Origin of the sequence: Salipiger pentaromativorans, from assembly GCF_024721115.1 — a bacterium.
Taxonomy (GTDB): Bacteria; Pseudomonadota; Alphaproteobacteria; order Rhodobacterales; family Rhodobacteraceae; genus Salipiger; species Salipiger pentaromativorans.
Genome location: NZ_JAMDHK010000020.1, coordinates 1 through 55,842 on the forward strand (window position 1 = coordinate 1; position 55,842 = coordinate 55,842).

55 protein-coding genes (1 of these 55 only partly in view) are annotated in these 55,842 nt (G+C 66.2%); 35 read left to right on the plus strand and 20 right to left on the minus strand.

Annotation, left to right across the window (positions count from 1 at the left end):
• Positions 1–131 precede the first annotated feature (131 nt).
• Positions 132–323, plus strand: coding sequence for a hypothetical protein (locus M4578_RS22415; RefSeq protein ID WP_258095368.1), 192 nt, complete (start codon positions 132–134; stop codon positions 321–323).
• Between the two features lie 55 nt (positions 324–378).
• Here the strand turns inward: M4578_RS22415 and M4578_RS22420 are convergent, their stop codons facing one another.
• The 3 genes from M4578_RS22420 to M4578_RS22430 form a co-directional block, all read right to left on the minus strand.
• Positions 379–1,080: a GntR family transcriptional regulator gene (locus tag M4578_RS22420; RefSeq protein WP_258095369.1), complete on the minus strand. Its 702-nt coding sequence runs from the start codon at positions 1,078–1,080 to the stop codon at positions 379–381.
• A gap of 390 nt (positions 1,081–1,470) precedes the next feature.
• Entirely contained in the window at positions 1,471–2,751 is a 1,281-nt protein-coding gene (locus tag M4578_RS22425) for an LLM class flavin-dependent oxidoreductase (RefSeq protein WP_258095370.1), read from the minus strand.
• Entirely contained in the window at positions 2,748–3,521 is a 774-nt protein-coding gene (locus M4578_RS22430; RefSeq protein WP_258095371.1) for a class II aldolase/adducin family protein, read from the minus strand. Before M4578_RS22430 ends, M4578_RS22425 begins: the two co-directional genes overlap by 4 nt.
• A 394-nt stretch (positions 3,522–3,915) precedes the next feature.
• Between M4578_RS22430 and M4578_RS22435 the strand changes: the two genes are divergently transcribed.
• From M4578_RS22435 to M4578_RS22480, 10 genes are all read left to right on the plus strand, one after another.
• On the plus strand, positions 3,916–4,698 hold the full coding sequence (locus M4578_RS22435; protein ID WP_258095372.1) for an SDR family oxidoreductase: 783 nt from the start codon (positions 3,916–3,918) through the stop codon (positions 4,696–4,698).
• Positions 4,698–5,828 (plus strand): pyridoxal phosphate-dependent aminotransferase, encoded by a 1,131-nt coding sequence (locus tag M4578_RS22440; protein ID WP_258095373.1) that lies wholly within the window; start codon positions 4,698–4,700, stop codon positions 5,826–5,828. The genes M4578_RS22435 and M4578_RS22440 overlap by 1 nt, the downstream gene beginning before the upstream one ends.
• Positions 5,829–5,837: 9 nt before the next feature.
• A complete protein-coding gene (locus M4578_RS22445) occupies positions 5,838–6,716 on the plus strand; it encodes an alpha/beta fold hydrolase (RefSeq protein ID WP_258095374.1) in 879 nt (292 codons plus the stop codon).
• Between the two features lie 12 nt (positions 6,717–6,728).
• Positions 6,729–8,000, plus strand: coding sequence for a M20 family metallo-hydrolase (locus M4578_RS22450; RefSeq protein ID WP_258095375.1), 1,272 nt, complete (start codon positions 6,729–6,731; stop codon positions 7,998–8,000).
• Positions 7,997–8,923: a cupin domain-containing protein gene (locus M4578_RS22455; protein ID WP_258095376.1), complete on the plus strand. Its 927-nt coding sequence runs from the start codon at positions 7,997–7,999 to the stop codon at positions 8,921–8,923. Before M4578_RS22450 ends, M4578_RS22455 begins: the two co-directional genes overlap by 4 nt.
• 94 nt (positions 8,924–9,017) lie before the next feature.
• Positions 9,018–9,815, plus strand: a complete 798-nt coding sequence (locus tag M4578_RS22460) for an ABC transporter ATP-binding protein (RefSeq protein WP_258095377.1) — start codon at positions 9,018–9,020, stop codon at positions 9,813–9,815.
• A 64-nt stretch (positions 9,816–9,879) separates the two neighbouring features.
• A complete protein-coding gene (locus M4578_RS22465) occupies positions 9,880–10,896 on the plus strand; it encodes an ABC transporter substrate-binding protein (RefSeq protein ID WP_258095378.1) in 1,017 nt (338 codons plus the stop codon).
• Positions 10,893–11,696 carry an ABC transporter permease gene (locus M4578_RS22470; protein WP_258095379.1) on the plus strand — a complete coding sequence of 268 codons (804 nt, stop codon included), beginning with the start codon at positions 10,893–10,895 and terminating at the stop codon, positions 11,694–11,696. The genes M4578_RS22465 and M4578_RS22470 overlap by 4 nt, the downstream gene beginning before the upstream one ends.
• Complete coding sequence (locus M4578_RS22475) at positions 11,693–12,454, plus strand: ABC transporter permease (protein ID WP_258095380.1); 762 nt, start codon at positions 11,693–11,695, stop codon at positions 12,452–12,454. Before M4578_RS22470 ends, M4578_RS22475 begins: the two co-directional genes overlap by 4 nt.
• Positions 12,455–12,835: 381 nt before the next feature.
• Entirely contained in the window at positions 12,836–13,585 is a 750-nt protein-coding gene (locus M4578_RS22480) for a sulfite exporter TauE/SafE family protein (RefSeq protein WP_258095381.1), read from the plus strand.
• A gap of 48 nt (positions 13,586–13,633) precedes the next feature.
• Here M4578_RS22480 and M4578_RS22485 read toward each other — a convergent pair whose 3' ends face one another.
• Positions 13,634–13,837 carry a DUF2783 domain-containing protein gene (locus M4578_RS22485; RefSeq protein ID WP_258095382.1) on the minus strand — a complete coding sequence of 68 codons (204 nt, stop codon included), beginning with the start codon at positions 13,835–13,837 and terminating at the stop codon, positions 13,634–13,636.
• Entirely contained in the window at positions 13,834–15,468 is a 1,635-nt protein-coding gene (locus M4578_RS22490) for an FAD-dependent oxidoreductase (RefSeq protein ID WP_258095383.1), read from the minus strand. The genes M4578_RS22485 and M4578_RS22490 overlap by 4 nt, the downstream gene beginning before the upstream one ends.
• 189 nt (positions 15,469–15,657) lie before the next feature.
• Between M4578_RS22490 and M4578_RS22495 the strand changes: the two genes are divergently transcribed.
• The 5 genes from M4578_RS22495 (at position 15,658) to M4578_RS22515 (ending at position 20,180) form a co-directional block, all read left to right on the plus strand.
• The gene (locus M4578_RS22495) at positions 15,658–16,101 is read left to right on the plus strand and encodes a MarR family winged helix-turn-helix transcriptional regulator (RefSeq protein WP_258095384.1); all 444 of its coding nucleotides are present in this window, start codon (positions 15,658–15,660) and stop codon (positions 16,099–16,101) included.
• Positions 16,102–16,275: 174 nt separating this feature from the next.
• Positions 16,276–16,797 (plus strand): TRAP transporter small permease, encoded by a 522-nt coding sequence (locus tag M4578_RS22500; protein ID WP_258095385.1) that lies wholly within the window; start codon positions 16,276–16,278, stop codon positions 16,795–16,797.
• A gap of 1 nt (position 16,798) precedes the next feature.
• Complete coding sequence (locus M4578_RS22505; RefSeq protein ID WP_258095386.1) at positions 16,799–18,109, plus strand: TRAP transporter large permease; 1,311 nt, start codon at positions 16,799–16,801, stop codon at positions 18,107–18,109.
• Between the two features lie 46 nt (positions 18,110–18,155).
• On the plus strand, positions 18,156–19,259 hold the full coding sequence (locus M4578_RS22510) for a C4-dicarboxylate TRAP transporter substrate-binding protein (protein WP_258095387.1): 1,104 nt from the start codon (positions 18,156–18,158) through the stop codon (positions 19,257–19,259).
• Positions 19,260–19,379: 120 nt separating this feature from the next.
• Positions 19,380–20,180 carry an SDR family NAD(P)-dependent oxidoreductase gene (locus M4578_RS22515; protein ID WP_258095388.1) on the plus strand — a complete coding sequence of 267 codons (801 nt, stop codon included), beginning with the start codon at positions 19,380–19,382 and terminating at the stop codon, positions 20,178–20,180.
• A gap of 68 nt (positions 20,181–20,248) precedes the next feature.
• Here the strand turns inward: M4578_RS22515 and M4578_RS22520 are convergent, their stop codons facing one another.
• Together M4578_RS22520 and M4578_RS22525 are read right to left on the minus strand one after the other, a co-directional pair.
• The gene (locus M4578_RS22520) at positions 20,249–20,899 is read right to left on the minus strand and encodes an EthD family reductase (protein ID WP_258095389.1); all 651 of its coding nucleotides are present in this window, start codon (positions 20,897–20,899) and stop codon (positions 20,249–20,251) included.
• A gap of 67 nt (positions 20,900–20,966) precedes the next feature.
• Positions 20,967–22,652, minus strand: a complete 1,686-nt coding sequence (locus M4578_RS22525; RefSeq protein ID WP_258095390.1) for an FAD-dependent oxidoreductase — start codon at positions 22,650–22,652, stop codon at positions 20,967–20,969.
• A gap of 235 nt (positions 22,653–22,887) precedes the next feature.
• Between M4578_RS22525 and M4578_RS22530 the strand changes: the two genes are divergently transcribed.
• Complete coding sequence (locus M4578_RS22530) at positions 22,888–23,850, plus strand: helix-turn-helix domain-containing protein (protein WP_258095391.1); 963 nt, start codon at positions 22,888–22,890, stop codon at positions 23,848–23,850.
• A 9-nt stretch (positions 23,851–23,859) separates the two neighbouring features.
• Here M4578_RS22530 and M4578_RS22535 read toward each other — a convergent pair whose 3' ends face one another.
• The 4 genes from M4578_RS22535 to M4578_RS22550 all read right to left on the minus strand — a co-directional run bounded on the left by M4578_RS22535 (position 23,860) and on the right by M4578_RS22550 (position 27,241).
• A complete protein-coding gene (locus tag M4578_RS22535; protein WP_258095392.1) occupies positions 23,860–24,681 on the minus strand; it encodes a helix-turn-helix transcriptional regulator in 822 nt (273 codons plus the stop codon).
• Between the two features lie 145 nt (positions 24,682–24,826).
• On the minus strand, positions 24,827–25,642 hold the full coding sequence (locus M4578_RS22540; RefSeq protein ID WP_258095393.1) for an IclR family transcriptional regulator: 816 nt from the start codon (positions 25,640–25,642) through the stop codon (positions 24,827–24,829).
• Positions 25,643–25,646: 4 nt separating this feature from the next.
• Positions 25,647–26,453, minus strand: a complete 807-nt coding sequence (locus M4578_RS22545) for an IclR family transcriptional regulator (RefSeq protein ID WP_258095394.1) — start codon at positions 26,451–26,453, stop codon at positions 25,647–25,649.
• 314 nt (positions 26,454–26,767) lie between these two features.
• Positions 26,768–27,241, minus strand: coding sequence for a MarR family winged helix-turn-helix transcriptional regulator (locus M4578_RS22550; RefSeq protein WP_258095395.1), 474 nt, complete (start codon positions 27,239–27,241; stop codon positions 26,768–26,770).
• A 259-nt stretch (positions 27,242–27,500) separates the two neighbouring features.
• Between M4578_RS22550 and hmgA the strand changes: the two genes are divergently transcribed.
• The 4 genes from hmgA to maiA all read left to right on the plus strand — a co-directional run bounded on the left by hmgA (position 27,501) and on the right by maiA (position 32,043).
• Positions 27,501–28,871, plus strand: a complete 1,371-nt coding sequence (gene hmgA, locus M4578_RS22555; RefSeq protein WP_258095396.1) for a homogentisate 1,2-dioxygenase — start codon at positions 27,501–27,503, stop codon at positions 28,869–28,871.
• Positions 28,872–28,997: 126 nt separating this feature from the next.
• Positions 28,998–30,254 (plus strand): fumarylacetoacetase, encoded by a 1,257-nt coding sequence (gene fahA, locus M4578_RS22560; RefSeq protein ID WP_258095397.1) that lies wholly within the window; start codon positions 28,998–29,000, stop codon positions 30,252–30,254.
• Between the two features lie 91 nt (positions 30,255–30,345).
• Positions 30,346–31,296 carry an MBL fold metallo-hydrolase gene (locus M4578_RS22565; RefSeq protein WP_258095398.1) on the plus strand — a complete coding sequence of 317 codons (951 nt, stop codon included), beginning with the start codon at positions 30,346–30,348 and terminating at the stop codon, positions 31,294–31,296.
• Between the two features lie 117 nt (positions 31,297–31,413).
• Complete coding sequence (gene maiA / locus M4578_RS22570) at positions 31,414–32,043, plus strand: maleylacetoacetate isomerase (RefSeq protein WP_258095399.1); 630 nt, start codon at positions 31,414–31,416, stop codon at positions 32,041–32,043.
• A gap of 21 nt (positions 32,044–32,064) precedes the next feature.
• On the opposite strand, the gene M4578_RS22575 is transcribed toward maiA, so the two are convergent.
• Positions 32,065–32,982, minus strand: a complete 918-nt coding sequence (locus M4578_RS22575; protein ID WP_258095400.1) for a DMT family transporter — start codon at positions 32,980–32,982, stop codon at positions 32,065–32,067.
• Positions 32,983–33,330: 348 nt separating this feature from the next.
• On the opposite strand from M4578_RS22575, the gene M4578_RS22580 reads away from it, so the two are divergent.
• The 10 genes from M4578_RS22580 (at position 33,331) to M4578_RS22625 (ending at position 43,479) form a co-directional block, all read left to right on the plus strand.
• Entirely contained in the window at positions 33,331–34,506 is a 1,176-nt protein-coding gene (locus M4578_RS22580) for an NADH:flavin oxidoreductase/NADH oxidase (protein WP_258095401.1), read from the plus strand.
• Positions 34,507–34,521: 15 nt separating this feature from the next.
• Positions 34,522–35,217 (plus strand): EthD domain-containing protein, encoded by a 696-nt coding sequence (locus M4578_RS22585; RefSeq protein ID WP_258095402.1) that lies wholly within the window; start codon positions 34,522–34,524, stop codon positions 35,215–35,217.
• A gap of 355 nt (positions 35,218–35,572) precedes the next feature.
• Positions 35,573–36,640 carry a TRAP transporter substrate-binding protein gene (locus M4578_RS22590; protein WP_258095403.1) on the plus strand — a complete coding sequence of 356 codons (1,068 nt, stop codon included), beginning with the start codon at positions 35,573–35,575 and terminating at the stop codon, positions 36,638–36,640.
• 124 nt (positions 36,641–36,764) lie between these two features.
• Positions 36,765–37,310 (plus strand): TRAP transporter small permease subunit, encoded by a 546-nt coding sequence (locus M4578_RS22595; RefSeq protein ID WP_258095404.1) that lies wholly within the window; start codon positions 36,765–36,767, stop codon positions 37,308–37,310.
• Positions 37,307–38,776, plus strand: coding sequence for a TRAP transporter large permease (locus M4578_RS22600; protein ID WP_258095405.1), 1,470 nt, complete (start codon positions 37,307–37,309; stop codon positions 38,774–38,776). Before M4578_RS22595 ends, M4578_RS22600 begins: the two co-directional genes overlap by 4 nt.
• 187 nt (positions 38,777–38,963) lie before the next feature.
• Positions 38,964–39,506: a VOC family protein gene (locus M4578_RS22605; protein WP_258095406.1), complete on the plus strand. Its 543-nt coding sequence runs from the start codon at positions 38,964–38,966 to the stop codon at positions 39,504–39,506.
• A 134-nt stretch (positions 39,507–39,640) separates the two neighbouring features.
• Positions 39,641–40,507: an FAD binding domain-containing protein gene (locus tag M4578_RS22610; protein ID WP_258095407.1), complete on the plus strand. Its 867-nt coding sequence runs from the start codon at positions 39,641–39,643 to the stop codon at positions 40,505–40,507.
• Positions 40,504–40,986, plus strand: a complete 483-nt coding sequence (locus M4578_RS22615) for a (2Fe-2S)-binding protein (protein WP_258095408.1) — start codon at positions 40,504–40,506, stop codon at positions 40,984–40,986. The genes M4578_RS22610 and M4578_RS22615 overlap by 4 nt, the downstream gene beginning before the upstream one ends.
• Positions 40,986–43,232 (plus strand): xanthine dehydrogenase family protein molybdopterin-binding subunit, encoded by a 2,247-nt coding sequence (locus M4578_RS22620; protein ID WP_258095409.1) that lies wholly within the window; start codon positions 40,986–40,988, stop codon positions 43,230–43,232. The genes M4578_RS22615 and M4578_RS22620 overlap by 1 nt, the downstream gene beginning before the upstream one ends.
• 4 nt (positions 43,233–43,236) lie before the next feature.
• The gene (locus M4578_RS22625) at positions 43,237–43,479 is read left to right on the plus strand and encodes a MoaD/ThiS family protein (RefSeq protein WP_258095410.1); all 243 of its coding nucleotides are present in this window, start codon (positions 43,237–43,239) and stop codon (positions 43,477–43,479) included.
• Between the two features lie 94 nt (positions 43,480–43,573).
• Here the strand turns inward: M4578_RS22625 and M4578_RS22630 are convergent, their stop codons facing one another.
• Positions 43,574–45,283: an FAD-dependent oxidoreductase gene (locus M4578_RS22630; RefSeq protein WP_258095411.1), complete on the minus strand. Its 1,710-nt coding sequence runs from the start codon at positions 45,281–45,283 to the stop codon at positions 43,574–43,576.
• Between the two features lie 11 nt (positions 45,284–45,294).
• Positions 45,295–46,050 carry an SDR family NAD(P)-dependent oxidoreductase gene (locus M4578_RS22635; RefSeq protein WP_258095412.1) on the minus strand — a complete coding sequence of 252 codons (756 nt, stop codon included), beginning with the start codon at positions 46,048–46,050 and terminating at the stop codon, positions 45,295–45,297.
• A gap of 457 nt (positions 46,051–46,507) precedes the next feature.
• Here M4578_RS22635 and M4578_RS22640 point away from each other — a divergent pair, with 457 nt between their 5' ends.
• The 4 genes from M4578_RS22640 (at position 46,508) to M4578_RS22655 (ending at position 49,820) form a co-directional block, all read left to right on the plus strand.
• Positions 46,508–47,512 carry a LysR family transcriptional regulator gene (locus M4578_RS22640; protein WP_258095413.1) on the plus strand — a complete coding sequence of 335 codons (1,005 nt, stop codon included), beginning with the start codon at positions 46,508–46,510 and terminating at the stop codon, positions 47,510–47,512.
• A gap of 24 nt (positions 47,513–47,536) precedes the next feature.
• Positions 47,537–48,283, plus strand: coding sequence for an SDR family NAD(P)-dependent oxidoreductase (locus M4578_RS22645; RefSeq protein WP_258095414.1), 747 nt, complete (start codon positions 47,537–47,539; stop codon positions 48,281–48,283).
• Positions 48,284–48,335: 52 nt separating this feature from the next.
• Complete coding sequence (locus M4578_RS22650) at positions 48,336–49,019, plus strand: EthD family reductase (protein WP_258095415.1); 684 nt, start codon at positions 48,336–48,338, stop codon at positions 49,017–49,019.
• Positions 49,020–49,115: 96 nt separating this feature from the next.
• Entirely contained in the window at positions 49,116–49,820 is a 705-nt protein-coding gene (locus tag M4578_RS22655; protein WP_258095416.1) for a glutathione S-transferase family protein, read from the plus strand.
• 39 nt (positions 49,821–49,859) lie between these two features.
• On the opposite strand, the gene M4578_RS22660 is transcribed toward M4578_RS22655, so the two are convergent.
• From M4578_RS22660 to M4578_RS22685, 6 genes are all read right to left on the minus strand, one after another.
• Positions 49,860–50,471 (minus strand): glutathione S-transferase family protein, encoded by a 612-nt coding sequence (locus tag M4578_RS22660; RefSeq protein WP_258095417.1) that lies wholly within the window; start codon positions 50,469–50,471, stop codon positions 49,860–49,862.
• An 89-nt stretch (positions 50,472–50,560) separates the two neighbouring features.
• Positions 50,561–51,244: an EthD domain-containing protein gene (locus M4578_RS22665; RefSeq protein WP_258095418.1), complete on the minus strand. Its 684-nt coding sequence runs from the start codon at positions 51,242–51,244 to the stop codon at positions 50,561–50,563.
• 136 nt (positions 51,245–51,380) lie between these two features.
• Positions 51,381–52,718 carry a TRAP transporter large permease gene (locus M4578_RS22670; protein ID WP_258095419.1) on the minus strand — a complete coding sequence of 446 codons (1,338 nt, stop codon included), beginning with the start codon at positions 52,716–52,718 and terminating at the stop codon, positions 51,381–51,383.
• Complete coding sequence (locus M4578_RS22675) at positions 52,708–53,304, minus strand: TRAP transporter small permease subunit (RefSeq protein ID WP_258095420.1); 597 nt, start codon at positions 53,302–53,304, stop codon at positions 52,708–52,710. The genes M4578_RS22670 and M4578_RS22675 overlap by 11 nt, the downstream gene beginning before the upstream one ends.
• 72 nt (positions 53,305–53,376) lie before the next feature.
• Entirely contained in the window at positions 53,377–54,411 is a 1,035-nt protein-coding gene (locus M4578_RS22680; RefSeq protein ID WP_258095421.1) for a TRAP transporter substrate-binding protein, read from the minus strand.
• A gap of 349 nt (positions 54,412–54,760) precedes the next feature.
• Positions 54,761–55,842 carry the end of a xanthine dehydrogenase family protein molybdopterin-binding subunit gene (locus M4578_RS22685; RefSeq protein WP_258095422.1) on the minus strand. Its footprint extends 1,099 nt past the window's final position, so only the last 1,082 of its 2,181 coding nucleotides appear in the window; its start codon lies beyond the right edge, outside the window; its stop codon occupies positions 54,761–54,763.

Here is a 55,842-nt window from a genome sequence, read left to right on the forward strand (position 1 = left end):
GGGCTGCTTGGGCATGATGGGGCTTCCTTCTTCGTCCCGCAAAGTCTATACCAAACCCCTCAGAGCGCGAGGTTTTTCAGACCTTCCTTAACGTAACGATCGAGTCGAACAACATTCGCACGAATATCGAAATGGCGCGCGATCTGGGCCTTGTCACAATCGCGTCCCGTCATCTTTGCCGCCTGGTCGATGGCGTTGACGAACTGACAATCAGTGGCAAGATGCCGATCCGGAAAACCTCGATGATCTTCCGGAAAGGCACCTACAAGACGCGGCTTTTACAGGCGTTCTGCACCCTCGCCCAACGTCGGATCGGCGCATGAGATCCCGTTCGAGCGGCCCCAGACAGCGGCGGAAGGTTTCCGCCTCTTTCTGACGTCATCCCAGCAGATGCGGCGGAATGGTCGCGATGAAGTCGGAGAGGTGATCCCCGAGCAAGCGCACATGTTCGCTGGCGGCCGACATCGCCTCATCGGGATCGCCCGCGTCGATGGCGTCGATGATCCGTTTGTGTTCGCTCAGGGTCGCCCGCATCTTGCCGGGCTGAAAGGTCACTTGCCGCCGATAAGGCGACAGGCGCAGACGCAGCGCGATGGTCTGATCGGCAAGGAAATGCGTATGCCCGGCCAGATAGAGAAGGTCGTGAAATTCCTCGTTGATGGCGTAAAATGCCTCGGGGTCGTTGTCGGCAAAGGCCTTCTCCAGCCGCGACTGGATTTCCAGCATCTGCTCTTTCTCCTCGCGGGAGGCGCGGCGCGCGGCGAGCCGGGCGCAAAGCCCTTCGAGCGCGGCCATCAGGTCGAACATCTCGATCAGCTTGGGGATCGACAGCGTCGCGACAAAGGTGCCCTGACGCCCGCGCACCTCGACCAGCCCGCTTGCCACCAGCCCTTTGATCGCCTCGCGAACCGGGGTGCGGGACACCGAAAAGCGCTTGGCGATCTCGGTTTCGTCAAGCCGTTCGCCGGGCTTCATCTCGCCGCTGACAATAAGCTGCTTGAGGTCTTCTTGCAGTTCTTCGGATCGCGTCGGCGGACGACGGCGCTCTTTCTCGGATCTGGTTTCGACGACTTGGCTCATGTCATGGGCTCCTGCATCAGGGCGCCGTCTGGAATGAACGGGGAGGAAATCATCCGGCAATATACCCATAAGCGTGTTGAAATATACATTTCTTCTCCCATCGCATTCATCTCAGCCCGTTCCAGATTGGTCAAGTTCAGAGCCGAAAAGTGGCAACAGCCAATGCAGGCCCTCGGTCTGAGGAAAATCGCCCGCGCCGCGGGCGGTTTCCGGGATATTGGACCAACGGGTGGCAGTCGCGGGTTGCACTCCCCTCGACCGTCTTCAGCAGCCGCAGCGGGACCGAAAGCCGTGGCACACGGTCGCAGGCGCGCCCGGTGTGTGGCAAGCGGGGCCTGCCGGCCTCGGTCGCCCGGACCGGGCCGGCCTGCGTATCGGCCGAGGGCCGCGTCACACGGGCAGTCCAAGCTTGTCGCGCAGCGTGCCCTCTGCATAGGCGGTCTTGTAGAGGCCGCGCTCCTGAAGGATCGGCAGCACCAGGTCGATAAAGTCGGTGAACCCCTCCATGAACCAGCCGGGCATGACGTTGAACCCGTCCGCCGCGCCGCTTTCGAACCACTCTTGCAGCGTGTCGGCGACCTGCTCGGCAGAGCCGCAAAGCACCCAGTGCCCGCGCGCCGCCGCGACCAGCGAATAGAGATCGCGCAGGGTCATGTTCTCGCGCTTGGCCTTGGAGAGCATCGCCTTGGCGAAGGCGTGATAGGCATCGTTCTCGCCAAGATCCGGGATCGGCCCGTCAAGATCGTGGCCGCTCAGATCGGTGTTGAACCGCTCCGACAGCATGCCGAGCGCGGTGTCGTCATCGACAAAGCTCATCAGGCGGCTGAGCTTGGCGCGGGCCTCTGCCTCGGTGCGCCCGACCACGGGCATCACCCCGGGCAGCACAACCAGATCGGTCTCGGCCCGGCCGTTCTTGGGCAGGCGCGCCTTGAGACCCGCATAGAATTCCGCCGCCTCGCCGCGATCCTGGGTCACGGTAAAGACCACATCGGCATGTTTCGCCGCCAGCTCCTGCCCCGCCTCGGATCCGCCGGCCTGAAGGATCAGCGGCCTTCCCTGCGGCGGGCGCGAGATGTTCACCGGCCCCTTCACCTTGAAGAACGTACCCTCGTGGTCGATGCTGTGGATCTTGCCGGTGTCGAAATAGGTGCCGCTCTCGGCATCCTTGACCAGCGCGCCGTCGTCCCACGCATCCCAGAGTTTCTTCACCACCTCGATGAACTCCGCCGACATCTCGTAGCGGCGGGTGTGATCGGGGTGCGTGGTGCCGAAATTCGCCGCCGCCTGCGGGTTGGAGGTGGTGACCGAGTTCCAGGCCGCGCGCCCGCCCGAGATATGATCGAGCGAGGCGAAGGCGCGTGCCAGCGTCCACGGATCGCCATAGGTGGTCGAGGAGGTCGCGCCCAAGCCCACATGGATCGTGTTCATGGCCACGGCGGAGAGCATCGTCATCGGTTCGAGCCGCGAACAGTAGGAGGGGTGCGCGGAGGGGTCGGCGTTGAGATTGTCGCCCATGAAGATCAGGTCGAACAGCCCACGCTCGGCCTCCCGGCAGATCGCGGTGATCTCGGCGATGCTCTCGAACCCGTCGACGGCGCCCGGCATCCGCCAGCCCGAGATATGGCTGCCGGTGCCGAGCAGGAACAGGCCGAGACGGATCTGCCGGCTCATGCGCGATAGCCCGGATCGACGCGGTCGAGATCGCGCATCAGTGCCGGCCATTCGCGCTCGCCGGGGATCATGATGTCGCCCTTCAGCTCCCAGAACTGCCGCGCCGCCTTTTCGCAGACATCGTGATCGGGGATCACCAGCGGAATGCCCGAGGCACAGGCGGCCTGCATCTGAAGCTGGATCTTGGCCGCGCGCTCGAAATAGTAGAGCAGCATAAAGGCCTCGCCCGCCGTGCGGCCCACGGTGAGAATGCCGTGATTGCGCATCAGCATCACCGGATTGTCGCCCAGATTGGCGACGATGCGCTGCTGCTCGGCCTCGTCGATGGCCACGCCCTCGTAATCGTGAAAGCCCTGCCGGTTGTAGAAGCGCATGGCGAATTGGCTCAGCGGCAGCAGCCCGTCGGGCTGTCCGGACACGGCGGTGGAGGCGTCGGAATGGGTGTGCAGCACGCAATGCGCCGTCTCAGAGGATTTGTGCACGGCGGCGTGGATCACGAAGGCCGCCTTGTTCACCGTGTACCCGGTCTCTTCGATGATGTCGCCGACGGTGTTGATCTTGACCAGAGACGAGGCGGTGATCTCGGAGAAGAGCAGCCCATAGGGGTTGATGAGGAACTGGTCCTTGCTGCCCGGCACCCGCATCGAAATGTGGTTGTAGATCAGATCGTCGAGTCCGAGCTTCGCCACCATGCGATAGGCGGCGGCGAGCGAGACGCGGGCTTCCCACTCTGCGTCGGAGTAGCGTTCGGGTTTGGGGTAATCGGTCATGTGGGTCCTTTCAGAAGATCGGCTCGTGATGCCGCTCATCGCGATGCCCTGCGTGACGTCCTTTTTCAGCAGGAGGAAGATCTGGGTCGGGGGAAGCGCTGCGAGGGAGCGGTTCCGGGTGATGCCGCGACTCAGATCCCAGTTTTGAGTATCCGTAAAGACGTACTTTGTATTCTTATAGAAGTTTTGTGGATTAAATTTGCGAGATGATGGTTTTTCAGGCGAAAACTGAGGATTCCTGCCCGTCTTGCAAGCATCAGGCGCAATTCCCCCCAAATTTCCGGAAAATTCTGCGAATGTTCTAGATTTTTCGCGCCGGGTGAAATTGGTCTATGGACAGGAAGACTTCAATCTGTATGCAAATACGAAAATAATGCATACAAAGGAGATTGCGATGAAACTCGACCTGTCCGGCAAGACCGCCCTGATCACGGGCGCCTCCAAGGGGATCGGCCATAGCTGCGCCCTGACCCTTGCCGAGGAGGGCTGCAACCTCCATCTCGCCGCGCGCAACGGCGAGGCGCTGGCGGCGCTCAAGGCTGAAATCGACGCCGAATTCGATGTCTCGGTGACGATTCACCCCGCCGATCTGAGCTCTGCCGAGGCGATGATCGCGCTCGATGCCGCCGCCGGCGACTACGACATCCTGATCAACAATGCGGGCGACATTCCCGCCGGTACGATCACCGACGTAAGCGACGAGGCGCTGCGCAGCGGCTTCGAACTCAAGGTCTTCGGCTACATCACCCTCTCGCGCCTGTTCTGGCAGAAGCGCAAGGGCAAGCCCGACAGCGTGATCATCAATGTCATCGGCAATTCGGGCGAGAACTGGGATGCCTCCTATTTCGCCGGCTCCACCGGCAACGCCTCGCTGATGTCCTTCACCAAGGCGCTCGGCGGCCGCTCGCTCGACGAGGGCATCCGCGTGGTCGGTGTGAACCCCGGCCCGGTGGACACCGACCGCATGTTCAAGATCATGAAGCGCAAGGCCATCGACATGCTCGGCGACGAAAGCCGCTGGGAAGAGCTCTACGAGAAATATCCCGGAAAACGCCCCGCAACCGCGCGCGAAGTGGCCGACCTCTGCGCCTTCCTCGCCTCGCCCCGGGCGGGCTATATCACCGGCACCGTGGTCACCATCGACGGCGGGATCTCGGCGCGCGGCTCGGTGATCTGATGAGCACGCTCGCTGTCCGGAACCGCTATTTCGACGACCTGTTCAACACGCCCGATCTGGCGTGGATGGGGCAGAACACCAATCACATCCCTGCTCATCCGGCGGTGACCGAGGCCATGGTCGCGTCGATCACCAAGGGCGAATACAACGCCTATGCCCCGCCGCTCGGCTTCGAGGATCTGCGCGCGGCGATTGTCGAGGATTTCGGCGTGACGGGGCTCGAGGCGCTGGTGACCGAGGGCGGCGTGAATGCGCTGTCGCTGGTCTGCCGGGCGCGCGCCAAGCCGGGCACCACGCTGGTCACCACCGATCCGACCTGGAAATGGCCCTGCCTCTTCGCCACCCAGCAGGGCGCCGAGGTGGTGCAGACGCCGATCTACGGCCCCGAGACCGATTACAAGCTGACGCCGGGGATGCTGCGCGAGTATATCGACGACCGCTGCGCCATCGTCTATCTGGTCGATCCGAACAACCCGCTCGGCGTGACCTACAGCGCCGAAGAGATCGCCGAATTTGCCGCCATCGCCAGGGAAAACGGCGCGCTTCTGGTGCATGACTGCACTTATCGCGATTTCGCCGAGGGGCATACGCCGGCGGTCTCGGTGGATACAGAAAACTGCATCTGCACCTTCAGCTTCTCCAAGTGGCTCGGCCTTGCCGGCATGCGGATCGGCGGGCTGCTCGCCCGCCCCGAGCTGATCGCCGAGTTTGCCGCCGTCTCGACCTCGGTGCTCGGCGGCTCGGTGGTCGCGCAGCGCGGCGCGCTGGCCGGGCTCAGGGTCAAATCCGAATGGATGGCCGAGGTGCGCCGCATCGACCGCGCCAACAAGGTCAAGATCAAGGAGGCCGCCGAGGCGCTCGGCATGTCGGTGCCGGTCTGGCCCTCGCATGGCAATTTCCTGGTGATCGAGACCGCCGCCACCGGCGTCACCCCCGAGGCCATCGTCGAGGCGGCGCGGCTCGACGGGGTGATGATCCGTCAGGGCGCCTATCACACCGAAGCCTTCGGCGACCGCTTCATCAAGGTCTCGACCACCGTGCCCGAGGCCTGGGCGGACAAGCTGGCATCCAAACTCGCGACGTATGTCGAGACGGCCAGGGGCCTGACCGACGTGCCCGCCCTGTTCTGAGAGGCGCCCATGTACGCGACAGCCAAGGACGGCACCAGGCTCTATTGCGAAACCGCGGGAGAGCGCGGCACGCCGATCCTCTTCATCCATGAATTCGGCGGCAACTACGACGCGTGGGAGCCGCAGATGAGCTATTTCGCGCGGCGCCACCGTTGCATCACCTATGCGGCGCGCGGCTATGCGCCGTCCGACATTCCGACCGATGTCGGGAAATATTCCCAGGCCATCGCCGTGGACGACGCGGTTGCGGTGCTGGATCACCTCGGCATCGAAAAGGCGCATATCGTCGGCCTCTCGATGGGCGGTTTCGCCACCGTGCATTTCGGCCTGACCTATCCCGAACGGGCGCTGTCGCTGACCGTGGCGGGCGCGGGCTATGGCTGCGAAAAGGAGACGGAGGCGTATTTCCGGGGCGTCTCGCTGACCGTGGCCGACAAGTTCGAGGCCGATCCCGTGGGCTTTGCCGAGATCTACGGGCGCGGCGCCAGCCGGGTGCAGTTCGAGAACAAGGATCCGCGCGAGCATCTGAAATTCGTCGCCCGGCTCGCCCGGCACGACAGCGTGGGAGCGGCCAATACCATGCGCGGCGTGCAGGCGCGGCGCCCCTCGTTCTGGGATCTCGAAGACGGGCTCAGGGCCTGCGATCTGCCGACGCTGATCATGGTCGGCGACGAGGACGACCATTGCCTGCAACCGGGCCTCTTTCTCAAGCGGACCATGCCCGCCTCCGGCCTGCTGGTGCTGCCCAAGACCGGGCACACGCTGAATCTCGAAGAGCCGGGCCTTTTCAACAGCCACCTCGCCGAGTTCCTCGCCATGGCCGAGGCCGGCGCCTGGGGCCGCCGCGACGCCCGCGCCGATCCCGGCCAGGTGATGCGGACCGACTGAGAGATGAGCCGGATGGACCTCCCCACGCCCCCCCTGCCCCGCATCGACGGCCCGCGCCTCTGGGCGCGGCTGATGGAGATGGCCGAGATCGGCGCGCGCACGGATGGCGGGGTCGACCGGCAGGCGCTTTCCGCCGAGGACCGCGCGGCGATGGCGCGGCTCATCGGCTGGGGCGAAGCGATCGGGCTGGTGCCGGGCTTCGACACGGCGGGCAATCTGTTCCTGACCCTGCCCGGTGCCGCCGAAGGCGCGCCGGTGCTGATCGGCTCGCATCTCGACAGCCAGCCGACCGGCGGGAAATTCGACGGCGCCTTCGGTGTGCTCGCCGCTTTCGAAGCGCTGGAGAGCCTGCACGATGCCGGGATCGTGCCGCCGCGCCCGATCACCCTCGTCGCCTGGATGAACGAGGAGGGCGGACGGTTCGCGCCCGGCATGATGGGCTCCGAGGTGTTCGCCGGCGGGCGCAGCCTCGCCCAGATCCGCGCGGCGACCGACAGCGAGGGCGTGAGCGTCGGCGCGGCGCTCGACCTGCTGGCGGAGCACTTCCCGCAGATCCCCCGTATCGCCCCCGGCTTTCCGCTTCACGCCTATATAGAGCCGCATATCGAACAGGCCGACCTGCTTGAGCGCGAGGGTCTGGTGATCGGCGCGGTGACCGGCATTCAGGGCAAGAAGACCTATGAGGTCACGCTTTCCGGACGCGAGGCGCATGCGGGCACGGAGCCCATGGCGCGCCGCGCCGATGCGGTGCAGGCCTTTGCCCGCGTCGCCCTAGCGATGCAGAATGCGGCCCTCGCGGCCGGGCCCGAGATCCGCTTCACCATCGGCCGTGTCGAGGTGCTGCCCAACGCCCCCTCGGTCGTGCCCGCGACGGTGCGGTTCCGCATCGACCTGCGCCACCCCGAAAACGCGGTGCTCGACCGGACCGGCACCGCGCTCGAAACCGCAGCAAAGGCCGGGGCCGCGCCCTGCACCGTGGAGATCACCCGCATGGTCGACGCCCCGGCCAACGGCTTCTCGCCGGCTCTGCGCCGGGCCATTCTCGACAGTGCCGCCACGCGCGGCTTGCCCGCCACCGAACTGCTTTCCGCCGCCGGGCATGACGCACGGCATATCGCGCCGCTTGCGCCCTCGGCGATGATCTTTATCCCATGCCGGGGCGGGCTCAGCCATCACCCGGACGAATGGGCGGAGCCAGACCATGTGGCCGCCGGTGCGCAGGTGCTTCTCGACACCTGCCTGCACGCAGCCCGCGCCACGCCAGACACAGGAGATCTCGCATGACGATCAACGATATGGCCGAAATGCCGGTGCAGCAGCCGCGCGCACCAAAGACCGAGGCCGAAGCGCGCGGGCGCTATTTCAACTCGGGCAACGCCTTCAACATCAAGCTGCCGCCAGTGCCGCCGCGTATCCTGCGCGACGAGCCGGCAAAGGCGATGGCCAAGAATGCGACCGGCTGGGTGCTCTGCGATCTCTCGCAAGAGCTCGGCTGCCCCTTCCCCGCCACCACGCCGCTGATGCTGGCGCGCTATGCGACGGTGCTCGCGGGCGACAGTCTCGACACCACGCTGACCTGCACCGCCTCGATCTGGTACGTGATCGAGGGCAGCGCGACCGCCTATGTCGGCGAGGAAACGGCGGCGCTCGGCAAGGGCGATGTCTTCCTGCTGCCGGGCGGTGTCGAAAGCCGCATCGAGGCGTCGGAGACGGCGGTGTTCTGGGCGGTGGGCAACGATCCGCAGCTCGCCTTCGAAAAGGCCGCGCCGATCACCGGCGCAGAGGCCGCCACCGGCTTCGTGCATTTCCCCGCCACCGAAATCGAGCATCAGCTCGATCTGGTCTATCAGCGCGACGCCAACGACACGACCTCGGGCCACGCGCTGATCTTCTCGGCGGCGCAGACCGAGGCCAGCCGCAATATCGCGCCGACGCTGACCCTGTCGCTCAACACGCTCAAGCCGCACAGTTTCCAACCGCCGCACAAGCACAACTCGGCGGCGCTCACCCTCGCTGTGGCGGGCGATCCGGCCTATTCGATGGTCGACGAGCAGAAATGCGACTGGAGCCCCTGGGCCACGCTGCTGACCCCGCCGGCGGCCAAGCACAGCCACCATAATGACGGCGACAGCCGCGCCGAATTCCTGATCGTCCAGGATGGCGGCTTTTATTACCACGCCCGCACGATGGGGTTCGAGTTCTACTGATGCGCCAAAGCGCCGCCGCCTTCTTCCGCATGCTCGAAAGGGCCCCGACCACATGAACATGCCAATGACCCACCCTCGCACGATGGAGCCCGCCATGACCCCCGCAGAAGAGCCGATCCTCGATCTTCGCAAGTTCTCGAAGACCTTTGGCGAGGTGCAGGCGCTCGACGGGGTGGAGCTGACGGTGCAGCCCGGAGAGTTCGTCACGGTCGTCGGCCCCTCGGGTTGCGGCAAGTCCACGCTGTTCAACATCGTCGCCGGGCTCGAAGAGCCCGACGCCGGTTCGGTGATGCGCTTCGAGGGCCAGTCGGTGCATGCCAAACAACTGCTCGGCAAGGTCTCGTTCATGCCGCAGCGCGACCTGCTGCTCGCCTGGCGCAACGTGATCGACAACGCCATCCTGCCGCTGGAGATCGAGGGCGCGAACCGGGCTGAGGCACGGGCCGAGGCGCAGCGGATGCTGCCCGAATTCGGTCTCGCGGGTTTTGCCGACAAGTATCCGCACGAGCTGTCGGGCGGCATGCGCCAGCGCGTCGCGCTGATGCGGACCTTCATGTTCAAGCGCGACCTGATGCTGCTCGACGAGCCCTTCGGCGCGCTCGACGCGCTGACCCGGACGATGATGCAGCGCTGGCTGCTCGAGGTCTGGCAGAAACACAAGCGCACCGTGCTGTTCATCACCCACGATGTCGACGAGGCGATCTTCCTCGGCGACAAGGTGCTGGTCATGACCGCCCGCCCCGGCGCGATCAAGCTGGAGCGCAAGGTCGATCTGCCGCGCCCGCGCAGCGCCGATCTGGTCACCGCCCCCGAGTTCATCTCCCTCAAGCGCGAGCTGCTCGACGCGATCGAGGAAGAGAGCATGAAGACCTTTGGCCCCTCCTCCCACTGAACCCCGGGCCAAGCAACCGAGCCCGGCCAAACCGGGCCTCATCCCCAACAAGGAGTATACTCCCATGAAAAGACGTTCTTTCCTCTCCACGCTCGGTCTCGCCGCCTCGGTCGCCATGTTTGGCGCCCCGGCGGTCCAGGCGGCCGATCTCGAAACCGTGTCGCTGCGCCTGAAATGGCTGCCGCAGGCCCAGTTCGTCGGCTTCTACATGGCCAAGGCCAAGGGCTATTACGAGGAAGAGGGCCTCGATCTGACGATCAATCCCGGCGGCCCGAACCTGCTGACCGAAAACCTCGTGGCCACCAATGCCGATACCTTCGGCCTCTCGGGCGGCACCGACTCCGTCTTCGCGGCCATCGAGAAGGGCCTGCCGATCACATGTATCGGCATCGCGCATCAGGAAACGCCCTTCGTCTTCGTCTCCAAGGCCGACGGCCCGGTGCAGGAGATCGGCGATTTCCAGGACGCCTCGATCACCACCTGGTTCACCGGCGCGAACTATGTGCTGTTCGGCATGCTGGCGGCCAACGGTCTCGACCGGTCGACCATGAACATCCAGCCGCAACAGGTTTCGGTCACGCCCTTTGTCGACGGTCAGGTCGATGTGGTCACCGCCACCCGCTATAACGAGTTCTACACACTGATGCAGCGCGTCGGCGAAGACAATCTCAAGCGCTTCGTGCCCGAGGATTACGGCGTCTCCTTCCCGCGCGACACACTGATCGTCGGCAACGATTTCGCCGCCGCGCATCCCGATCTCGTGCAGGGCTTTGTGCGCGCCTCGGTCAAGGGCTGGCTCGATGCCTTCGCCGACAAGGAAGCGGCCATCGACCTGATCCTGAAAGAGGCGCCGACCCTCGAACGTCCGCATCAGGAATTCATGCTCGACGAGATCGAGAAGATCATGCTTGCCGGTGCCGCCGGCGAGGAGGGTCTCTTCACCATCGACATGGACGCGGTGTCGAGCGCGCATCAGATCCTGGTGGATTACGAGGTTCTGGGCGGGCCCATCGACCTCGACAGCGCCTTCGACAGCCAGTTCGTCGACGCGATCCCGTCGGCCGAGCGTCTGCCGGAATGACGGTTCAGGCCAATATGGCGGGCGCTTCGCCCGTGGCACGGCGCTTCGGCGCCGTGCTTCCCTTGCTGAAGGGGGTCGCGGCGCTGGCCGCCGTGCTGCTTGCGGTGGAACTCATCGTGATCCTTTTCGGCATCCGCCCCTATGTGCTGCCGCGCCCGAGCGCGGTGATCGAGGCGATCCTGCGCACCCCCGCCGCCTATCGCGACGCGATCATCCGCACCGGGCTGGAAACGCTGATGGGCTTCGGCGCCGGCGCGCTTTTCGGGATCTGGATCGGCATCGCCTTCTCGCGGCTGCGTTTCCTGCGCGAGACCGTCTTTCCGATCTTCATCGTCTCGCAGACCATCCCGGTCATCGCCTTCGGCGCGCTGGTGGTCATGTGGTTCGGCAACACGATCCTCGCCAAAGCCGTCATCGTTTTTTATCTGACCTTCTTTCCGGTCACCGTGAACGCGCTTCTGGGCATGCGCGCGGTGGACGAAAAGCAGGTACAGCTTCTGCGCAGCTTCGGCGCCTCGGAGCGCGAGATCATGCGCAAACTGCGCTTTCCCACCGCCCTGCCCCACATCTTTGTCGCGCTGCGCATCGCCTCGGCGCTTGGCCTCGCCGGGGCCGTGGTCGGCGAATGGTTCGGCGACACCACCGGGCTCGGCGTGCTGCTGCTTCAGGGCATGTATGCCGAGAACATGGTCGCGATCTGGGCCAGCATCCTGTGCTCGGCGGTTCTGGGCGTGGCCTTCTTCAGCGCCATCGGCCTCGCCGAGAAACGCATTGTCTTCTGGGGAGGCGAAAGCACATGAGCGACGATCCCATGGCCCCCTCGCAGCAGGCGCTGGCGCGCGGCATCTTTGGCGGGCTGGCCCTCTTCGCGATCTGGGAACTGGTCGCCCGGTTGTTCGAGCTGCCGAGCTACATCCTGCCCGCCGTCTCCGAGATCCTCGCCCGGCTCTGGACCGCCCGCGTCGCGCTTGGCGAGGCGGCGGCCTACACGCTGGGCGAATCCGTTGCCGGCTACCTGCTCGGCGGCGCGGTCGGCATCGGCCTGGCGCTGGCGATCACCCTCGTGCCGCCGCTGCGCAAGATCATCGTGCCCGCCGCCACGGCAGTGAACTCGGTGCCGGTGGTGGCGTTTTCGCCGCTGATCCTGCTGTGGTTCGGCATGGGCGTCAGCTCCAAGATCGTCATGGTCGCCGTGGCGGTGAGCTTCACCATGTTCGTCTCGGCACTCGCCGGCTTCGACCGGGTGGACGAGCGCTCGGTCAACCTGATGCGCAGCTTCGGCGCCAGCCGCGCCGCGATCCTGTGGAAACTGCGCCTGCCCACCGCGCTGCCGCTGATCCTGTCGGGCATGCGCCTGTCGACCGTGCGCAGCCTGATCGTCGCTATCGTGACCGAGATGCTCGGCGCCTATGGCGGGCTTGGCTGGGTGATCTATCAAGCGGTGATCGTCATCGACTTCGTGCAGGTCTGGGCCGCGATCTTTGTCGCCTCCATCGCCAGCCTCGGCTTCTTCGGAATCGTCGCGCTTCTGGAGCGCAAGCTGGTGTTCTGGCGCTAGGGTGCGGACTGAGGGGCCCGGTGGGGCACCTTCCGGATGGGTCTGGGCGGCGCGCTGTCGCGTCGTGAGGCGTGAGTTGACGCCCGGCCCATCACACATCGGAACTGCGCGGGATCGCGGGCTTTGCGGAGCCGTAGCGCTCATCTCCAGCGCAATGTATGAAGTTTGACAATAGAGAATAGATTCGCATAACTTGACGATCGCCTGCCTGCGCAGGGCTTTTCAGGGAAGCGGGATTGTAGATGGCGGTGAGAACAGCATGCTGCGGGTCGAGTGCTCCGCCACAGTCGGCCCCTCCCGCGCTTGTTTGCGCGGCTGGCGGGGATCGCGGGCCATCGGGCAGGAATGCGCCGCGGCGTCTCTCCGGAAAGGCGGGCTGAGATGGATATGCAGTTCTGGCTCACCGCCATTGTCGCGGTCGCTTTTTCGGGCCTCGCCAAAGGCGGGTTCGCCGGGGTCGGCATGCTGGCCACGCCGCTGCTGTCGCTGGTCGTGCCGCCGCTTCAGGCGGCCTCCATCGTGCTGCCGATCCTGGTCGCGCAGGATCTCGTGGCATGCGTGATCTACCGCAAACAGGTGGACTGGACGATCCTGCGCCCGATGCTGCCCGGCGCCGTCGCGGGCATCGCGGTCGGCTATCTCTTTGCCGCGCGCGTGCCGGAAGGCATCCTTACGATCACCCTGGGAATTATCTCGGCGCTGTTCGCGCTGCGCGGGCTGATCCGCATGTGGCGCAAGCACGACGGGCGGATGGCGCCGCATGCCGGGCTGGCCGCGCTGGCGGGCGCCGGGGCCGGGGTCACCAGCATGATTTCTCATGCCGGGGCGCCGCCCTTCCAGATGTATGTGCTGCCGCTGCGCCTGCCGCGCGACACGTTTGTCGGCTGCACGGTCTATTTCTTCTGCATCGTGAACCTGGTGAAGCTGCCGCCCTTCCTTCTGCTCGGGCAATACGACACGCAGGTGGTTCACATCGTGATGATCCTGCTGCCCTGGGCTTTTGTCGCCTCGCTCTGCGGCGTCTGGCTGGTGCGCCGCACCGATCCCGTCCGCTTCGAGCGGATCATCCTGATCCTGCTGGGGCTGGTCGGCCTGATGCTCATCCGCAACGGGGTGGCGGGGCTCGCCTGACCCGTAGCGGGGCCGTTGGCGCAGGAACCCGCGCCAACGGAAGGGGTCTCAGCCCGAGACGGCCTCGGAGGAGGCAGCCTGAAGCGCGTCGCTCAGCACGGCGCGGCTGCCGATGTGGTTCGCCAGGATCAGGATCAGCCGCGCGTTGAGCGCGTCGCTCTCCTCCTTGGTCTTGCCCTCGTGGACTGCCAGAAGTTCGGCATAGAAATCGTCGGACCGTTCGATGTTCGGGGTCAGGATCAGGTCGCTCATGCTGCGGTCTCCTTGCCGGTGGCGCGGCGCAGCGCGGCGCGCATCTGGTCTTCGTCATACTGCGCGAAACGCGCGGCCACATGCTGGTCGGGGCGGATCAGATAGACCGCCGAGGATGCCTCGCCGAGATAGCGCTGTGCCAGCGGCCCGTCAGCCGCATCCTTGACCGACAGCTCCAGACGTTTGGCCGTGACGCCGTCTTCCGTCAGGCTTTCGGGCGCCTCGGCATCCAGCGTCAGGATGGTGAACCCGTCGCCCAGCTCGGAGAGCAGGAAGCCCTCGCCCAGCGGCGCGTCGGGGCAGCTTGCGCCGGGCCGCGTGCGCGCCGGGCCGCCGTCGAGCGCGTCGGGCGTGTTGAGCCCGGAGCCGTCATAGACGCAGGGCACCGACAGCCGCCCGGAATTCACCATCGGCCGGGCGAAGTCATACGCGCCGCTCAGCGCCAGAACCGCGTCGCGGAACAGGCGGCTGGTCTCGGATTTCGGCGTGATGAAATCGGTGGAGCGGGTCGAGTTCAGGATGTTCTCGTCGGCGCCGTGCACGCGCTCGCTGTCATAGCTGTCGAGCAGCGACTCCGGCGCCTTGCCCGACACCACGAGCCCCAGCTTCCAGCCGAGATTGTCCACGTCCTGCATGCCGGAATTCGCGCCGCGCGCGCCGAAGGGCGAGACCTGATGCGCGGAATCGCCGGCAAAGAACACCCTTCCATGGCGGAAATGCTCCATCCGCTTGCACTGGAACGTGTAGATCGAGGACCAGACCAGCTCGTAGTCCACATCGCCCAGCATTGCGTCGAGCCTGCGGCGGATGTTCTCCTCCTTCAGTTCTTCCTTGCGGTCCACGTCCCAGCCGATCTGGAAATCCACCCGCCACACATTGTCGGGCTGCTTGTGCAGCAGCGTCGAGGCGCCGGAGCCGTGCACCGGCTCGAACCAGAACCAGCGCTCGGTGGGGAAGCTGGTCTCGCCGGTCATCTTGATGTCGGCGATGAGAAAGCTGTCCTGAAAGATCCGCCCGGAGAAATCCAGCCCGAGCATCCCGCGCAGCGGCGAGCTGGCGCCGTCGCAGCCGATGAGCCAGTCGGCCTCCAGCGTGTAGGGACCGTCGGGGGTGGTGATCGAGAGCACGACGTGATCGTCCTTCACCTCGACCGCGTCGACGCGGTTCTTGCCCCGCAGCTGGATCGGCGCGCCCTGGGCCTGAAGCTCGCGCAGCCGGTCGATCATGAAATGTTCGAAATAGGGCTGCTGCAGGTTGATGAAGGCGGGATAGGCGTGACCCTCTTCCGGCAGCAGGTTGAATTCAAAGACCTTGTGGTCCTTGTGGAACACCTTGCCCAGATTCCACACCACGCCCTGGTCGAGCATCGGCTTGCCGCAGCCGTAGCGGTCGGCGATCTCGAGGCTGCGCTTGGCGAAACAGATCGCGCGGCTGCCCATGCCGATTCCCTCGTGGTCGTCGAGCACCAGAACCGGGATGCCCTGCCGCCCGAGATCGAGCGCGGTGGCCACGCCGATCGGGCCGCCGCCCATCACCACGACGGGGTGGCGGACGGGCGCGTCCAGATCCTGATCCGGCGATTTTTCATAGGGATAGACCTTATAGGCCAATGTGTAGCGGTCGTCGAACATGCGCGTCTCCTCCCTTTGCTGTCTGTCCAAACCGCCATCCCTCTGGCGGCCTACACCCGGCCTTCCGGACCCTGGCGTTGACGGCGAATAATCGTTGCATATGCAATGAAGTCAAGAAATTTGTTGCATATGAAATGAAAGCTGCGTCACATGACCTGAGGACAGGAGCAGGAACGGGGCCGGAAAACAGTGCGTTACGAATTGCCGGAGTTCGATCTGGACGCTTATGTCCCCTACCGTCTGGCGGTGGCGGCGACCCAGCTTTCCAAGGGTCTGGCCGAGCAGTACCGCCAGCGTTTCGGCATCTCGATCACCGAATGGCGGGTGCTGGTGAACGTCGGCTATTCCGACAAGACCTCGGTGCGCGACATCGAACACCGGGTCAGCCTCGACAAGTCCAAGGTCAGCCGCGCCGCAACGCGGCTGGAGGCGGCGGGTTATGTGATCAAGAGCGTGGACGAAACCGACCGGCGCCTGATCCGGCTGGAACTGACCGATGCGGGCGCCGCGCTGCTCTCCGAGATCGTGCCCTTTGCGCAGGAGTACCAGCGGCGGCTCGAAGCCGCGCTGGGGGCACGGTTCGACGCCTTTCAGGACACGCTGGCCGAGCTGATGGAGATTCGCGCGCTTTAAGCCCGCGGCGGCCCGCCTCCCCTTCCCCACACCGCTTTTCGGCATTTTGTCATTGGTCATGACGACAGAGCCGGCCGCAGGGATCGCGCATGCTGAGCCCGACGCGAGGGGCGTCTGCGGGGGACCGGCCCGCTTTCGCCGTCACGGTCCGAACCGGAAAATGGAGGGGAACCCATGACACGGCTTGTCGCCACACTCAGCCGCGCGGCCATCGCGCTGGCCGGTGTCGGCATCGTCTGCATGCTGGTGCTTGTCACCGCCGATGTGATCCTGCGCGCCACGGTCAATATCGCCATTCCGGGGATCGACGCCATCGTCGCATCCTATCTGATGGTGTCGACCATCTTCCTGCCGCTGGCGATGCTGCAACTGCTGGACGAGAACATCGCCGTCGATGCGCTGCGCAACAAGATGCCGGATCCGGTGAAGGACCTCTTCGACATCGTCGGGCATGTGCTGGCGGCGGTCTTCTACGCCCTTCTGGGCTGGCTCTATTTCAAGGTGGCGGTCGAGGCGGTCGAGATCCGCGAATATGTCGCGGGCACCTGGGACGTGCCGATCTGGCCCGCGCGCATCTTCATGCCGCTGGGCCTGGCGCTGGCGGCGCTGGCGGCGGCGGTAAAACTCTACCAGTCCATTCACGCGCTTTTCTTCGGCGAAAAGCCCGCCCCCCACCATTCGGCAGGATCTTTCTGAGATGAACGAACGCGAACTCATCGGCGCGGCCAGTATCGGTGTCGTGCTGTTTCTCGTCGCCCTTGGCGTGCCCGTCGGCATCGGCATGGGCATCGTCGCCTTCGGCGGCATCTGGCTGGCGATCAGCCTCAAGGCCGGGCTGGGAATCCTCTCGGCGGTGCCCTTCGAGATGGTGGGCGACTGGAATCTCTCGGCGATCCCGATGTTCCTGCTGATGGGCTATGTCGCGGCCTCGTCCGAGCTGACCAAGAACCTGTTCAAATCCGCCCGCATCACGCTTGGCTGGCTGCCCGGCGGGCTGGCCTCGGCCACGGTGATCTCGGCGGCGCTCTTCGCCTCTGCCAGCGGGTCGAGCGTGGCCACCGCCGCCGCCTTCTCGCGCACCGCCGTGCCCGAGATGCTCAAGGCGCGCTACGATGCCGGGCTCGCCACCGGCTCGGTCGCCGCCGCCGGCACGCTGGGCGCGCTCATCCCGCCCTCGGTGCTGATGATCGTCTTCGGCATCACCATGTCGGAATCGATCAACAGCCTGTTCCTGGCGGGGCTGATCCCCGGCATCCTCTCGGCCATCGTCTTCCTGATCTACATCACCCTGCGCGTCACGCTGAACCCGTCGCTGGCGCCGCGCGTCACCGAAGAGATCTCGGCAGAGGAAAAGCGCGAGGCGTTCAAGGATGTCTGGCCGCTGCCCGTCATCATCCTTTGTGTGATCGGGGGCATCTTCGCCGGGCTTTTCACGCCCACCGAGGCCGGGGCCATCGGCGCGGCGCTGACCATCGGGCTTGCGATCCTGCGCCGCTCCTTCACCATGGCGGGGTTTGCCGACGCGCTGAAGCGCACGGCGAACGGCACCGCCTCGATCTTCATCATCGTGGTGGGCGCGGCGCTGTTCCAGCGACTGCTGGGGCTGACGGGGCTCGCGAATTTCTTCTCCGAGCTCGTCGCCACGCATATCCACACGCAACTTGGCGTGATCCTCGCCATCGCCGCGCTGTACCTGGTGATGGGCTGCTTTCTGGAACCCGTCTCGATCATGCTGCTGACCCTGCCGGTGCTGACCCCCGTGCTCCAGCATTTCGATGTCAATCTGGTGTGGTTCGCGGTCATCACCGTGAAGCTGCTCGAAATGGGCATGGTCACACCGCCGATGGGGCTGAACATCTTCGTGGTGAAAAGCGCCATGGGAGACAAGGTGCCCGTCGGCCAGATCTTTCGCGGCACGTTCGGCTTCCTTCTGTCCGATTTCGTGACGCTGGCGCTGATCATCGCCTTCCCCATCCTGTCGCTCTGGCTACCCAGCCTCGCGCAGTGATCCCGATACATCCCAACGACCTCATCATTCATCACCGGAGGAGCACATGAATACCAAGGTCTCTTACACCTCTCTCGCGGCGGCGCTGGCCGTCACGCTCGCGGCGGGCGCCGCCAGTGCCGACACCTATCAGGCCAGCATCTACCTGCCGTCCAACTACCCGCAGGCCGTGAACGCCTATGCCGGCATGTTCGACCGGGTGCGCGAGGCCACCGGCGGCAACATGGATTTCGAGATCCATTACGGCGGCTCGCTGCTGCCCGCCAAGACCACGATCAACGGTCTGCGCGACGGCGTGGCGGATGTGGGCTTTGTCTACCCCTCCTACACCCCCGCCGAACTGCCGATCCAGGCGTTCCTGAACAGCGCGAGCTTCCTTGCCGACGACTCGCTGGCGGTGGCGCTGGCCTATTCCGAGATCAACTTCACCAACCCCGCCGCGCTGGCGGAATGGGACCGGTTCGACGCGGTGTTCACCGGCGCCTTCTCGACCCCGGTCTACAACATGATGTGCAACACCCCGCTCACCACGCCCGCAGAGGCGCAGGGCAAGCGCATGCGCACCGCCGGCGCGGCCTTTACGGGCCTGTCGGATTCGCTCGGCGCCACGGCGGTTTCGGTGCCGATCGGCGATGCCTATAGCGGCATGCAGCGCGGCTCGCTCGACTGCATCCTCGCCGACCCGACCAACCTGATGACCGCCTCCTTCAACGAGGTGGTGACCGACATCACCGTCGTGCCGCTGGGCGTCGTGACCGGCGCCAACTGGGTGTTCAACAAGGATAGCTGGGAAGGTTTCTCGGACGAGGAGCGCGCGCTGCTGAAGGACGAGATGGCGCTGGGGCTCGCCAAGACCCAGCTCGAATTCGACCGCTCGGTGGGCGAGAGCTTCGACGACGCCAAATCGCGCGGCATCGTGCTGCACGAGGCGGGGCCGGAGCTGGCGACGCATATCGACGGGTTCAAGGCCGAGTTCATCGCGGGGCTTGTGGACGGCGCGGAAAACATCGAAGACGCCCAGGCGATCTTTGACGAATACGCCCGGCTTCAGACCGAGTGGAGCGAACGGCTCGCCACGGTGGACCGCAGCGATGCCGAGGCCGTCGCGGTGCTGATCCGCGAGCATCTCATGAGCAAGCTCGGCCAGTAAGGCGCCGGGCGGGGTCCGGCGTCGGGCCCCCGGAAACACAGGGAGGCCCCCGCCCGCCGCATCAGGACGGCAGGCGGGGGCCGCCGCCGTTCAATACCATCCGTTTCAGGAGACTTGAGAATGACAGAACCTTCACACCCGATCCCCAGCTTCGATCTTGCGCCCTTCAAGGGGCTGCTGGCCTCGGATGTCGCGGTGGTGACCGGCGCGGCGATGGGCAACGGCGCGGCCATCGCGCGCGGCCTGGCGCTTTGCGGTGCGCGGGTCGTGGCCGCCGACCGCGACGCCGAGGCGCTCGCCCCCACCGTCGAGGCGCTGCGCGCCGAGGGCGGCAACGTGGTGGGGATGACCGCCGATGTGGCCGATGCCGCTGGCTGTCAGGCGCTGGCGGAGCGGGTCGCAAGCGAGGTCGGCAATACCTCGATCCTGATCAACAACGCCGGCATCGTCCGCCGCGTCGGCACCGGCGAAGACGGGTTCATCGCCTCCGTCGAAAGCCAGCTTTCGGTGAACGCGGTCGGCTCGGTTCAGATGGTCAGCGCCTTCCTGCCGCAGCTCAAGGCGACGCGCGGCCGGGTGATCAACCTCGGTTCCATCGCCAGCTTCCGCTCGACCACGGGCGGCGTCGGCTATGGCATGTCGAAAGGCGCCGTGCTGCTGATGACCCAGACCCTCGCGGCAGAGCTGGCGCCCTTCGGTATCCGGGTGAACGGCATCGCGCCCGGCGTGATCGCCACGCCGATGACCCTGCCCACGCGCTCGAACCCCGAGACGGTGAAACGCTATTACGAGCACATCCCCTTCGGCCGCTTCGGCGAGCCCGAGGAGCTGGTGGGTCCGGCGCTGTTCCTCAGCTCGCCGCAATCCTCCTACATCACCGGGGTGATGCTGCCGGTGGATGGCGGGTTCCTGTCGATGTGAGACCGGACAACAAACCGGACACGGCAAAGGCGGCTCCTCGGAGCCGCCTTTTTTGCGGGCTGGGCCCGTCAGACGATGCGCAGCGCGTCGATGGTAAGCGCGGTGGCGGCACCCGCGCGGTCGGCTTCGAACAACAGCCGCAGGGGCGAGCGCAGGCAGGACATCAGCGCCCCGGTGGCGTCGGCGTTGCGCGCCCAGATCGTCACCAGCGTGTTGGGCGGCTCCGGCTCCGACCAGAGGGACCGGCGGGTAAAACCCGGCGTCATCCGTTCCACCCGCAGCGCCAGCGGACGGTCGGCGGGGCAAAGCTCCGCCACCATGGCGCGCAGCCCGGCCTCGAGCCGGCCGGGCGCGCTGCTGCGGGCCAGGATCATGTATTTGCTCTCGGCCCCCTGCGGTTCGCCGCTTTCGGCGGCGCCCACGGCCAGCGCGGTGAGGCCCGAGACGAAATTCGGCTCGTCCTCGATCAGCGCGCGCGAGGTTTCGGAGGCGGTGCTCGCCGCCACCGCCGCCTGCGAGGCGAACCACAGCTCGACGACGCCATCGACCTGAAACGAGGCGCCGGTCTGCCAGCAGATCCGGTCCACACGGTTCTGCGTGTACCGCTCCAGCCCGCAAAAGCCGGTGGCGATGTCCGCATGCACATCCGCCCAGTGGTTGCGGAAGGCCGTTTCCGAAATATCGTCCCGCCGCCGCAGGAGCGTGATGCGCTTGAACACTCTCGTCCCTCCCGCAAACGCCGGCCACGGGCGGGCCGGCGGTTCCTCCCCCAAGGCGACGCCGCGCTCAGGCGGCGTCGGAGATGCCCGCCAGATGCCGCCCGGCGATGAAGCCGAAGGTCATGGCCGGGCCCAGCGTGATGCCGCCACCGGAGTAATTGCCGCCGAAGAGGCTCGCTGCGTCATTGCCCACCGCATAGAGGCCGGGGATCACGTCGCCGCCCTCGGTCAGCACCCGCGCCGAGGCATCGGTGCGGTGGCCGACAAAGCTGCCGAGATCGCCGAGCACCACGCGGATCGCGTAGAACGGGCCGGTCTCGATGGGTTTGACGCAAGGATTCGGCTTGTTGTCCGGGTCGCCCAGATAGCGGTTATAGGCGGTGCTGCCGCGCCCGAATTCCGGGTCGTCCCCCGTCTCGCGGGCGTTGCGGTTGAAATCCGTCACCGTCTTTTCCAGCCCCGCCGGGTCGATGCCCGCCGCCTGCGCCAGCTCGCGCAGCGTCTTGCCGCGCTTGAGATAGCCCGAGCGCAGCGCCGGGCCGAGCGGGATCGGATAGGGCTTTACAAAGCCCAGGCCGTAATAGCGCAGCGTCGGATGGTCGATGATCAGCCAGGATTCCGCCGGGCCGTTGCCGTCATGGGCGGCGATCAGACCCTCGCCGTAATCGTGATAGGAATTGGCCTCGTTGACGAAGCGCTTGCCGCTTTTCAGCACGGCGATCACACCCGGTTTGCCGCGGTCGACGAAATGCGGGAAGGTGCCCTGCGTGCCGTCCTTGCGCGGCACCAGCGAGATCGGCACCCAGGCTGCCGGGTGCTTGTACCCCTCCGAAATCGCCGCGTTCAGCCCGGCGGTGGCGCGCATCGCGTCGCCGGTGTTGGTGGGCGATGCGGGCGAGAAATGCCCCTCGCCGGTGGGCGCGTGACGATAGAGCTTCTTGCGCATGCCCATGTCGAAGGGGAAACCGCCGGTGGCCAGCACCACGCCCTTGCGCGCCTTCAGCGTCTTGCCGCCGGTGACGATGCCGGTGACGCGCCCGTCCTCGACCACGAGGTCGTCGAGCGGCGTGCCGGTGCGGATCTCCACCCCCCGGTCGAAGGCGGATTTCGCCAGCCGCGCCACCAGCGCCGTGCCGTTGGTCAGCCGCTGGGTCTTGCCGTAGCGGATCTTTTCATAGCCGTAGCGCGCCAGCAGCGCCCCCACATAGCCAAAGGATTTGACCGAACGGGTGGCCTCGAAGAAATGCTTCAGCTCGCGGTTCGAGCCGACCATCATCCCCATGAAGGTCGCCTCGGGGATCGGCGGCGCCAGCCGGTCGGCGTTCTTTCCCAGGGTCTTGAGGTTCACCGGATCGGCGTTCAGCGAGCGCCCGCCATCGAGACCGCCGGGTTGGCCGGGGTGGTAGTCGGGGAAATAGCTGCCCAGCGTGAACTGTACCTCGGTGTTGCGGTCGAACCAGTCGAGCATCTTGGGGCCGTTCTCGATGAACGCATCGACCCGCGCCGCGTCGAACTGGTTGCCGGCCTCGGTCTCGATATAGGTGCGGGCCTTTTCGGCGGAATCCTGAATGCCCTCGCGTTTTGCCTGGGCGTTGTTCGGAATCCAGATCCAGCCGCCCGAGCGCGCGGTGGTGCCGCCGTAGGTGTCGGCCTTTTCGATGACCAGCACCGAAAGTCCCTGATCGGCGGCGGTGATGGCGGCGGAGAGCCCGCCGGCGCCGGACCCGGCAACGATGACGTCGTACTGTTCCATGCTTTTCGGCTTCTCGTATTGATCAAACGTGGGAGGCGGAGGCACGGGCCCCCGGCAGATGCCCCATCCTGCGCCGCACGGGCCTGCGGGTCTGTCGCATCCGCCAAGGACAGGCGCGGGACAGGCCCCGCGGGCGCCGGATCTCAAGCGGTCGTGACCGGCTCAAAAATCGTTGCACTTGACACGAAGTGGCCCCTCACACGATTATCATGCACCGGGAGGACAGGTTTATCCGATGATTCACGAAGGGCTTCACAAGGGCGCAGCGCCCGGCGGCACCGCGCCGAAGGTCAACTATGTGCGCATGGAGAATGTCGACACCTGGCACGACACGCTCTGCGCGACCTTTTCGCGGACCGAGTACATGCCCGGAGAAGCCTCCGCGTTTCGCGGCGAGCTGAGTTCGGTCAAACACGGCGATGCCCGCATGTCGCGGATCCAGGCCTCGGCGGGCTGGTTCTCGCGCAAGCCCAGCGTGATCCGCAGCGACCGGTTCGACGGTTTCATGATCCTTCTGTCGCTGCGCGGCGACCTGCGGCTGTCGCAGGGCGACCGGCGGCTTCAGGCGCGCCATGGCGAGGCGCTGGTCTATCGCCACGGCACGCCCTTCGAGCTGGAGATTCCCTATAACTACCTCGCCGTGTCGCTTTGGGTGACGCCCGAGGTGATGGAGGCCCACTGCCCCGCCATCGCGCGCAACGCGCCGGTGGCGCTGACCGGCGACACGGTCAACGGGCGGCTGGCGCTGGCCATGGTGCAGGAGCTTTGCGCCAGCGCGGTCACCCGCGAGATCGGCGGCGTGCCGCAGCTCGTGGGGGCGACGCTCGACGTGATCTCGACCACGGCACTCCGGCCCGAAGTGCCGGAGCTGCGGCGCAATCTCGCCCTCATCGAAAAGCTCTCGGATTACGTCTCGCGCAATATCGACGACACCGAGCTCAATCTCGACCGGCTGGTCGAGGCCAGCGGCGTGTCGGCGCGCACCCTGAACCGGACCTTTGCCGAGGACGGCACCACGCCGATGCGCTGGGTCTGGGACCGGCGGCTGCGCATGGCGCATGACGCGCTCAGCCACCAGCGGGTGCGCAACGTGACCGAGGCGGCCTTCAGCTTCGGCTTCAAGGACGTGTCGCATTTCAGCCGGGCGTTCTCGCGCAAGTTCGGCACGACCCCGCGCACACTGCTCTTGCGGAACTGAGCCCCCGCCTCAGGAGGCGGCGGCCAGCTTATGTGCCGCCGGGGACTGGATCAGCATTGTCGAAAGCTGGTTGATCGAGTTGACGTTGAGCCGCGCATAGGCCCGGCGCCGGTAGGTCAGCACGCTGGTCTGCTTGATCCCCAGATCGAGCGCGATGCCCTCGGCGGTGACCCCGAGGATCGAGCGCGCGCAAACCGCGATCTCACGCCCGGTCAACTCGGGGAAGGCGCGGCCCACGCGCTCTTCCATCGCCTCGGCGCTGACACGGGTGCAGCGTTTGTCCTCTCCGACCAGGCGGAAATGCAGGCTGATGAGCGGCAGCAACAGGCTGCCCAGATCGCAAAGCGCCGCCACGCGCTCGGCATCGAAACCGGGCTCGCCCGCAGCGGTGAACAGGCTCAGCAGCAGCACGCGGCCCTCGTCCTTGCGGGCGAGCGTCAGTTTCTCGCTCAGCCCCGGACGGGTGTAGCAGGCGCTGCGGTAGCGGGGGTTGCGGATGTCCTCGGCCCTGACCCGGAGCGAATAGACCCCGTCCGGCGCATCGGGCGTGAGAACGCTGAAAATCGGATCGTCGGCAAAGAACTGCGACCCATAGGCCCGCGCCCGTTCATGCGAGCGCGCGTCGCGGCTATGCGATTGCAGGATGTCGGGCCGCCCTTCGCTGAGCGCGCTTTGCACCACGAGCAGTTCGCTGATCCCGAAGCGCTCCATCAGAAGGGTCTCGACACGGGGGCAGAACGCGTCCGAGCCCACCGCCTCCACAAGCCCGGCCATGCCACCGAGCGGATTGATCGCTTCGGCACCCGCAAGGTCGATGCGCGTATAGATCATGGTCCGGTCTCCCCCCTTGTCGCTTCCGGCCGCGGCAGGGCCGCGGTTTCAGGGAGGTTAACGGTCAGGCGGAAACCGCGCTTGCACGGGCTTGCCAGAGCTCTTGTCCGAAATTGCCAGCCCGGTTTGCACGCGCGGGCCAGGCTCAGCGGGCGGGAAGATAGCCCAGTTCGGCAGAGAGCCCGCGCGTGGTTTCCAGCAGCGCAGGGATGAATTCGCTCTCCGCGCGGTCTTCGAGATAGAAGTCCTGGCCGATGATGGTGATCCCGAGAATGATCTCGCCGGCGCTGTCGAAGACCGGCGCCGAATAGGCCGAGAGGCCGGGAACCGGGGGCTGCTCGACCGTGGCATAGCCCGCCTCGCGGATCTGCTCGATCTCCTTGCGCGAGATGAAGCGCGGCACCCCGACCCGGCCAGATCCGGGCTTTTCGCGCTTTTCGCGGGCGATGGCGTCCTTCACCGTCACCTCGGGAAGAAAACCCGCGAACATCCGCCCGCTGGCGGTGCTGCTCATGGAATAGACCGTGCCCGGCCGCGTGTTCATATTGAGCTGGCTGCCGCTTTCCTGCACCTGCACGACGGTCGGGCCGAAACTGCCCCAGACCACCAGCGCCACGTTCAGCGCCGTGCGTTCGGAGAGGTCGATCACCGCCTGCGCGGCCATGCGCATCGGGTCGGTGGTACGCAGCCGCGCAATCCCCAGATCGAGCGCGAAACGGCCCAGCCGGTAGCGCCCCGTGTCGGCATCCTGCTCGACGATCCCGATATTGCGGTAGCTCACCAGATAGGCGTGCGCCTGCGCCGGGGCAAAGCCCGCGACCTGCGCCAGATCCTTGAGCATCATCGGCTCGACCTCTTCGGCCAGCGCCGCAAGCAGGCGGGCGCCGATCTCGATCGACTGGACGCCGCGCCCCTCGGATTTCGTGGCGGGCTTTTTCACGGCGGCGGGTTTTGCGGTCATCGGCTCACGCCTCCTTCTGTGCGGCGCCGGAGGAGAGCGGCGCGCCCCGGCCCGCCGACAGGCCCTCGGTCACGGCCAGCAGCCGCCGGACCGCCACCGCACCGGGATCGACCGCGAGATCCTCGATAGGGCCGATCAAGGTGGCGACGAATTGCAGCGTGCCCGTATTGTCAAAGATCGGCGCGGCCACGGCGTTGGTGTCGGGAATCGGCACCGCCTCGGCGATCGCATAGCCGCAGCTGCGCGTGGCCTCGAGCTGGGTCTCGGAATCCTCGCGGGTCAGCAGGCCGCCGATCCCGCCGCGCCGCCCCGCCTGGCTGAACTCCTGCGCGGCCATCGCGCCCACCGCCTCATTCTCGCTGAACGCGGCAAACACCCGGCCCGTCGCCGTGCCGGTGACCGAAAACAGGGTGCCCGGACGCAGGTTCAGCGCCGCGCGTGTCGAGCCGGCGCAGATCTGCACGATGGTCGGGCCCGACACGCCCCAGACGCTCAGCAGCGACATGATGCCCAGATCTTCGGCCAGCAGCCGCAGCTCGCGGATCGCGGCCACCGCCAGCGGCGTGCCGTTCAGCCAGCCGATCCCCAGCCGCAACGCGAAAGGGCCGGTGCGGTAGAGGCCCGAGGTCGCATCCTGATGCACAAGGCCGACGCTGCGCAGGCTGGTCAGATAGGCGTGGCATTGCGCCGGGGCGAGCTCGGCGGCCTGCGCCAGCTCCTTGAGCATCATCGGCTTGCTCGTTGCCACCAGCGCCCGCAGGATCCTGCCGCTCACTTCGATGGACTGAATTCCGCGGGCTCCGGCGCGCATCGGGTCTGATCCTGTTGTCCTGTCATCCTCACCACGGTTCCGCCGCCGGGCAAACGCCGGGACAGACCGCGATCTGACCCAATGTCATAGCCATCCGGGCCCTTGCGGGGAACCCCTCGCAGATCGCGCGCCACGCAGTCGTTGCAAGGCAAGGACCGCTGGGGCTCCGGCCGCGATGGCCCCACCCCAAGCAGAAGACCGATGCGGCGGTCCACACCCATATGCGCCCGGAAAGACGCGGCAGACCCAACCTGACAGATGATTCGCTAAATTCAAAATACTTTATATATGGCGAATCGCGCGCAACTCGCGGCTCAGCCTTTTTCCGCACCGCCGGTTACGCTGCGCAACCGCTGAAGCAGATCCCTGAGCTGGGTCTCGGCCTCGGGGCCGAGCCTGTCGCGCAGCGCCTGATCGAAGGCTAGCGCCGCCTGACCCAGCACGCGATAGGTCTCGGCGCCCTCGGCGCTCAGCGACAGGATTTCCGCGCGCTTGTCCTCGGGGCTGATCTCCCGGCTGAGCATCCCGCGCTCCTCCAGCGCGGCGACGGCGCGGCTGACGCGGCTCTTTTCCTCATGCGCGATGGCGCAAATATCGCTTGCGGTCAGCCCGCCATACCGCCCGACGATGGCCAGCACCCGCCACTGCGTGCGCGTCATGCCATAGGCGGCGCGGTAATGCGCCTGAAAGGATTTTCCGATGACCTCGGCGGTCTGGTTCAGGATGAACGGCAGAAAGGCCTCGAGATCGAATTCCGCCCCGGTCTCCGGCGTGCCACGTTCCGTCATGATTCAGATCCGCCTTCCCTCTCCGGCGGCGCTGCCGGGCGTGTCGGAGCATGTCACCGGGGCACGGGAGGATGCAACAGCCAGAATGCCGAGCGGCGCGGTAACTGTCCGAAAAACCCGCCGAATATGCCCGAAACCCCCGCAGAACAGGCTGGGAAAAGATTTATCTATGTCGAATAATTTTGGAAGTCAGTTGCATTGGCAACCAAATTATGGTTCTTCTGGCCCCGGAAACGCACCCCATCGGAGGAGTCTCGCCATGAGCACGCATGACCTGCCTAACGGCATGATCCGTTCCGCCAGCACCACCGGCACGACCGACGGCTACATGCCGGGTTTCGGCAATGATTTCGAAACCGAGGCCCTGCCCGGCGCGCTGCCGCAGGGGATGAACAGCCCTCAGAAATGCGCCTACGGGCTTTACGGCGAACAGCTTTCGGGCACCGCCTTCACCGCGCCGAGCCACCAGAACGAACGCACCTGGTGCTATCGCATCCGCCCCTCGGTCAAGCATTCGCATCGCTACGAAAAGATCTCGCTGCCCTATTGGCAGAGCGCGCCCAACGTCGATCCGGACGTGGTGAGCCTCGGCCAGTACCGCTGGGATCCGGTGCCGCACAGCGACAAGCCGCTCACCTGGCTGACCGGCATGCACACCATGACCACCGCCGGCGACGTCTATACGCAGGTCGGCATGGCCAGCCATATCTACCTGGTCACCCAGTCGATGGTGGACGAATATTTCTACTCCGCCGACAGCGAATTGCTGATCGTGCCGCAGGAGGGCCGTCTGCGCTTCTGCACCGAGCTGGGGGTGATCGACCTCGAACCCAAAGAGATCGCCATCATCCCGCGCGGCCTCGTCTACCGGGTCGAGCTGCTCGACGGTCCGGCGCGCGGCTTCGTCTGCGAGAACTACGGCCAGAAATTCGAGCTGCCGGGTCGTGGCCCCATCGGTGCGAACTGCATGGCCAACCGCCGCGATTTCAAGACGCCGGTGGCCGCGTTCGAGGACCGCGACGCGCCTTCGACCGTGACGATCAAGTGGCAGGGCCAGTTCCACGTCACCCATATCGACCATTCGCCGCTGGATGTGGTCGCCTGGCACGGCAATTACGCGCCGGTGAAATACGACCTGCGCACCTATTGCCCGATCGGCGCGATCCTCTTCGACCACCCCGATCCCTCGATCTTCACCGTGCTGACCGCCCCCTCGGGCGTGCCGGGCACCGCGAACATCGACTTCGTGCTGTTCCGCGAGCGCTGGATGACGATGGAAAACACCTTCCGTCCGCCCTGGTACCACAAGAACGTCATGTCCGAGCTTATGGGCAACATCTATGGCGAATACGACGCCAAGCCGAACGGCTTCGCCCCCGGCGGCATGTCGCTGCACAATATGATGCTGCCGCACGGGCCGGACAACGAAGCGTTCGAAAAGGCGACCTTCGCCGAGCTGGAGCCGAACAAGCTCGACAACACCATGTCCTTCATGTTCGAGACCCGCTTCCCGCAGCACCTGACCAAATTCGCCGCCAAGGAGGCGCCGCTGCAGGACGATTACATCGACTGCTGGGACAGCCTGAAGAAACGCTTCGACGGCACGCCCGAAGGCAACTGGAACAAGTGACCTTCCCTGGCAGGGCCTGCTCCCGCCCTGTCTCTCCCGCGTTGCGGCCCGATCCAACGATCGGGCCGTGACCGCCTGAGCCCTCAGGCGAAACGCCAGACGAAACACCGTCGAAACGGACAAGATATGACTCTCAAGAAAAGCTGGGTCGAAAGCGCCAATAGCGCCGAGACCGACTTCCCCCTCAACAACCTGCCCTATGGCGTCTTCGCGACCGAAGGCACCGCGCCGCGCTGCGGCGTCGCCATCGGCGACATGGTGCTGGATGCCGCCGCCGCCGAGGCCGCCGGGCTGATCGCGCTCGAGGGCGGGCCGCTGCTGCAATCGGGTGCCTGGAACCCGGTGATGGGCGCCGGTGCCGCCGTCTGGAAGGACCTGCGCCGCCAGCTCGTCACGCTGCTCTCCGAAGGCGCCGCCGAGGCCGAGGCGCTGCGCCCGATGCTGGTGCCGCTGGCCGGGGCGACGCTCTGCATGCCCTTCGCGGTGACCGAATACACCGATTTCTACGCCTCCAAGAACCACGCCTTCAACGTCGGCACCATGTTCCGGGGCCCGGAAAACGCGCTGCCGCCGAACTGGCTGTCGATCCCCATCGGCTATAATGGCCGCGCCTCCTCGGTGGTGGTGTCGGGCAGCGACGTGCGCCGCCCCTGGGGCCAGCTCAAGGCGCCCGACGCCGAGCTGCCGATCTTCGCCCCCTGCAAACGCTTCGATCTGGAACTGGAGATGGGCGCCATCGTCGGCACGCCCTCGTCCGGTCCGGTCAGCGTGGCCGAGGCCGATGACATGATCTTCGGCTATGTGCTGCTGAACGACTGGTCGGCGCGCGACATCCAGGCCTGGGAATACCAGCCTCTGGGGCCGTTCCAGGCCAAGGCGACGGCGACCACCATCAGCCCCTGGATCGTCACCAAGGCCGCGCTGGAACCGTTCCGCGCGCCCACGCCACCGCGCGAGCGCGAGCTGCTGCCCTATCTCGCCGAGCCGGGGCCGATGCTCTACGACATCGACCTCAGCGTGACGCTGACGCCGGCGGGCGGGGTCGAAAACACCATCTCGCGCACCAACTACACCAATATGTACTATTCCGCCGCGCAGCAGCTTTGCCACCACACGACCTCGGGCTGTTCGATGCGGGTGGGCGATCTGCTCGGCTCGGGCACGATCTCGGGCACCGAAAAGGACACGCGCGGCTCGCTGCTGGAACTGAGCTGGGGCGGCAAGGAACCGATCACGCTGGACAGCGGCGAGACCCGCAGCTTCCTCGAAGACGGCGACACGCTGACGCTGTACGGCGCGGCGCAGGGCGATGGCTATCGAGTCGGTTTCGGCGCCTGCGCAGGCACGCTTCTGCCAGCGCTCGACGATCCGTTCGCACGCTAAACGAAACACCGGCGCGCGACACAGCGCTGCGCGCGCGCCCCGCATTTCAGGAGACCGGCCAGAGGCGCCGGGACAGGGAAGGAAGACCATCATGGCAAAGGCATTCGCGTCGCAAGGCGACATGGAAGACAAGGTGATCAGCTTCACCGAGGTGGGTGAGGGGCTGTATGCCTTCACCGCCGAGGGCGATCCCAACACCGGCGTGATCATCGGCGACGAAAGCGTGATGATCGTCGAGGCGCAGGCCACCCCGCGTCTGGCGCGCATGGTGATCGAAAAGGTCCGCTCGGTGACCGACAAGCCGATCAGCCACGTCGTGCTGACCCATTACCACGCCGTGCGCGTGCTGGGCGCCAGCGCCTATGGCGCGGGCGAAATCATCATGTCCGACGTGGCCGCCGCGATGGTGGAAGAGCGCGGGCAAGAGGACTGGGACAGCGAATTCGGCCGCTTCCCCCGGCTGTTCCAGGGCCATGAGGAAATCCCCGGCCTGACCCGCCCGACCACCACCTTCAGCGACAGCATGACCGTCTATCTCGGCAAGCGCCGGGTCGATATCATGAAGCTGGGCCGCGCCCACACCGCCGGGGACTCGGTGATCTGGGTGCCGGATCAGGAAGTCATGTTCACCGGCGACATCGTGGAATACCACTCGGCCTGCTATTGCGGCGACGCGCATTTTGGCGACTGGCCGGAGACGCTGGCCAATATCGCAGCCTTCGAGCCCAAGAGCATCGCGCCGGGCCGGGGCGACGCTCTGGTCGGCGAGGAGATGGTGGCCAAGGCGCTGGACGCAACGGCGGATTTCGTGAAATCCACCTATGCGCCGGTGGCCAAGGTCGTGGCCCGCGGCGGCTCGCTGAAAGAGGCCTGGGACGCGGTGCGCGCCGAATGCGACCCGAAATTCGCCGATTACGCGATCTACGAGCACTGCCTGCCGTTCAACGTCGCCCGCGCCTATGACGAGGCGCGCGGCATCGACACGCCGCGCATCTGGACCGCCGAGCGCGACCAGCAGATGTGGGCCGACCTGCAAGGCTGACCGCCGCGCACGGGCGGCGCCCCGGCCAGCCGGTCCGGGCTTGTCCCGCCATACAGCAAACCACAGCGCCGCCCGGCTCTCTCCGGGCGGCGTCTCTGCATCCGGAGGAGAGACCCCATGTCCGAGACGGTTCTTTACGACTACTGGCGCTCCAGCGCGAGCTGGCGTGTGCGCATCGCGCTCAACCTCGCGGGGATCGCCTATCGCGCGGTGCCGGTGGATCTGGTCGCCGGCGACCAGCGCAGCGACGCGCATCTGGCGCGCAATCCGCAGGGGCTTGTCCCCGTGCTCGAAATCGACGGGCTGCGGCTGACGCAATCCATGGCGATCCTCGATTATCTCGAAGACACCGGGCGGCTGTCGCTGCGCCCGAAAGATCCGGTCGCGGCGGTGCGGATGCGCGCGGTGCTGCAATCCATCGCCTGCGACATTCACCCGGTCTGCAACCTGCGCGTCGCCGCCCATGCCACCAGGCTCAGCGGGCGCGACGAAACCCGCGCCGAGTGGATGCGCCATTTCATCCGCCCCGGTCTGGTGGCGGTCGAGGCGCTGCTTTCCGAGGACGGCCCCTATTGCATGGGCGCGGATCTGACCCAGGCCGATCTGGCGCTGATTCCGCAGCTTTACAACGCCGAACGCTGGGGGGCGCAGACCGACGACCTGCCGAAGATCCGGCGCGTTGCCGCCGCCTGCGCCGAAATCGAGGCGTTCCGCGCCGCCGAGCCCGACGCGGTCAAACCCGCCTGAGCGGGAGCCGGGCTGGCGCCCTCAGGGGCGCCGCCGCAGCCTGCCGGTCTGCATCGACAAAAGAATGCCCGTCGCGCCGAGACAGATCGCGGCGGTTTGCAGACCGGTGGGGATGTCGCCAATCAGCGGGATCGCCAGCACCAGCGCGGTGGGCGGCACCAGCGCCATGAACAGCGTCGCCCGCGCCGCGCCCAGATGCGACACCGTGCTGGCGAAGGTGGCAAAGGCCAGCGCCCCGCCCAGCAGCCCCTGATAGACGCTTTGCTCCACCCATTTGCCGGTTGCCAGCGCCGGCGGCTCGAACAGCGCAAGATAGAGCGGCGCCATGATGAGCCCCGACAAGACGGTGATCATCGCCGCGGTCTGCAAGGGCGGCATCTTCCACCGGCCCAGCAGATAGGTATAGCCGCCATACATCCCCCCCGAGGCCGCAAAGGCCAGATCGCCCAGCAGGATGTTCTGACCCTCCGCTGCGGCCCCGGTCTCGGTCGAGGCTTCGAGCCCGATCAGCGTGAGCCCGGCGAGCATGACGCAGATGCCGAGGATCCGCTGCCGGGTCGGGCGCTCGCCGTCGAGCTTCCACAGCAGCAGGTTCGCGACACTGATCGACATGCAGGGTCCGATCACGATGCCATGGCTGAGCGGGCCGTACTGAAACCCGGTCGTGAGCAGCAGATAGAAGGCCGGGCCCGCGAGAAACAGCACCGATATAAGCTGCCAGGGCGCCGTCGGGACGATCCGCCCTCGGAACAGCAGGATCGGCAGCATGACAAGCCCGCCCACGCTGAACCGCAGCACCATCAGATCGACCGCGCGGAATCCGTCGAGCGTGCCGATCTTGGAGCCCACGTTGAAGGCGCTCCAGATCAGCACCGTCAGACATCCGTAGAAGAGTCCGATCAGGTTTGGCCGCGTTTGCTGCGGATCGAGTGAAGACATGGCTACCGGTTGCTTGAGAGAGGCTCCGGCGCTGCGGACTGCAAACCCTGCCGGAGCCTTGGAAAAGGTCCCTATCCGCATAACAGCTTGCCCGGTGCAGACCAAGAAATTTTTGAAATAGACAAGTTGATTCGCGATCATCCCGCGCGCGTCGACCCCAAGGAGATCACCGGAAAACAAAGATTTTCCTGTGATCGGACCCCCCTGCCCGCGCCGCCGGTCCGGCAGATCATGAGATTTGCTTTTAAATAATTTATTTGCCATTAATGAATCTCGAATCGCGACCGACCGCGCCGGCGTCCGCCCCGAACCGGGCCCGCACAGGCGCGAAACAGGAGGAGGCCGCCCGTGTCAGACCGCCAGACCGGAGGCGCCGGAACCGGCGCCCCGGCAAAACTGCTGCAACCGCTCACCCTGCGGGATGTGACCCTTCGCAACCGGATGGTCATCTCGCCCATGTGCCAGCACTCCGCCGTCGATGGCTTTGTGCAGGACTGGCACATCGTGCATTACGGCAAGTTCGCCCTCGGCGGCGCCGCGCTGGTGCTGACCGAAAGCACCGCCGTCACCAGCGACAGCCGGGTCGGCATCGCCGATCTGGGGATCTGGTCCGACGACCATATTCCGGGCCTGCGCCGACTCGCCGATTTCGCCCACCAGCACGGAGCCCGCTTCGGCATCCAGCTTGCCCATGCCGGGCGCAAGGCGTTTTCGGAACCGCTCTGGGAAGGTGGCCGCGCGCTGACGCCCGAGGCGCTGGACGCGACCGGCCTCACCTGGCGCCGGGTCGGCCCCAGCCCCATCGCCGCCAGTTCCGAGTGGTCCACACCCGAAGAGCTGACCCGCGCGGAAATCCACGACATCCGCGACGCCTTTGTACAGGCCGCACGGCGCGCCGACGCCGCCGGGGCGGATGTGGTCGAGCTGCATTACGGCCACGGCTATCTGCTCGCCAGCTTCCTCTCCCCGCGCTCGAACCAGCGCAGCGACGAATATGGCGGCTCGCTGGAAAACCGCATGCGCTTTGCGGTCGAAACGGCCGAGGCGGTGCGCGCGGTCTGGCCCGAGGGCAAGCCGCTCTTTGCCCGGCTCTCCTGCCTCGACGGCACCGAGGGAAGCTGGGACATGGACGATACCGTGGCACTGGCCCTGGCGCTGAAGGCGGTGGGTGTGGATGTGATCGACTGCTCCTCGGGCGGGCTCACCGAAGAGACGCGGCGCAGCAACGTACCGCGCGGCATCGGTTTTCAGGTGCCCTTTGCCGAGGAGGTCCGGCGCCGGGCCGACATCTGTACGCAAGCGGTGGGCATCATCCTGACCCCCGAGCAGGCGGAAGAGATCGTCGCCAGCGGCAAGGCCGATCTGGTGGCGCTGGGACGCGAGGCGCTGCGCACGCCCTATTGGCCGGCGGAAGCGACCCGCGCGCTGGGACAGGAGGATTTCAGCGCCTGGCCGATGCAGCACCGCGACTGGCTTTCCCGGCGGCAGACGGTTCTGAACCGGCTGCTAAGCGAAGAAAACTGAAGGAGGAGACAGAAGATGATCACACGATTTGGTCTGCTGACCAAGAAACAGGGCCTGACCCCCGAGGAATTCAACGCCCACTGGTTCCGCACCCACGGCCCGATGGCGGCCAAGTTCCCCGGGCTGCGCGGCTACTGGCAGCATGCGGTGACCGACAAGGAGCAGTTCGGCATCAGCCACGCGCGCGGGCAGGACTGGGATCTGGACGGGTTCTCGGAGCTGCATTTCGACGACATGGACGCCATGATCGAAGCCGTCAGCGGCGAGATCTTCGCGCCGACGCTGGTGGACGAGACCGAGTTCCTCGAAGACGTGAAGCTGGTGGCCTGTGAAAAGCACAAGGTCGTTCCGATGGAGTTCGACAACGGCCCCTATCTCAAGCGCATGACGCTGCTCAAACGCCTGCCCGGCGTCAGCCCCGAGCAGTTCCGCAAGGAATGGCTGGAAACCCACGCCGATTTCGTGCGCCGCTGGCCGAATGTGCTGGGCTATCACCAGAACCTCGTGATCGACCGCTATCACGGCTCGCGCACCGAAAGCGCCAGCTATGACGCGGTGCCGGTGGACGGGATCGTCGAGTTCTGGTTCCGCGACAAGGACACGGCAGCCGAGCTTTACGCCAGCGACATCGTCACCGAGACGCAGGAACACGCCAAGGTGTTTCTCGACACGATCACCCCGTATTTCGTCGAGACGCGCACCATCGTCTGACCCTTTTCGGGCAAGCCGGGCCGCTTTCCCCCGCCGCGATCTCGCGGCGGTCCGGGAAAGGTCTGCCCGGCCCCCCGCCTGCCCTGCCGACACAAACTGTGCCGACGGGGCGGCGCGTTCCAGGTTGACAAATATTAGTCAATCGTGAATCATTTCGCGAATAACGACGAACTTGCGGAGGCTCCGCGAGGATGGGAACCGAAGGCCATCGCGCCCATGCGGCGGCCGGGTCGGGCGGAGACGCCCCGCCGGAGGAGGCAAGGCGATCGCGGTGATCGCACTGCCGGAACAGCTCGCGAAGAGCGCACAAGAACCCGGAGGGCGCGGCCCGCCGGACCAAGGAGGAGGATATTCAATGACACTCAAGACTGGCATTCGCCTGGCCACGATGGCGTCCGTGATCGCCCTGACCGCCGCAAGCGCGGCCCAGGCCCAGGACACCCGCAAGCTGCGGCTGCACTCGGCCTTCCCGACCACCACGCCGGTGATCGGCGACATCGTTCCGTGGATCGCGGACCGGGTCGAGAAACTGACCGGCGGCTCGCTGGAAGTGGACGTGTTCGAGCCGGGCGCGCTGGTGCCCAGCACCGATTACTTCGATGCGGTGTCGCAGGGCGCCGTGGACATGGCCTTCGGCACGCCCGGCTATGGTGCGGGGCTCGAACCCGCGATGACGATCTTCACCGCCGTGCCCTTTGGCCCGCAGGCGACCGAATTCATGGCCTGGATGCGCTACGGCGGCGGTCAGGAACTGCATGACGAGATCCTCGCCGATCTGAATCTCAAGGGCTTCGTCTGCACCCTGGGTGCACCCGAAACCGCCGGCTGGATGAAGAAGGACATCAACACCGTCGAGGATCTGGCCGGGCTCAAGCTGCGCTATTTCGGCCTTGGCGGGCGCGTGCTCGACAAGCTCGGCGCCTCGATCCAGCTCATCCCCGGCTCCGAGGTCTATGCGGCGCTGGAGCGCGGCGTGATTGACGGCGGCGAATACGCCAGCCCCTCGGTCGATGTGTCCGCCGGTCTCGATCAGGTGGCGAATTTCGCCTACTTCCCCGGCTGGCACCAGCAGGTCTCGGTCGACTCCCTGATCATCAACCTCGACACCTGGAACGCGCTCAGCGAACAGCAGCAGCTCGCCATCGAGACGACCTGCGGCGAAGCCACCCTGCGCACGCTGGCACGCGGCGCCGCCGATCAGCCCGCCGCCATCACCAAGCTGGAAGGCGAAGAGGGGCTTGAGATCAAGATGTGGTCCGACGAGATCCTCGACGCGCTGCGCGGCGCCTGGGACGAGGTCGCGGCCGAGGAAAGCGCCAAGAACACCAAGTTCGCCAAGGTGATGGAGTCCTACACAGCGTTCCGCGACGGCTATGCGAGCTGGCAGCAGCTTGGCTACCTGAAGCCCGTCGGCGACGAGTAATCCCGCCGGACGGACGGGTTTTGCCGCAGAGCCCCGCCGGGCTCTGCGGCGCCATAACAAGACACCGGCAGGTGCAACACCGAAACACTGGTCTGCACGCCCGGCGCGGCAGTGGGGAGGGGAAATGAACGTTTTGCTGAAGGTAAGCGAGGCCATCGACGCCTTGCTGAACGGCCTGTCAAAGCTGGCCGCCTATGCCCTGCTGGGGCTGATCGTCGTCGTGGTCTTCGACGTGCTGACACGGCGCTTCTTCCAGATGGGCTCGACCCAGCTTCAGGAAGCCGAGTGGCATCTGCACACGATCCTCATCATGCTGTTCCTGGGCACGACCTTTGTCCACAACCGCCATGTGCGGATCGACCTGATCCACGCGACCCTGAGCCCGCGCGGCAAGGCGCTGGTCGAGATCTTCGGTGTGCTCTTCCTGGTGCTGCCGTTCTGCGCGGTCACCGGCTATTTCGCGACCAAATTCGCCTACACCTCCTTCATCCGCAACGAGGTGTCGCAATCCATCGACGGGCTGCCCTTCCGCTGGGCGATCAAGTCGATGCTGCCGCTCGGGCTGTATCTGCTGGCGCTGGCCGGGATCAGCCGAGGCTGCCGTGCCATCGCGGCGCTGTCCGACCCGCACCGGGCGGACCTCGAGTCTACTGAAAGGGGCGGGCTGTGACGCTGTTCGTCGAGTATCTGCCGTTCTTCATGTTCGGCACCATGGCCGTTCTGCTGTTCACCGGCTTTCCCGTGGCCTTTGTGCTGGGCGGGGTCGGCGTGGCCTATGCGCTGATCGGCATCGCCCTGGGCGAGCTGATCCCGATCCAGCTTTATTCCATCACCCAGCGGATGTGGGCCGGCGCCGCCGAGAACCTGACGCTGACCACCGTGCCGCTGTTTGTCTTCATGGGGCTGGTGCTGGAAAAGGCGGGCGTCGCCAAGGACATGCTCAACAGCCTCAACCGCGCGCTGGAGCGGGTGCCGGGCGGGCTGGCACTGTCGGTGACGCTGCTGGGGATCATCCTCGCCGCCGCGACCGGCATCGTCGGCGCCTCGGTGGTGATGCTCAGCCTGCTGGCGCTGCCGGTGATGCTGGACAAGCGCTATTCGGTGGGGCTCGCCACCGGCACCATCGCCGCCTCGGGGACGCTGGGCATTCTCATCCCGCCGTCGATCATGCTGGTGATCATCGCCGACCTTCTGTCGCGCTCGGTGGGCACCATGTTCATGGCCGCCTTCGGCCCCGGCCTCATGCTGGGCATTCTCTATCTGCTTTATATCCTCGTGCTGAGCATTCTGTCGCCCAAGGCTGCCCCGCCCGCGCGGCGCGGCCCCTCGGAGACCGGCTGGGGGCAGCTCATCGTCACGCTTGCGGTCGGCCTGGTGCCTGCCTTCCTGCTGATCTTCTGCGTGCTGGGCTCGATCATCTTCGGCTGGGCCACGCCGACGGAATCCGCGGGCATCGGCGCGGCGGGGTCGCTGCTGCTGGCCTTCGTGGTGCGGCCGGGCATCTATGCCCTGCTCAGCTTTACCCGCTTCGCCATCGACGGCGCCGCCGCGAACGCGGTGAAAGGCGGCCTGCTGGCGCGCTTTGCCGCCGAGAACCGCGGCTGGTGGGGCACCACCCTGCTTGCCACCCGCGAATCCGCGCTGACCACCGGCATGATCTTCATGATCGTGGTCGCGGCCACCGCCTTTGCCCTCACCTTCCGGCTGCTGGGCGGCGAGCATCTGGTGACCGACATCGTCACCGCGATGGAGCTGACGCCCTGGCATCTGCTGATCATCGTGCTGGCGCTGGTGTTCCTGCTGGGGTTCTTCTTCGACTGGATCGAGATCACGCTGATCGTGCTGCCGGTGTTTTCGCCGATCATCCTGAACCTCGATTTCGGCGATCACGTCGCCCGTGCGGATCTGCCCTACTGGTTCGCGATCATGCTGGCGATCAACCTGCAAACCTCGTTCATGACGCCGCCGATGGGCCCCTCGCTGTTCTATCTCAAGGCCGTGGCGCCGCCGCAGGTGCGGCTGGGTCAGGTCTATAAGGGCATCATCCCCTTCGTCCTGTTGCAGCTCTTCGCGCTGGCGCTGGTGATGATGTTCCCGCAGATCGCGCTGTGGATTCCCCACGCCATGCTGCGCTAACGCGCACAGACAAAGACATGCGCCGGGGCGCCGCCGTCCGACACGGGCAGCGGCGCCCCGTTGCGTTTCGGACAGGCCGCAGAACCACGCCATGCAGGGGATTTGTCATGGCCGAATTGATTTGGATCAAGTTACCGGATGCGCGATTCCGATATTAGTTGCAAATGCAACTAATGGAGCCGAACAGATGAAGATCGAACGCATTCACCACGTCGCCTACCGCTGCAAGGACGCCAAGGAGACGGTCGAGTTCTACACCAAGATGCTGAACATGGATTTCGTGCTGGCCATCGCCGAGGACCAGGTTCCCTCGACCCACGAGCCCGATCCCTACATGCATCTCTTCCTCGATGCGGGCGACGGCAATATCCTCGCCTTCTTCGAGCTACCGACCAAGCCCGAGATGGGCCGGGACGAGAACACCCCGCCCTGGGTCCAGCACATCGCCTTCCAGGTAAAGGACCGCGACGCACTGCTGGAATACCGCGACCATCTGGAGAAGAACGGTGTCGAGGTGCTGGGCGTGACCGACCACACGATCTTTCACTCGATCTATTTCTTCGATCCCAACGGCCATCGCGTCGAACTGGCGGCGCCGGACCCGGATCAGGACAAGAACCTCGCCCGGCTCGATGCGGTCAAATGGGACATGCTCGAGGAATGGAGCCGCACCAAGCGCGCGCCGAAACACGCCGACTGGCTGCATGCCAAGGAATTCGAAGAAAGCTGACCCGCAACGCTGGGCTCTCTCTCGCAATTCGGTTCGGACATTGCAAAACCCCGGGGCGCACGGCATCGTGCGCCCCGACGCCTTTTTGATCCCTCGCACTTCCGGCGACCGGACCGAATACCAATGGAGAGCCCATGCGATACCACACCCCCTCAACTTTCGAAGATGCCGCGCGGCTTGCGGCAGAGGCATCGGGCATCACGCGGTTTCTGGCCGGCGGAACCGACGTTCTTGTCCAGATGCGCGCCGGCGCGGTCATCCCCGACGATCTGATCGACCTCAAGAAAATCCCCGGCGTCAGCGAGATCGCCCAGACCGAAGAAGGCGGCTGGCGCATCGGCATCGCGGTGCCGGGCGCGCGCCTCGGGGCACATGCGGGCCTCTGCGCCGACTGGCCCGGCGTGGTCGAGGGCATGGAGCTGGTCGGCTCCACCCAGGTCCAGGGCCGCGCCACGCTGACCGGCAACCTGTGCAACGGCTCTCCGGCCGCGGATTCGGTCCCCGGTCTGGTCGCCGCCGGCGCCACCGTCGAAATCTCCGGCCCCTCGGGCCTGCGCAGCGCGCCGGTCGAGGACATCCCGGCCGGCCCGGGCAAGACCACCCTGCAACCGGGCGAGGTCATCTCCGCCATCCTGCTGCCGCCGCGCGGCACAGCCGGCGGCGACGCCTATCAGCGCTTTATCCCGCGCACCGAGATGGACATCGCGGTCGTCGGCTGCGCCATCAGCCTGACCCTCGACGGCAACAGCATCGCCTCGGCGCGGGTGGCGCTGGGGGCCGTGGCGCCCACGGTTCTGCTGGTGCCCGAAGCGGCGGCGGCGATCACCGGCACCACGCTTGACGACGATGCGCTCGCGGCGCTCACCACGGCGGTCGAAGCCGCCTGCACCCCCATCAGCGACAAGCGCGGCACCGCCGAGTTCCGCACCGAAGTGGCCGGCGTTCTGGCCCGCCGCGTTGCCAAGATCGCCTATGCACGCGCGAAAGGAGCCGAGGCATGAGCAAGATCCACGTCACCACCACCGTCAATGGCGATCAGGTCGAATTTCTCGCCGATCCGCGCGAAAGCCTGCTCGACTGTCTGCGCGACCGTCTCGGCCTGACCGGCTCGAAAGAGGGCTGCGGCACCGGCGATTGCGGCGCCTGTTCCGTGCGGCTGGACGGCACGCTCGTCTGTTCCTGCCTGGTGCTGGGGGTCGAGGCCGAGGGCAAGACCGTCGAGACCATCGAGGGCATGGCCAACGGCAACGAGCTGCACCCGCTCCAGCGCAAGTTCGTGGAACATGCGGCGCTGCAATGCGGCTTCTGCACACCGGGCATCCTCGTCGCCGCCAAGGCGCTGCTGGAGCAGAACGACAATCCCACCGAAACCGAAATCCGGTACTGGCTGGCGGGCAACCTCTGCCGCTGCACCGGCTATGACAAGATCGTCCGCGCCGTGATGGATGCGGCGGCGGAACTGCGCGGGGAGGCTGCGTGATGGCGAAGGACGAATTTACCGAATTCAAGCTGGTCGGCACGCGCCCCGACCGTCCCGACGGGCTCGACAAGGTCACCGGCCGGGCGCGGTACGGCGCCGACATGTCGATGCCGGGCATGCTCTGGGCCGCGGTCGTGCGCTCGCCGCACGCCCATGCCCGTATCCTCCGGATCGACACATCCAAGGCCGAGGCGCTCGAGGGCGTCAAGGCCGTGGTCACCCGTGCCGATTTCCCCGAGGGGCTGACCGGCGAGGAATGGAACCTTCAGGAAAACACCATCGCCGGAGACAAGGCGCTCTATGACGGCCACGCCGTGGCCGCCGTCGCTGCGACCTCGGCGCTGCTGGCGCAGGATGCCGCGCGGCTGATCGAGGTGGATTACGAGGTGCTGCCGCATGTGATCGACGTCGATGACGCGATCAAGCCCGACGCCCCGGCGATCCGTCCGGGCGCCGCCGATGCCACCGTGCCCGAGGGCATGCCCGCCAATGTGGTGCGCTATATCGACTTCGGCCATGGCGATGTCGATGCCGGCTTTGCCGAGGCCGATCTGGTGATGGAGCGTTCCTACAAGACCGAGGCCACCCACCAGGGCTATATCGAGCCGCATGCCTGCGTCGGCCAGCTTGGCGCCGACGGCAAGGGCGAGATGTGGGTTTGCACGCAGGGCCAATGGTACATCCGCAAGATGTGCGCCGATGTGCTGGGACTGGAAACCGCGCAGCTCCGCGTGACCCCCTCCGAGATCGGCGGCGGCTTCGGCGGCAAGACCACCATCTTCATGGAACCGTTGTCGCTGGCGCTCTCGCGCAAGGCGGGCGGGCGCCCGGTCAAGCTGGTGATGACCCGCTCCGAGGTGCTGCGTGCCACCGGGCCGACCGCCTCCGCCTCGATGGATGTCAAGATCGGCATGACGAAGGACGGCACGATCACCGCCGCCCGGGCCGAGTTCCGCATGCAGGGCGGCGCCTTCCCCGGCGCGCCGGTGGACATGGCACTCTATTGCGCCTTTGCGCCCTACAAGCTGAAGAACGTCCATCACATCGGTTATGACGTGCTGGCCAACCGTCCGAAATGCGCCGCCTACCGCGCGCCGGGCTCGCCCATGGGCGCCTTCGCGGTGGAAAGCCTTGTCGATGAGATGTCCCGCGAACTGGGCCTCGATCCGCTCGACGTGCGCCTGACCAACGGCGTGCGCGAAGGCGACCGGGCAAGCTATGGCCCGACCTTCGGCTCCATCGGGCTGATCGAAACGCTCGAGGCCACCAAGGCGCACCCGAACCTTCTGGTGCCGCTCGGGCCGAACCAGGGCCGCGGCATCGCGGCGGGCTACTGGTTCAACCACAGCGGCGAAACCTCGGTCTCGATGGCGATCTCCGAGGACGGCAGCGCGCAGGTCTCGGTCGGCACGCCCGACATCGGCGGCAGCCGCGCCTCCATCGCGCTGATGGTCGCCGAGACGCTGGGCATTCCCTACGAGGATGTCCGGGTCAACGTGGTCGAGACCGGCTCGCTGGGGGTGAACGAACCGACCCATGGCAGCCGCGCCACCTTTGCCAGCGGCAAGGCCGCCGTGGTGGCGACCGGCCAGGCCATCAAGGAAATGTGCCGCCGCGCCGCCGCCGAATGGGGCATCGACGAGGACGCCGTGGAATGGGTGAACGGCGCGGCGCAGCCCGCCGGACCCAATGCCGGGAAATTCCCGCCGCTGACCATCCGGGAAATCGCCGGCAAGATGGGCGAGACCGGCGGTCCGATCTCGGGCCACCATGAAGGTCTGCCCGAAGGCGTCGGCGCCAGCTTCGGCTGCCATGTCGTGGATGTCGAGGTCGATCCCGAAACCGGCCACACCACCATCCTGCGCTATCTCGTGGTGCAGGACGCGGGCCGCGCGATCCATCCTTCCTATGTGGAAGGCCAGTATCAGGGCGGCGCGGTGCAGGGCATCGGCTGGGCGCTGAACGAGGAGTATATCTATGGCGAGGACGGGCGGCTGCAAAACGCCATCTTCCTCGATTACCGCGTGCCGGTCGCCTCGGATCTGCCGATGATCGACACGGTCATCGTCGAGGTGCCGAACCCGGGCCACCCGTTCGGGGTGCGCGGTGTGGGCGAAACCGGGATCACCCCGCCGCTGCCCGCCATCGCGAACGCCATCCAGGACGCCACCGGCCTGCGCATGACGCATCTGCCGATGACCCCGCCCAAGGTGCTGGCCGCGCTCAAGGCCGCCGGTCGGGGCTGAGCCCGTGGTCGCGGTCAACCTCTGGTCCAGCCTCACCCGCTTCACCGACGGGGCGCGGGTGGTCGAGCTGGAGGCGGCGACCGCCGGGCAGGTTCTGGACGGGCTGAAAGCGGCTTATCCCGGGCTCGCCCCGATCGTCGATGCCGGCGTGTCGGTGGTGATCGACGGCGAGATGGCCACCGGGCGGCACAGCCCGATAGGCCCCGAAAGCGAGGTCGTTCTCATGCAGCGGCTCAAGGGCGGCTGATCGCCGCCCCGACCGCCCGGGCACCCTTTGCCACAAGAAAGGCCCCGCAGCATGCTGCGGGGCCTTCGCCTGTATATCCCCTGCCCCGGAGAGATCAGGAATTGGCCCCCGCCATATGCCGGGCGGCGATATAGCCAAAGGTCAGCGCCGGGCCGAGCGTGATACCGCCGCCGGGATAGTTACCGCCCATGATCGAGGCCGCGTCGTTGCCCGCCGAGTACAGCCCGCCGATGGGCGCACCCTCGCCGTTCAGCACCTGGGCATATTCATTGGTCTTCAGCCCCGCGAAGGTGCCGAGATCGCCGACATAGAGCCGCACCGCATAGAACGGCCCCTTCCTCACCGGGGCCACGCAGGGGTTTGGCTTGTGCTGCGGATCGCCCAACGAACGGTTGTAGGCCGTCGAGCCCTTGCCGAACTCGGGATCCTCACCCTTGACCGCGTGCTTGTTGAACTCCGCCACGGTCTGTTCCATCTGCACCGGATCGGCGCCGATCTGACGGGCCAGATCCGCGATGGTCTTGCCCTGGATCAGATAGCCCGCCTTGATCAGCGGCTTGTAGGGCACCGGCGAGGGTTTGGCAAAGCCCAGCCCATATTTGCGGAAGGTCCGGTGATCGGCGATGAACCAGGCAGCAAGCTCGGCATCGGGGCCGCCCTCTTCCTGGCAGCGCTTGACCATGGCCTGGCAGAAATCGTGATAGCTCTGCGCCTCGTTGACGAACCGCTTGCCCGAACGGGTCACCGCGATCACGCCGGGTTTCGAGCGATCGACGAAATGCGGGAAGGTGCCCAGCAGCCCGTTGCCCATCGGCGGGCGCGACACCGGCACCCAGGCAGCGGAATTCGGCAGATCGGTCTTGACCGTCGCACCGACCGCCTCGCCCAGACGCAACCCGTCGCCGGTGTTGCCCGGCGGCGCCGGCGAGACATGCTCGTGTCCGCTGGGCGCATGCGGCATCAGCGCCTTGCGCCGCACCGCATCCTGCGGGAAGCCCCCGGCGGCCAGTACCACGCCTTTGCGCGCATGCACCTCGACCGGCCCGTCGGGGCGGTTCACGATGGCCCCGGTGACCCGGCCGCTGTCGTCGCGGATCAGCGATGTCACCGGCGAGGAGGTCCAGATCGGCACACCCTTGTCAAAGCAGGATTTCGCCAGCCGTGCGATCAGCGCATTGCCGTTCATCAGGCGCATGGACCGCCCGTGGAAGGTCACGTCCCGGACGAATTTCGCCACCAGCCCGGTGACGAACAGCGCCGAGATCGGCGAGCGCGTGACATTGAAGAAATGCAGCAGCTCCTTGCCGGACCCGATCATCATGCCCAGCACGGTGATCTCGCGCAGCGGCGGACGCAGCCGCTTGATCTCCTTCCCCAGCTCACGCCCGTCGAAGGGCCGCGCCACGATGGAGCGGCCGCCGTCGAGCCCGCCGGGCGCGGTCGGGTGATAATCCGAAAAGGTCGGCCCCAGATCGAATTGCAGCGCGGTCTGGCTTTCGAAGAAATCCACCGCCTTGGGACCGGCCTCCAGAAACGCCTCGACCTTGGCGGAATCGTAATGTTCCTTGGTCTCGTGCTTGAGATAGGTCCGCGCCTTCTCGACGCTGTCCTCGACCCCGGCACGCTTGCCGGGGGCGTTGTTCGGAATCCAGCTCCAGCCGCCCGACCGCGCGGTGGTGCCGCCGAAGACGGCTTCCTTTTCGGCGACGATCACCTTGAGGCCCCGGTGCACCGCCGAGACCGCCGAAGCAAGCCCCCCGGCACCCGAGCCGACCACCAGTACGTCCACGTCTTCCCGTTTCATCTCTTGCATCCTCATGCGGTCAGGTATCCGCCATCGACCGGCAGCAGCACGCCGGTCACATAGCTCGACGCCTCGGAGGCCAGGAACAGCACCGGGCCGATCAGCTCGGAAGGCTGGCCGGGCCGCCGCATCGGCGTATGCGCCATGAACCGCCCGATGGCGTCGGGGTTTTCGCGGGTGGCGGCGGTCATCGGCGTCTCGATCACCCCCGGCGCGATGGCATTCACGCGGATGCCGTGTTCCGACAGGTCATGCACCAGCGCGCGGGTCATCTGAAGCACCGCGCCCTTGGAGGCCGCATAGGCCACCAGGCCGGGGCCGCCGGAGACCGACATGATCGAGCCGAGATTGACGATCCGGCCCTTGCTCTCCTTGAGCTGCGGCAGGAAGGCGCGCACCATGTTCATGCAGCCGGTGGCGTTCACCTGCATCACCATGTCCCAGTCGGCCTCGAAGCTCTCGGTCTCCGGCGCGGTGCGCCGGATGATCCCGGCATTGTTCACCAGAATTGCGGTGTCGGCACCGAACTGCGCCCGGACCTCTTCGGCGACCGCCCCGCAAGAGGCCCGGTCGGCCACGTCGAGCACCAGAGCGATGGCCTCGCCGCCCGCCGCCACGATCTCGCGGGCGACCTCGGCCACCGCGTCTTTCTGAATGTCGCAAACCGCGACGCGCGCGCCCTGTTCGGCCAGCCCGAAGGCGATGGCCTTGCCATTGCCCTGCGCGGCGCCGGTCACCACCGCCACCTGCCCCTTGATCCCTAGCATGGTTCCTCCCTTTCCGGCCCGACACCCGATCCTCGGGCGCCTGCCGCTCAGTAATTCGGTAATTGCGAAGCGATTTGATCTTAACAAATCGTGACGCGATGCCAAGCGGAAACTTCCACAGCCTCTCCCGACCCTTCTTTCCAGGAACCTCCCGCAGCGGCCGTCACCGCCCGCAGGCGCGCCCTTCACCATGGGAAAACCCATTCCCCATTGCGAAATCCCATCACCGGGATCCGCGTCCTGACGGTGCGGCACAGCGGCCAGACCCTCCCCCCGAAGAGATCCGCCGCCGCGCGTGACACACCGCACAGCCCCGCCAAACGCGCTACCTTGCACGACAGAATCACTGTGGGCCCGCTTTCGCACTTGCACTATTAGCTTCAATGGTATTATTTGATAGCTAGTATGCGCAAATTCGGATGCCAACGGCCCTGTTGGTAAAGAGAAGAGGATCAGAATGGCTTCCGAGACCGAAAACAGACGGGCACAGCATTCCAGCAGTCCGCTGACACCGCGCGTATGTGAAATGCTGGTCGCGCTGGAGCGGCACCGAAACATGGGCGAGACGGCGACCGAACTGGGCGTGCTGCAATCGGTCCTGTCGCGGCAACTCGCCGGGATCGAGAAAAGCCTGGGCGTCAGCCTCTTCGCCCGCACCACCCGGTCGATGGAACCGACCAACGAGGGCCTGGTGCTGGTCCGGCAGGCGGCGCAGATCCTTGCCAGCCTCGACCGGGTGACCGAAGAGCTGGACGCCATCGGGCGCGGCAGCACCGGGCTGATCCGCCTCGGCATCGCCTCGGTGGCCGCCGCCGTTCTGGCGCCGCAGGCCATCGCGGTGTTCCAGAAGGCAAACCCCGGTGTCACCTTCTCGATCCGCGACGACACCAGCGACCGGCTGATCAACGATCTGACGATGGGGCATCTCGATGCCGCCATCCTGCGCCTGCCCGCCGAGGGGCATTTCCAGCTCGACGCGACCGAGCTCTACGACGAACCCATCCGCATCGTCGCACGCGGCGGCCATCCGCTGGCCGATGTCGCCGATCTGAGCCTGGCGCATCTGGCAAAATATCAATGGATCCTGCCGACCGCGGAGTTTACCGCCCGCAAGCAGATCGAGGCGCAATTCTACAAGGACGGGCTGCGGTTCGAGGCCGGTGTCCTGGAAACCCTGTCGGTGCCGCTGATCATCGGCCTTGTCAGCGCGACGGATGCGGTGACGCCGCTGGCCGACAGCCTCGCCCGGCGCTGCGAGATCACCGAGGGGTTCACCACCCTGGCCATCGACTGCCCGCTGACGCTCGAACCCGTCAGCATGGTCTGGCGCAAGGAGAGCTATCTCTCCCCTGCCCTTACCAACTTTATGAAAACACTTGAGAAAACGGCGAAGCTCATCAGCCGCTCGCCGGAAACCGTTGTGCGCAATTCGACGGCTGGGCAGCTTCGAAGGCACGGCTAGACCATTCATCGGGAGGAGAAACATATGTCAGAGAGGAAATGCGCCGCGGTGACGGGCGCCGGGCACGGCAACGGGCGCGCCATCGCGCTGGGTCTGGCGCGGGCGGGCTGGGCCGTCGCGGTTCTGGATGTCGATGCCGAAGCTGCGGAAGAGAGCGCGGCGGATATTCGCGCCGAGGGGCGCGACGCGCGCGCCTATCGCTGCGACGTTTCCGATCTGGCCGCCTGCGAACAGGTGGCCCGGGCGATTGCCGCCGATCTCGGCGAGATCGCGGCCTTGGTGAACAATGCCGGCATCGTGCGGCGCGGCGGGATCGCCGACGAGGCTCTTTACGACAGCCTCGACGCCACCTTCGCGGTCAATGTCACCGGCATGATCAACACCACCCGCGCCTTCCTGCCCGCGCTGCGCAGCACCAGGGGCTCCATCGTCAACATCGCTTCGGTGGCCTCCTTCATCGCCACCCCGAACAACGTGGCCTACAACGCCTCGAAAGGCGCGGTGAAGCAATTCACCCAGGGGCTCGCGCTGGATCTGGCCCCCGAGGGCATCCGCGCCAATGCCATCGCCCCTGGGATCATCGAGACACGGATGACCCAGGACACGCGCAAGGACGCGGACAAGCTCGGCTATTTCCTGCAACGCGTGCCGATGCGCCGCGTCGGCAAGCCCGAAGAGCTGGTCGGCGCCATCGAATACCTGGTCTCGGATGCGGCAAGCTACGTGACCGGGGCCACCCTGCCGATCGACGGCGGGTTCCTGGCCGGCTGAACCGGCCACGGCCCCTCTGGGGCAAGACAGTCACACATTGGGAGGACCAACCATGATTCAGCGTCTTAGCTGTCTCCAGCGGCGTGCCGACATCTCGCGCCCGCAGTTTTCGCAACATTGGCGCGACATCCACGCGCCGCTGGCCGCCAAGGTGCCGGGGCTTCTGCGCTATCAGCAGAACCATGTGATCGACACCAGCCAGATGGTCAAACACACGCGCGGCGGCTCCGAAGTGGACGGGTTCGCGCAGCTCTGGTTCGCCGATGAAGCGGCGATGAAGGAGGCCAGCAGCACCCCGGAATACCGCGCGGCCTTTGGCGATCTGCCCGAATTCACCGGCGCCATGTCGCAATATGCGGTCGAAACCAATCCGGTGATGGAGAAATCCCTGACCGGCAAGGGCGTCAAGCGCATGACCCTGCTCTACGGCAAGGAGGGCATGAGCGAAAAGGACTTCCGCTTTCACTGGTTCGACGAACACGCGGCGATGGTGATGGAATTCCCCGGGCTGCGCGGCTATCTCCAGCACCTGATCGTCGCCAACCTGCCGCTGCCCGCGGGTCCGGTGACAGACGCCGGCATTCACTGCACCGGCATCCTGGAAATGTGGTTCGACGACAAGGAGTCGATGGAGGCGGCCTTTGCCTCGCCGCAGGCGAAATCCACCGTCGCGCATGGCGACGTCTTCCTGCGCGCGGCGACCACCTACATGGTCGAGGAAATCGAAGTGATCTGACCCCGGATCACCCTTTTCACCAACTTCCGAGGCCCCGGCCTCACCCCCTTCACCCGCGGGTGCCGCCCAAAGGCACCCGCCAGCGGAGCTTTTGCCATGACCCAGAAGACCCTCGGCGATTTCCCCATCGCCCAACGCTGGGCGCCACGCACCCCCGGCGCGATCCAGCTCTATTCCTTTCCCACGCCCAACGGCGTCAAGGTGTCCGCCATGCTCGAGGAATGCGGGCTGCCCTATGACGCGCATACCGTGAAGCTCTCGGAAGCGGGGTCGCCCGAATTCAAGACCCTCAATATCAACGGCAAGATCCCGGCGATCATCGACCCGGACGGGCCCGGCGGCGGCGCCTTCGGCCTGTGGGAATCCGGCGCGATCCTGATCTATCTGGCCGAAAAGACAGGCCGCTTCCTGCCCGACGATCTCGCGCAGCGCTACGAGACGATCCAGTGGGTCATGTTCCAGATGGCGGGCATCGGGCCGATGTTCGGCCAATACGCCTTCTTCCTGCGCGGCGGCGGCGCCGAGATGACAGACCCTCTCCCCCGCGAGCGCTATTTCAACGAGACGGTGCGCCTGCTCAACGTGCTGGAAAGGCGCCTGGCGGATCGCCCCAACATCATGGGCGAAGACTTCACCATCGCCGATCTGGCGAATTTCCCCTGGGTGCGCACCGCGCGGGATTATTTCAACGAAGACGACGCGCTCGGCCTGAGCAAGCTGCCCCATGTGATGGGCTGGCTCGACCGCTGCCTCGCGCGCCCCACCGTCCAGCGCAGCCTGAACCAGCCGCCCCGCGAATAACCGGGGCGACACCCGTAGCGCCGCCCCTGCCGGGCCGCGCTACGGGGCGACCGGAAAGGCCCGTGCCGATGGCCGGGCCTCGAAGGCCGCATGCCATTCCGCCAGCGCCGGCGCTCGCTGCCGCCAGGCAAGCTCGGGAAAGCGCAGGTCGTAGAAGGTCAGCACCGTGCCCGCCGCAATCGCCCCGAGCCCAAGCGGCGCCGGGCGCAGCTCGGGCAGGGTCTCGTCGAGCCATCGCAGACCCGCATCGACCTTGACCGCGAACCCGTCCATCCAGTCCCGACTGCGCAACGGCTCCGGGCGCAGGATCTCGAAACGCCACTGGACCGTGACCTCCGCCAGCCCGTTCGCCACCGCGTGACGTTTCAGCTCGTCACGCCGCGCCCGGCCGCTCCGGGGCACCAGATGCCCGCCGCCGGCCAGATCGTCGAGATAGTCGCAGATGGCGGTGGAATCGATCAGCATCTCGCCGTCGTCGGTTTCCAGCGCCGGAATGCGCAGCAGCGGATTGACCGCGCTGAACGCGGGGCTTGGCGCGTCGATGCGCACCATCGTGGGCACCAGTTCGATGCGCTCGCTCAACCCCAGCTCATGCGCCGCGATCATCACCTTGCGCAGAAACGGCGATGTGATCATGCCATAGATCTTCATGTCGGCAGGCTCCCTCCAAGGATGGCGGAGCACGGCCGCGCCCCGCACGGGTTTGCCCGGCCCGCCGGGGCCGGGCATGGGCACAGGCGTCAGACAATGCGCCGCGTGCGCACCAGAAACGGGGTGATCTCGCTCAGGAAATCGCGGGCATGGGCCAGCGTCTCGGCGACGATTTCGGTCGCATGGGTCTCGGCGGCCTTTTCCTCGCTCGGGAACCAGATCTGCACGATCCCGTCCACCGGCACCTCGTCATAGGTCGCGCTTTGCGCGGTGGTCGTATGAAACCGGTCGATGACGAGATTCTGGTTGTAACCCAGAACGTTCGGCCATTTGTGCATCATCTCGGCATGCACCTCGAGCCATTCGCGGCGGAAAGCCTCGTCGCTCATCCCCGGCTTGCGCTTGATCAGCGACATGCGGCTGACAACCGGCCCCTCGGGAAGCTGCGCGGGGATCACCGCGTGCTGCTCGCAGACCACCAGATGCATATCCTCGAGAAACAGCGACAGGTCGTCCTTGGCCTCTTCGCCCGAAGCCGTGGCAAAGGCCGCCCGCATGCTCTCCAGATCGTCGAAATGCAGCTCCGAAAGCCCGTCGAGTTCCCAGGGGCCGAGGATCGCGTGATCGCCGCGCTCGACAACCGTGTGATGGAAATAGGCTTTCAGATTGGGCAGCGCGGTGGCAAGCGGGCCATGCACGTCGCGCCAATAGGCATCGAACGCCTCGGGGGTCATCTTGGGGCTGCGCTTGAGCAGGCCGAAACGGGTGATCATGGTAGGTCTCCTTTGGGTTGGCAGGGACCGGCAGGCAAGGCTCTCCCGCGGCGCGAAACGCGCCGTCGCAACAGCCTTTGTGCCGGTGGGTGGGAAAGGCGGGCGGGGCGGGCGCATGGCCGCCCCGCCCCGGCGGCTAGCGCAGCGCCGCGGGCAGATGCAGCACGATCTGCGGCAGCGCGACCACCAGGATCAGCGCGATCACCTGGATCGCCACGAAGGGCAGGATGCCCCGGTAAATCGTGCCGATGGGAATGCTCGTATCCACCCCGCGCAGGTAGAACAGCGCGTAGCCGAAGGGCGGGGTCAGGAACGAGGTTTGCAGGTTCACCGCAAGCGCGATGGCGAACCACAGCGTGACATCGCTGGCCGGCAGGCCGAAATCGAGCCGCGCGACAATGGGCATCACGATGGGGATGACCACCAGCGTGATCTCGATCCAGTCGAGGAAGAACCCCAGCACAAAGATCAGCGCCATCACCACCGCCAGCGTCACATAGGGGCTGACATCGCCGAAATGGAACAGATCGGCGATCATCGCATCGCCGCCCAGCTTGCGGAACACCAGGCTGAACACCGTGGCGCCGATCATCACGAAGGACACCATGCCGGTGGTCTTGGTGGTCTCGAACACCGCCCGGCGCAGCGTCGCAAAGGACAGCTTGCCCGAGACGAAAGCCAGCAGCGTCGCGCCAAAGGCCCCGATGGCGGCGGATTCGGTCGGTGTCGCGACCCCGGCGATGATGGTGCCCAGCACCGACAGGATCAGCAGCATCGGCGCCACCAGATCCAGCAGCAGCGACAGCACCGCTTTCCACGCCGGCACCGGATCGGCCTGCGGCGGCGGCGGCATCCGCTTGGGCGAGAAGATCGCCACCAGGATGATATAGAGGAAATACATCCCCGCCAGCAGCAGCCCGGGATAGACCGCGCCCATGAACAGATCACCGATCGGCACCCGAAGCTGGTCGCCCAGGATGATCAGCATGATCGAGGGCGGGATGAGAATGCCCAGCGTGCCCGAGGCCGCCACGATGCCGGTGGCCATGCGCATGTCGTAGCCGGCCTTTTTCATCGCCGGCAGCGACATCATCCCCATCAGCACCACCGAGGCGCCGATGATCCCGGTTGAGGCGGCCATCACCACGCCGATCACCGCAACCGCAAAGGCATAGCCTCCGGGCAGCCGCCCCGCCAGCGCCGCCAGTGACCGCATCAGCCGCTCGGCGATGCCCGAGCTTTCCAGCATCAGCCCCATGTAGATGAACAGCGGGATCGCGGCGAGCAGCCAGTTGGTCAGCGTCCCCGAATAGATCCGCTGCACCCCCATGGAGAGGAACACCATGGGCACGTCGGCGAAGACCGCGAAAAGGATGCCGACCCCCGCAAGCGAGAACCCGACGGGGTAGCCGCTGAACAGCAGCAGGATCAGCGCGACGAGCATCCCGCCGGGCCAGAGAAAATCAGCTATCATGATGTGTTTCGATCTCGTGGAACGTGTTTTGGCGCAGTTCGCGCAGCGTGGTGATCATGCGGACGATGCCGGCGAGGCCCAGCAGTGCGAAAGACACCGGCACTGCCCCCTTGATCAGCCAATGCGCCTCGAGCCCGCCCTGGGTCGATCCCTCGCCCGTGCGCCAGGCGATCCCGGCAAAGCGGCTGCCGTACCAGATGCAGAGCGCGCAGAGCGGCAGCAGCAGGAACAGGTCTCCGAACAGCGAGATCAGCGCCCGCGCCCGCGGCGAGAAATGCAGCGCAAGGAAATCGACGGTGACGTGGCGGTCTTCGAAAAACGCCCAGACGCCGCCGAACAGCACGATCAGCGCAAAGGAATACCATTGCAGGTCGAGCAGGCTGTTGACCGTGAGTGCCGAGCCGAGGATCGGCAGCTCGCCCTCCCAGTCGATGAGGGTCGACCAGCCCATGATTGCGGCGATCACCGACAGAAGGATGGTCAGCACAAGCGGCAGGATCAGCCAGGATGCGATCTTGCCGGGCAGGCACAGCAGGCTGCGGGCAAGCGCGAGGATACGAAGTGTCATGGAGTCAGATGGCGCCATTCCGGCCCCTCCCTGATGGATGGTGCAGAGACGTGTGGGCGGGCGCCGTCTCGGGCGCCCGCCGGCGCGGCGTCAGTCCTTGCGCGGCGGGATCGCCTGCAACTCGGCCCATTCGCCGACCGTATCGACATAATTGCGGATCGACGCCAGCGCCTCGGCGAAAAGCGGGTCCTTGGCGGCCTCCTCCTCGAGCACCTCGTCCGAGGCCACGCGCAGATCCTGCAACACCTCGTCGGGGAACCGGCGAATCTCCACCCCGGCCTCGCGAATCTGGGCGATGGCCCCGGCCTGCGCATTCACCATATCCGCCAGATTGAACGCGATATTCGCCAGGCAGGCTTCTTCCAGGATCGTCTGGTTCTTCTCGCCCATGCGGTTCCAGACATCGCCGTTCACGATGATGGAATTCCAGGTCGCGACCTGATGCCAGCCGGGGAAGTAGTAATATTTGGCCACATCCTGGAACCCCATCCCGACATCGAGCTGCGGCGTGCCGAACTCGGTGGCATCCAGCCGCCCGGTTTCAAGCCCGAGATAGATCTCGCCCGGCGGAATCGCCTGGGTGTTGGCGCCGAGCTTGGCCAGAACCTTGCCGCCCAGCCCGGCAAAGCGGATGTTCATCCCCCTGAAGTCTTCGACCGTGTTGATTTCCTTGTTGAACCAGCCCCCGGCCTCCGAAATCGGCACATGGCAGGGCAGGTAATGCACATTGAACGGGTCATAGGCTTTCTGGATGATCTCCTTGCCGCCGCCGTAGAACATCCAGGCCAGCGTCACATCCGGCGACGGGCCGAAGGGCATCGCCGCGATGATCGAGGCGACGGGGATCTGCGAGGCCCAGTAACCGGCCCAGTCATAGCCCATGTCGAGCGCGCCGGAGCTGACCGCGCCGAACAGCTCGTAGGGCGGCACGAAGGCGCCCGGCTCATGCACCTCGACCCGGATGTCGCCGCCCGACATCAGCGACACGCGCTCGGCCCAATGCACCGGGCTCGGCCCGATGGAGGGCGCCTGAAGGTTGACGAATGTCTGTAGCGTGTAAGTCTCGGCATGCGCGGCGGCGGCCGACAATACGGCTGCGGCCGCGAAAGCGGCAAAATGGTTCATCCTGATGTCCTCCCTGGGGTTGGAGGTTCGGGCCCTCCCGCCCTCCTCCGGTCCATTGTGATCGCTCTCGGCATCAACTGATAGCCTGAAAGCAATATATTGATAGCATCAGTGAACATAGCTGGCAAGTGGCGGCATGCACCGAATGCGCCCCCCGGTCAGAAAAACCGCCCCTCCGCAAACCCGCGCGACCAAAACCGAAAAGGGCAGAGACGCCACGCGCCCTGCCCCTCTCGATTTCGATTTCCCAAAGAAACGCCCCCCGCATCCCGGCGCCGGACGGCGCCACCGCATCAGAGGGGCAAGATTGGCGCGCGACCACCCCGCAGGGGCGGCCGCGCGACGGCGTTCAGGCGAAGGTCACGCCGTTCTCCGCCATCGGCAGCACCGTCACCAGCCTGCCCCCCGGCAGCGCCGCGATGGCATTGGCCAACGCCGGGCCCGCGGGCGGAACCGCCGGTTCGCCCACCCCGGTGGGCGCCGCCGCCGAAGGCACGATGACCACCTCGATGGCCTTGATGTCGGAGATGCGCAGCGGCTCGTAATCGGGGAAGTTCACCTGCTGCACCTCCCCGCCCTCGAAGGTCACCGCATTGCGCATCACCGCGCCAAGCCCGTAGCCGATGCCGCTTTCCATCTGCGCCTTCACCACATCCGGGTTGACCGCCAGGCCGCAATCCACGGCACAGACCACCCGCTCGATCTGGATCCGCCCGTCGCTCTGCGAGATCTCGACCACCTCGGCGACATAGGTCTCGAAGGACTTGTGCGCCGCGATCCCGCGCGCGCGCCCCTCGGGCAACGGGTCGTCCCAGCCGGCGGCCTCGGCCGCCGCCCGCAACACCCCGGCCATGCGCCTCTGATCCGGGGCGTCGCCGGTCAGATGCTTCAGCCGGAACGCCAGCGGATCCTCTCCGGCGGCGCGCGCCGCCTGATCCATCATCGTCTCCATCACATAGCCGGTGTGGTTATGCCCGACCGAACGCCACCACAGCACCGTGCTGAGCGGCGCGCTGTCGGTGAGCCCGACAAACATCCCGCCGATGCGATACGGCGTGTCCCGCGTGCCCTCGACCGAGGTCGGATCGACCCCGCCTTCCTGCACCATGCCGCCTTCAAAGGGCGTGCCCTTGATGATCGACTCGCCCGCGACGCGGTGATCCCAGCCGGCAATGGCCCCGCTCTCGTCGAGACCGATACGCACCTTATGCGCCACCGCCGGGCGATAATAACCGCCGCGCACATCGTCCTCGCGCGAGAACACCAGCTTTACCGGGCGGGACCGGTCGGTCAGCGCAAAGGCTTGCGCCGCCTCCACGGGATAATCCGCATCGGTGTTCGACCGGCGCCCAAAGGAGCCGCCGGCGAACATCGTGTTGATGCGCACCTTGCCCGGCTCGAGCCCCAGCGCCCCCGCCACCATCGCCTGCA

Excerpts from the sequence above, each read along its gene's own strand:
- M4578_RS22620 (WP_258095409.1), top strand. The coding sequence starts at position 40,986 with ATGGCGAAGGACGAATTTACCGAATTCAAGCTGGTCGGCACGCGCCCC.
- M4578_RS22550 (WP_258095395.1), bottom strand. The coding sequence starts at position 27,241 with ATGACGGAACGTGGCACGCCGGAGACCGGGGCGGAATTCGATCTCGAG.
- M4578_RS22665 (WP_258095418.1), bottom strand. The coding sequence starts at position 51,244 with ATGATCACCCGTTTCGGCCTGCTCAAGCGCAGCCCCAAGATGACCCCC.
- M4578_RS22680 (WP_258095421.1), bottom strand. The coding sequence starts at position 54,411 with ATGAACCATTTTGCCGCTTTCGCGGCCGCAGCCGTATTGTCGGCCGCC.
- M4578_RS22480 (WP_258095381.1), top strand. The coding sequence starts at position 12,836 with ATGGATATGCAGTTCTGGCTCACCGCCATTGTCGCGGTCGCTTTTTCG.
- fahA (WP_258095397.1), top strand. The coding sequence starts at position 28,998 with ATGACTCTCAAGAAAAGCTGGGTCGAAAGCGCCAATAGCGCCGAGACC.
- M4578_RS22430 (WP_258095371.1), bottom strand. The coding sequence starts at position 3,521 with ATGACCGATTACCCCAAACCCGAACGCTACTCCGACGCAGAGTGGGAA.
- maiA (WP_258095399.1), top strand. The coding sequence starts at position 31,414 with ATGTCCGAGACGGTTCTTTACGACTACTGGCGCTCCAGCGCGAGCTGG.
- M4578_RS22465 (WP_258095378.1), top strand. The coding sequence starts at position 9,880 with ATGAAAAGACGTTCTTTCCTCTCCACGCTCGGTCTCGCCGCCTCGGTC.
- M4578_RS22515 (WP_258095388.1), top strand. The coding sequence starts at position 19,380 with ATGACAGAACCTTCACACCCGATCCCCAGCTTCGATCTTGCGCCCTTC.
- M4578_RS22500 (WP_258095385.1), top strand. The coding sequence starts at position 16,276 with ATGACACGGCTTGTCGCCACACTCAGCCGCGCGGCCATCGCGCTGGCC.
- M4578_RS22540 (WP_258095393.1), bottom strand. The coding sequence starts at position 25,642 with ATGACCGCAAAACCCGCCGCCGTGAAAAAGCCCGCCACGAAATCCGAG.
- M4578_RS22630 (WP_258095411.1), bottom strand. The coding sequence starts at position 45,283 with ATGAAACGGGAAGACGTGGACGTACTGGTGGTCGGCTCGGGTGCCGGG.
- M4578_RS22485 (WP_258095382.1), bottom strand. The coding sequence starts at position 13,837 with ATGAGCGACCTGATCCTGACCCCGAACATCGAACGGTCCGACGATTTC.
- M4578_RS22605 (WP_258095406.1), top strand. The coding sequence starts at position 38,964 with ATGAAGATCGAACGCATTCACCACGTCGCCTACCGCTGCAAGGACGCC.
- M4578_RS22415 (WP_258095368.1), top strand. The coding sequence starts at position 132 with ATGGCGCGCGATCTGGGCCTTGTCACAATCGCGTCCCGTCATCTTTGC.
- hmgA (WP_258095396.1), top strand. The coding sequence starts at position 27,501 with ATGAGCACGCATGACCTGCCTAACGGCATGATCCGTTCCGCCAGCACC.
- M4578_RS22440 (WP_258095373.1), top strand. The coding sequence starts at position 4,698 with ATGAGCACGCTCGCTGTCCGGAACCGCTATTTCGACGACCTGTTCAAC.
- M4578_RS22470 (WP_258095379.1), top strand. The coding sequence starts at position 10,893 with ATGACGGTTCAGGCCAATATGGCGGGCGCTTCGCCCGTGGCACGGCGC.
- M4578_RS22445 (WP_258095374.1), top strand. The coding sequence starts at position 5,838 with ATGTACGCGACAGCCAAGGACGGCACCAGGCTCTATTGCGAAACCGCG.
- M4578_RS22510 (WP_258095387.1), top strand. The coding sequence starts at position 18,156 with ATGAATACCAAGGTCTCTTACACCTCTCTCGCGGCGGCGCTGGCCGTC.
- M4578_RS22425 (WP_258095370.1), bottom strand. The coding sequence starts at position 2,751 with ATGAGCCGGCAGATCCGTCTCGGCCTGTTCCTGCTCGGCACCGGCAGC.
- M4578_RS22545 (WP_258095394.1), bottom strand. The coding sequence starts at position 26,453 with ATGCGCGCCGGAGCCCGCGGAATTCAGTCCATCGAAGTGAGCGGCAGG.
- M4578_RS22670 (WP_258095419.1), bottom strand. The coding sequence starts at position 52,718 with ATGATAGCTGATTTTCTCTGGCCCGGCGGGATGCTCGTCGCGCTGATC.
- M4578_RS22420 (WP_258095369.1), bottom strand. The coding sequence starts at position 1,080 with ATGAGCCAAGTCGTCGAAACCAGATCCGAGAAAGAGCGCCGTCGTCCG.
- M4578_RS22435 (WP_258095372.1), top strand. The coding sequence starts at position 3,916 with ATGAAACTCGACCTGTCCGGCAAGACCGCCCTGATCACGGGCGCCTCC.
- M4578_RS22660 (WP_258095417.1), bottom strand. The coding sequence starts at position 50,471 with ATGAAGATCTATGGCATGATCACATCGCCGTTTCTGCGCAAGGTGATG.
- M4578_RS22645 (WP_258095414.1), top strand. The coding sequence starts at position 47,537 with ATGTCAGAGAGGAAATGCGCCGCGGTGACGGGCGCCGGGCACGGCAAC.
- M4578_RS22460 (WP_258095377.1), top strand. The coding sequence starts at position 9,018 with ATGACCCCCGCAGAAGAGCCGATCCTCGATCTTCGCAAGTTCTCGAAG.
- M4578_RS22475 (WP_258095380.1), top strand. The coding sequence starts at position 11,693 with ATGAGCGACGATCCCATGGCCCCCTCGCAGCAGGCGCTGGCGCGCGGC.
- M4578_RS22525 (WP_258095390.1), bottom strand. The coding sequence starts at position 22,652 with ATGGAACAGTACGACGTCATCGTTGCCGGGTCCGGCGCCGGCGGGCTC.
- M4578_RS22455 (WP_258095376.1), top strand. The coding sequence starts at position 7,997 with ATGACGATCAACGATATGGCCGAAATGCCGGTGCAGCAGCCGCGCGCA.
- M4578_RS22655 (WP_258095416.1), top strand. The coding sequence starts at position 49,116 with ATGACCCAGAAGACCCTCGGCGATTTCCCCATCGCCCAACGCTGGGCG.
- M4578_RS22490 (WP_258095383.1), bottom strand. The coding sequence starts at position 15,468 with ATGTTCGACGACCGCTACACATTGGCCTATAAGGTCTATCCCTATGAA.
- M4578_RS22565 (WP_258095398.1), top strand. The coding sequence starts at position 30,346 with ATGGCAAAGGCATTCGCGTCGCAAGGCGACATGGAAGACAAGGTGATC.
- M4578_RS22615 (WP_258095408.1), top strand. The coding sequence starts at position 40,504 with ATGAGCAAGATCCACGTCACCACCACCGTCAATGGCGATCAGGTCGAA.
- M4578_RS22590 (WP_258095403.1), top strand. The coding sequence starts at position 35,573 with ATGACACTCAAGACTGGCATTCGCCTGGCCACGATGGCGTCCGTGATC.
- M4578_RS22610 (WP_258095407.1), top strand. The coding sequence starts at position 39,641 with ATGCGATACCACACCCCCTCAACTTTCGAAGATGCCGCGCGGCTTGCG.
- M4578_RS22635 (WP_258095412.1), bottom strand. The coding sequence starts at position 46,050 with ATGCTAGGGATCAAGGGGCAGGTGGCGGTGGTGACCGGCGCCGCGCAG.
- M4578_RS22535 (WP_258095392.1), bottom strand. The coding sequence starts at position 24,681 with ATGATCTATACGCGCATCGACCTTGCGGGTGCCGAAGCGATCAATCCG.
- M4578_RS22650 (WP_258095415.1), top strand. The coding sequence starts at position 48,336 with ATGATTCAGCGTCTTAGCTGTCTCCAGCGGCGTGCCGACATCTCGCGC.
- M4578_RS22575 (WP_258095400.1), bottom strand. The coding sequence starts at position 32,982 with ATGTCTTCACTCGATCCGCAGCAAACGCGGCCAAACCTGATCGGACTC.
- M4578_RS22505 (WP_258095386.1), top strand. The coding sequence starts at position 16,799 with ATGAACGAACGCGAACTCATCGGCGCGGCCAGTATCGGTGTCGTGCTG.
- M4578_RS22530 (WP_258095391.1), top strand. The coding sequence starts at position 22,888 with ATGATTCACGAAGGGCTTCACAAGGGCGCAGCGCCCGGCGGCACCGCG.
- M4578_RS22585 (WP_258095402.1), top strand. The coding sequence starts at position 34,522 with ATGATCACACGATTTGGTCTGCTGACCAAGAAACAGGGCCTGACCCCC.
- M4578_RS22450 (WP_258095375.1), top strand. The coding sequence starts at position 6,729 with ATGGACCTCCCCACGCCCCCCCTGCCCCGCATCGACGGCCCGCGCCTC.
- M4578_RS22640 (WP_258095413.1), top strand. The coding sequence starts at position 46,508 with ATGGCTTCCGAGACCGAAAACAGACGGGCACAGCATTCCAGCAGTCCG.
- M4578_RS22675 (WP_258095420.1), bottom strand. The coding sequence starts at position 53,304 with ATGGCGCCATCTGACTCCATGACACTTCGTATCCTCGCGCTTGCCCGC.
- M4578_RS22595 (WP_258095404.1), top strand. The coding sequence starts at position 36,765 with ATGAACGTTTTGCTGAAGGTAAGCGAGGCCATCGACGCCTTGCTGAAC.